45 protein-coding genes and 3 pseudogenes are annotated in these 46193 nt (G+C 63.2%); 25 read left to right on the top strand and 23 right to left on the bottom strand.

Translation table 11 applies throughout. The features are described 5' to 3' along the window. Nucleotides 1–143 precede the first annotated feature (143 nt). Nucleotides 144–761, top strand: a pseudogene (locus tag NFC73_RS19810) (transposase); the annotation flags it as partial. Here NFC73_RS19810 and NFC73_RS19805 read toward each other — a convergent pair. From NFC73_RS19805 to NFC73_RS19790, 4 genes are all read right to left on the bottom strand, one after another. Beyond that, complete coding sequence (locus NFC73_RS19805) at nucleotides 758–934, bottom strand: hypothetical protein (protein ID WP_254753043.1); 177 nt, start codon at nucleotides 932–934, stop codon at nucleotides 758–760. The pseudogene NFC73_RS19810 and the gene NFC73_RS19805 sit on opposite strands and share 4 nt — an antisense overlap. Further along, nucleotides 931–1350: a hypothetical protein gene (locus tag NFC73_RS19800; RefSeq protein ID WP_254753041.1), complete on the bottom strand. Its 420-nt coding sequence runs from the start codon at nucleotides 1348–1350 to the stop codon at nucleotides 931–933. Before NFC73_RS19800 ends, NFC73_RS19805 begins: the two co-directional genes overlap by 4 nt. A 436-nt stretch (nucleotides 1351–1786) precedes the next feature. Continuing rightward, nucleotides 1787–2533, bottom strand: a complete 747-nt coding sequence (locus tag NFC73_RS19795; protein WP_237429435.1) for a FadR/GntR family transcriptional regulator — start codon at nucleotides 2531–2533, stop codon at nucleotides 1787–1789. 74 nt (nucleotides 2534–2607) lie between these two features. Further along, entirely contained in the window at nucleotides 2608–4347 is a 1740-nt protein-coding gene (locus NFC73_RS19790; RefSeq protein ID WP_254753039.1) for an L-lactate permease, read from the bottom strand. A gap of 186 nt (nucleotides 4348–4533) precedes the next feature. Between NFC73_RS19790 and NFC73_RS19785 the strand changes: the two genes are divergently transcribed. The 5 genes from NFC73_RS19785 to NFC73_RS19765 all read left to right on the top strand — a co-directional run bounded on the left by NFC73_RS19785 (nucleotide 4534) and on the right by NFC73_RS19765 (nucleotide 8811). Next, nucleotides 4534–5337, top strand: coding sequence for a (Fe-S)-binding protein (locus NFC73_RS19785; protein ID WP_157238333.1), 804 nt, complete (start codon nucleotides 4534–4536; stop codon nucleotides 5335–5337). Next, complete coding sequence (locus NFC73_RS19780) at nucleotides 5334–6860, top strand: LutB/LldF family L-lactate oxidation iron-sulfur protein (RefSeq protein WP_254753037.1); 1527 nt, start codon at nucleotides 5334–5336, stop codon at nucleotides 6858–6860. Before NFC73_RS19785 ends, NFC73_RS19780 begins: the two co-directional genes overlap by 4 nt. Next, the gene (locus NFC73_RS19775) at nucleotides 6857–7489 is read left to right on the top strand and encodes a LutC/YkgG family protein (protein ID WP_157238331.1); all 633 of its coding nucleotides are present in this window, start codon (nucleotides 6857–6859) and stop codon (nucleotides 7487–7489) included. The genes NFC73_RS19780 and NFC73_RS19775 overlap by 4 nt, the downstream gene beginning before the upstream one ends. A 65-nt stretch (nucleotides 7490–7554) precedes the next feature. Next, a complete protein-coding gene (locus NFC73_RS19770; RefSeq protein WP_157238330.1) occupies nucleotides 7555–7893 on the top strand; it encodes a hypothetical protein in 339 nt (112 codons plus the stop codon). 219 nt (nucleotides 7894–8112) lie between these two features. Then, nucleotides 8113–8811, top strand: a complete 699-nt coding sequence (locus NFC73_RS19765; RefSeq protein ID WP_157238329.1) for a GOLPH3/VPS74 family protein — start codon at nucleotides 8113–8115, stop codon at nucleotides 8809–8811. A 178-nt stretch (nucleotides 8812–8989) separates the two neighbouring features. On the opposite strand, the gene NFC73_RS19760 is transcribed toward NFC73_RS19765, so the two are convergent. The 6 genes from NFC73_RS19760 to NFC73_RS19735 all read right to left on the bottom strand — a co-directional run bounded on the left by NFC73_RS19760 (nucleotide 8990) and on the right by NFC73_RS19735 (nucleotide 14695). Then, entirely contained in the window at nucleotides 8990–9577 is a 588-nt protein-coding gene (locus tag NFC73_RS19760; RefSeq protein ID WP_157238328.1) for a hypothetical protein, read from the bottom strand. Further along, complete coding sequence (locus NFC73_RS19755; protein WP_237429439.1) at nucleotides 9574–12285, bottom strand: tyrosine-type recombinase/integrase; 2712 nt, start codon at nucleotides 12283–12285, stop codon at nucleotides 9574–9576. The genes NFC73_RS19760 and NFC73_RS19755 overlap by 4 nt, the downstream gene beginning before the upstream one ends. Beyond that, entirely contained in the window at nucleotides 12282–13475 is a 1194-nt protein-coding gene (locus NFC73_RS19750; protein ID WP_157238326.1) for a tyrosine-type recombinase/integrase, read from the bottom strand. The genes NFC73_RS19755 and NFC73_RS19750 overlap by 4 nt, the downstream gene beginning before the upstream one ends. Nucleotides 13476–13535: 60 nt before the next feature. Beyond that, nucleotides 13536–13793, bottom strand: a complete 258-nt coding sequence (locus NFC73_RS19745; protein ID WP_308292701.1) for a hypothetical protein — start codon at nucleotides 13791–13793, stop codon at nucleotides 13536–13538. After that, nucleotides 13774–14106, bottom strand: a complete 333-nt coding sequence (locus NFC73_RS19740; protein ID WP_248761335.1) for a hypothetical protein — start codon at nucleotides 14104–14106, stop codon at nucleotides 13774–13776. The genes NFC73_RS19745 and NFC73_RS19740 overlap by 20 nt, the downstream gene beginning before the upstream one ends. 187 nt (nucleotides 14107–14293) lie before the next feature. After that, nucleotides 14294–14695 carry a hypothetical protein gene (locus NFC73_RS19735; protein ID WP_254753035.1) on the bottom strand — a complete coding sequence of 134 codons (402 nt, stop codon included), beginning with the start codon at nucleotides 14693–14695 and terminating at the stop codon, nucleotides 14294–14296. A gap of 136 nt (nucleotides 14696–14831) precedes the next feature. Here NFC73_RS19735 and NFC73_RS19730 point away from each other — a divergent pair. The 3 genes and pseudogenes from NFC73_RS19730 to NFC73_RS19720 form a co-directional block, all read left to right on the top strand. Further along, a pseudogene (locus NFC73_RS19730) lies at nucleotides 14832–15287 on the top strand (leucine zipper domain-containing protein); the annotation flags it as partial. A 297-nt stretch (nucleotides 15288–15584) separates the two neighbouring features. After that, nucleotides 15585–16652 carry an IS110 family RNA-guided transposase gene (locus NFC73_RS19725; protein WP_254753033.1) on the top strand — a complete coding sequence of 356 codons (1068 nt, stop codon included), beginning with the start codon at nucleotides 15585–15587 and terminating at the stop codon, nucleotides 16650–16652. A 7-nt stretch (nucleotides 16653–16659) separates the two neighbouring features. Then, nucleotides 16660–17172: pseudogene (locus NFC73_RS19720) on the top strand (integrase core domain-containing protein); the annotation flags it as partial. Here the strand turns inward: NFC73_RS19720 and nhaA are convergent. From nhaA to NFC73_RS19695, 5 genes are all read right to left on the bottom strand, one after another. Then, on the bottom strand, nucleotides 17169–18587 hold the full coding sequence (gene nhaA / locus NFC73_RS19715; protein WP_254753031.1) for a Na+/H+ antiporter NhaA: 1419 nt from the start codon (nucleotides 18585–18587) through the stop codon (nucleotides 17169–17171). The pseudogene NFC73_RS19720 and the gene nhaA sit on opposite strands and share 4 nt — an antisense overlap. A gap of 74 nt (nucleotides 18588–18661) precedes the next feature. Next, the gene (locus NFC73_RS19710; RefSeq protein ID WP_254753029.1) at nucleotides 18662–19051 is read right to left on the bottom strand and encodes a CBS domain-containing protein; all 390 of its coding nucleotides are present in this window, start codon (nucleotides 19049–19051) and stop codon (nucleotides 18662–18664) included. A 31-nt stretch (nucleotides 19052–19082) separates the two neighbouring features. Then, complete coding sequence (locus NFC73_RS19705) at nucleotides 19083–19433, bottom strand: P-II family nitrogen regulator (RefSeq protein ID WP_254753027.1); 351 nt, start codon at nucleotides 19431–19433, stop codon at nucleotides 19083–19085. After that, nucleotides 19430–20914, bottom strand: a complete 1485-nt coding sequence (locus tag NFC73_RS19700; RefSeq protein ID WP_254753025.1) for a DUF1538 domain-containing protein — start codon at nucleotides 20912–20914, stop codon at nucleotides 19430–19432. The genes NFC73_RS19705 and NFC73_RS19700 overlap by 4 nt, the downstream gene beginning before the upstream one ends. A 120-nt stretch (nucleotides 20915–21034) precedes the next feature. After that, nucleotides 21035–21307 carry a cation:proton antiporter regulatory subunit gene (locus NFC73_RS19695; RefSeq protein WP_254753023.1) on the bottom strand — a complete coding sequence of 91 codons (273 nt, stop codon included), beginning with the start codon at nucleotides 21305–21307 and terminating at the stop codon, nucleotides 21035–21037. A gap of 169 nt (nucleotides 21308–21476) precedes the next feature. Here NFC73_RS19695 and NFC73_RS19690 point away from each other — a divergent pair, with 169 nt between their 5' ends. Both NFC73_RS19690 and NFC73_RS19685 read left to right on the top strand, forming a co-directional pair. After that, entirely contained in the window at nucleotides 21477–22496 is a 1020-nt protein-coding gene (locus NFC73_RS19690) for a HAMP domain-containing sensor histidine kinase (protein WP_254753020.1), read from the top strand. A gap of 4 nt (nucleotides 22497–22500) precedes the next feature. Then, nucleotides 22501–23154, top strand: coding sequence for a response regulator (locus tag NFC73_RS19685; protein WP_254753018.1), 654 nt, complete (start codon nucleotides 22501–22503; stop codon nucleotides 23152–23154). 431 nt (nucleotides 23155–23585) lie between these two features. Here the strand turns inward: NFC73_RS19685 and NFC73_RS19680 are convergent, their stop codons facing one another. From NFC73_RS19680 to NFC73_RS19665, 4 genes are all read right to left on the bottom strand, one after another. Further along, the gene (locus tag NFC73_RS19680) at nucleotides 23586–26039 is read right to left on the bottom strand and encodes a tyrosine-type recombinase/integrase (protein ID WP_254753016.1); all 2454 of its coding nucleotides are present in this window, start codon (nucleotides 26037–26039) and stop codon (nucleotides 23586–23588) included. Next, a complete protein-coding gene (locus tag NFC73_RS19675) occupies nucleotides 26026–27261 on the bottom strand; it encodes a tyrosine-type recombinase/integrase (RefSeq protein ID WP_254753014.1) in 1236 nt (411 codons plus the stop codon). Before NFC73_RS19675 ends, NFC73_RS19680 begins: the two co-directional genes overlap by 14 nt. Nucleotides 27262–27350: 89 nt before the next feature. Continuing rightward, a complete protein-coding gene (locus NFC73_RS19670) occupies nucleotides 27351–27974 on the bottom strand; it encodes an ATP-dependent DNA ligase (RefSeq protein WP_254753013.1) in 624 nt (207 codons plus the stop codon). Between the two features lie 28 nt (nucleotides 27975–28002). Next, the gene (locus tag NFC73_RS19665; RefSeq protein WP_254753011.1) at nucleotides 28003–28287 is read right to left on the bottom strand and encodes a hypothetical protein; all 285 of its coding nucleotides are present in this window, start codon (nucleotides 28285–28287) and stop codon (nucleotides 28003–28005) included. A gap of 496 nt (nucleotides 28288–28783) precedes the next feature. Between NFC73_RS19665 and NFC73_RS19660 the strand changes: the two genes are divergently transcribed. The 10 genes from NFC73_RS19660 to NFC73_RS19615 all read left to right on the top strand — a co-directional run bounded on the left by NFC73_RS19660 (nucleotide 28784) and on the right by NFC73_RS19615 (nucleotide 37986). Further along, nucleotides 28784–29212 (top strand): hypothetical protein, encoded by a 429-nt coding sequence (locus tag NFC73_RS19660; protein WP_254753009.1) that lies wholly within the window; start codon nucleotides 28784–28786, stop codon nucleotides 29210–29212. Nucleotides 29213–29278: 66 nt separating this feature from the next. Next, nucleotides 29279–29626 carry a DUF8317 domain-containing protein gene (locus tag NFC73_RS19655; RefSeq protein WP_254753007.1) on the top strand — a complete coding sequence of 116 codons (348 nt, stop codon included), beginning with the start codon at nucleotides 29279–29281 and terminating at the stop codon, nucleotides 29624–29626. A 572-nt stretch (nucleotides 29627–30198) separates the two neighbouring features. Beyond that, a complete protein-coding gene (locus NFC73_RS19650; protein ID WP_254753005.1) occupies nucleotides 30199–31221 on the top strand; it encodes a DUF4192 domain-containing protein in 1023 nt (340 codons plus the stop codon). 175 nt (nucleotides 31222–31396) lie between these two features. Continuing rightward, nucleotides 31397–31546, top strand: coding sequence for a hypothetical protein (locus tag NFC73_RS19645; RefSeq protein WP_156380210.1), 150 nt, complete (start codon nucleotides 31397–31399; stop codon nucleotides 31544–31546). A gap of 586 nt (nucleotides 31547–32132) precedes the next feature. Beyond that, nucleotides 32133–32450 carry a hypothetical protein gene (locus NFC73_RS19640; protein WP_131135588.1) on the top strand — a complete coding sequence of 106 codons (318 nt, stop codon included), beginning with the start codon at nucleotides 32133–32135 and terminating at the stop codon, nucleotides 32448–32450. Nucleotides 32451–32898: 448 nt separating this feature from the next. Further along, a complete protein-coding gene (locus NFC73_RS19635; RefSeq protein WP_254753003.1) occupies nucleotides 32899–33819 on the top strand; it encodes a DNA-processing protein DprA in 921 nt (306 codons plus the stop codon). 849 nt (nucleotides 33820–34668) lie between these two features. Beyond that, nucleotides 34669–35997, top strand: a complete 1329-nt coding sequence (locus NFC73_RS19630; protein ID WP_254753045.1) for a ParB/RepB/Spo0J family partition protein — start codon at nucleotides 34669–34671, stop codon at nucleotides 35995–35997. Nucleotides 35998–36685: 688 nt separating this feature from the next. Then, nucleotides 36686–36952 carry a glutaredoxin family protein gene (locus NFC73_RS19625; RefSeq protein WP_254753001.1) on the top strand — a complete coding sequence of 89 codons (267 nt, stop codon included), beginning with the start codon at nucleotides 36686–36688 and terminating at the stop codon, nucleotides 36950–36952. Between the two features lie 5 nt (nucleotides 36953–36957). After that, complete coding sequence (locus NFC73_RS19620) at nucleotides 36958–37686, top strand: single-stranded DNA-binding protein (protein WP_254752999.1); 729 nt, start codon at nucleotides 36958–36960, stop codon at nucleotides 37684–37686. A gap of 36 nt (nucleotides 37687–37722) precedes the next feature. Further along, nucleotides 37723–37986, top strand: coding sequence for a ParB family protein (locus NFC73_RS19615; RefSeq protein ID WP_254752997.1), 264 nt, complete (start codon nucleotides 37723–37725; stop codon nucleotides 37984–37986). A 67-nt stretch (nucleotides 37987–38053) separates the two neighbouring features. On the opposite strand, the gene NFC73_RS19610 is transcribed toward NFC73_RS19615, so the two are convergent. Next, complete coding sequence (locus tag NFC73_RS19610; protein WP_254752995.1) at nucleotides 38054–39043, bottom strand: sensor histidine kinase; 990 nt, start codon at nucleotides 39041–39043, stop codon at nucleotides 38054–38056. Between the two features lie 194 nt (nucleotides 39044–39237). Between NFC73_RS19610 and istA the strand changes: the two genes are divergently transcribed. Together istA and istB are read left to right on the top strand one after the other, a co-directional pair. Then, nucleotides 39238–40914: an IS21 family transposase gene (istA, locus tag NFC73_RS19605; protein ID WP_011691636.1), complete on the top strand. Its 1677-nt coding sequence runs from the start codon at nucleotides 39238–39240 to the stop codon at nucleotides 40912–40914. After that, entirely contained in the window at nucleotides 40911–41726 is an 816-nt protein-coding gene (gene istB / locus NFC73_RS19600) for an IS21-like element helper ATPase IstB (protein WP_011691635.1), read from the top strand. The genes istA and istB overlap by 4 nt, the downstream gene beginning before the upstream one ends. 52 nt (nucleotides 41727–41778) lie before the next feature. On the opposite strand, the gene merA is transcribed toward istB, so the two are convergent. After that, nucleotides 41779–43221: a mercury(II) reductase gene (gene merA / locus NFC73_RS19595; RefSeq protein ID WP_011691634.1), complete on the bottom strand. Its 1443-nt coding sequence runs from the start codon at nucleotides 43219–43221 to the stop codon at nucleotides 41779–41781. 172 nt (nucleotides 43222–43393) lie between these two features. Here merA and NFC73_RS19590 point away from each other — a divergent pair, with 172 nt between their 5' ends. Next, nucleotides 43394–43783 (top strand): heavy metal-responsive transcriptional regulator, encoded by a 390-nt coding sequence (locus NFC73_RS19590; RefSeq protein WP_031216440.1) that lies wholly within the window; start codon nucleotides 43394–43396, stop codon nucleotides 43781–43783. A gap of 176 nt (nucleotides 43784–43959) precedes the next feature. Here the strand turns inward: NFC73_RS19590 and NFC73_RS19585 are convergent, their stop codons facing one another. Then, nucleotides 43960–44550, bottom strand: a complete 591-nt coding sequence (locus NFC73_RS19585) for a hypothetical protein (RefSeq protein WP_254752993.1) — start codon at nucleotides 44548–44550, stop codon at nucleotides 43960–43962. Nucleotides 44551–44739: 189 nt separating this feature from the next. Then, nucleotides 44740–45207, bottom strand: a complete 468-nt coding sequence (locus NFC73_RS19580) for a hypothetical protein (protein ID WP_254752991.1) — start codon at nucleotides 45205–45207, stop codon at nucleotides 44740–44742. 581 nt (nucleotides 45208–45788) lie between these two features. Here NFC73_RS19580 and NFC73_RS19575 point away from each other — a divergent pair. Beyond that, complete coding sequence (locus NFC73_RS19575; RefSeq protein WP_254752989.1) at nucleotides 45789–46073, top strand: hypothetical protein; 285 nt, start codon at nucleotides 45789–45791, stop codon at nucleotides 46071–46073. Nucleotides 46074–46193 lie beyond the last annotated feature (120 nt).

Genomic DNA, 46193 nt, shown 5'->3' with positions numbered 1-46193 from the left:
TTGTTGAGAAGACAAGCCGATCACTGCAGCGTGATTATGCCGACCTTTTTGTCCCGTCCGCCGCCTGGAACCTGGGACCGCAGACCAACATCGGCATAATCACGACATCGGCATAACAGGTGTTATGCCGATGTCGGCATAACACGTGGGACATCACCAAACTCGCCGGCCCGGTCAGGGGCAAGTACTTCGACTGCTACATGATGGTCGATATCCATTCCAGGTTCATCGTCGGCGCACACGTCCACGCCACCGAATCCGGGGCGCTGGCCGTGGAAATGATGAAGGGAATCTTCGGAATCCACGGCATCCCCCAGGTCGTGCACGCGGACCGTGGCACGTCCATGACCTCCAAAACCGTCGCCGCGCTACTCTCAGATCTGGAGGTCACCCGATCGCACTCCAGACCCCGGGTGAGCAACGACAATCCCTACAGCGAGGCGCTGTTCAAGACCCTCAAATACGGTCCGGAATTCCCCGAACGCTTCGCCTCAGTCCACGACGCCGGAGCCTTTATCAGCGGTTTTGTGGACTGGTATAACCATCACCATCAGCACTCAGGCATCGGTTTCCACACGCCCGCGAACGTGCACTACGGCCACGCCGCCAGCGTCGCCACGGAACGATCGGCAACCCTCGCGGCAGCCCGCACGAAACACCCCGAACGCTTCACCACCAGCACTGATCCCCAGATCCTCGCGCTCCCAGGACCAGCGTGGATCAACCAACCCAAGGAAATCACCCAACAGTCAGCCGCCTAACTCCCGTTGGTACCGTTCAGCTTGAAAAATTCCGTGTGGCCGTTGCGTTCCACCAGGTCCGCAATGTAGTCGCTCATACGGCCGGTCATTTCGCTGGGACCTTCTGATTCTTCGGCCGCGATCCGCGTCAGCACGACCGCGGCGAGGCCGGCGTCGTCGTAGAGAAGACTCATGCCCCAACGCTACGCGACCGGTTCGCCGCACGTGGCTGTTCCCCGCCGAGCGTTTCCAGGCCACTAAACAAAGGCTGCGGGCCGCCGTCCAGGAGGTCAACGGGGCGGCATCCACCGAGGCTGCCCGAGGGTGTAACCATCCAGAGGGTGAAGTAGTTGTGCGGGATTTTCAGTTCCATCGCCCGTTTGAAAAGGTCTACCACCGTCGGGTGGAGCTGTCCGCCGGCGAGGAACTGGAATCCCGGGCAGAAGGTCCCCTCGTCAATAAAAACGCGGACGAGCTGCTGCATCACCGGTTCCGGATCTTCCATGAGCTCGGACAGGCGGCTGCTGACCTGACCCAGTGAAGGCAGGGCAAATTCCGCCCTGATGGCCGCCCATATCTGATCGCTGATCGGCTCGCGCCCGGGGCTCACCGCTGCCTAATAGCCATCAGCGATGGACTCCAGGAGCCACTGGCTAGAGAGCGGATCACGGCGCAGCGTGAACGTACGCAGCGCGGAGTTCGAGGCCAGGCGTATTATCTCCCCTTGTGGATCGTATGGGCTGGTCAGGAGCTGGTGCTGGTGTGAGCCACGTTGGGCACGTCGGTGCTGTTGTAGCTACTTCCATCAGTTCCAGAGGTCTTGTGCTGTTCGTAGTGTGGCTTTTGTCCAGAAATGGCCGTTTTTCTTCACGGCGTGGTTGGGCGGTTAGAGGTTCACATGAGGAGGGCTTGAGCGCGCAGCTTCAATGACGTCGTTTGGTGATGGCGCTAGTTCATTGATTTTCATGACTTAGCTCCCACCCCGCTGTAAGGGTCGGTCAGTGTGGCGGACGTGCGAAAGCGCCTGCATGAATCGTCACACTAGTTCAGCTCCCGATTTCGGCGGCGGTCGCTTCCTGTGCCTTCTGATGGAACCACTCGATGTGCTCTTGCAGGAGTCGGGCTGCGAGCTCTCCTTCGTGTGACTGGACGGCGTCGAAGATGCCGTGATGCTGGTTTCGAAGTGTGGAGATTACGTCGGGCCAGGCGTCCATGGCGTCCATTGCGCCTTTAACGTAGCCAACAATGGCGCCGCTGAGTGATTCCATCATGGTTGCGACCACAGCGTTCCCTGCCAGGGAGCTCAGGGCGACATGGAACCTGGCGTCCAGTTCATGGAACGTTTCACGACTGATGCCGGGATTGTCCATGGCTTGCAGGAGCTGGGCTGCCTGTTCTAGGTCCTCGTCGCCTCCTGTACGGTTCGCGCCGGCCCGGGCGGTCCAGGTTTCGAGCAGGATGCGGGTCTCGACAATGTCTTCGACCGGCAGTGTGCTGCTGGCGACGTGCAGTCGTAGGGCCGATGACAGGCCCGCGGAGGGGTCGGAGACGACGATTGCCCCGGAGGAGGGTCCGGATCCGACCGAGCTGCGCAGTATTCCCATGGCGTCCAGTACCCGGATGGCCTCCCGCACCGACGCCCTGGAAATCCCGTAGCTTTCGGCGAGGGTGCGTTCTCCCGGGAGCCGGTCCCCGACTTTGATTTTGCCCGAGCGGAGGTCCGCCTCGATGTCCTTCAGGAGCGCGTCATGGGTACGACGGCGGGGTGTTGCTCCTGCTTCGGCGGTGATCACGGGCGGTTCCTTACGGGCGGGCAGTGTGCGGGCCAGGGGGCGGCCCGCACACTGCGTCTTGAGTAGGCTGGACGCTAAGGCAGCATCCAGCCGAGGATGGGAGTGGACTGGAGGTAGGAGAGGGTGCACAGCACCAGCAGCAGCGCCACGCTCCACCCGACTACTTTACGCAGGATCACCGATTCCTTGCCTTCAAGGTTGACCGCGGACGCCGCGATGGCGAGGTTCTGTGGGCTGATCAGCTTGCCCACAACACCACCGGAGGTATTGCCGGCCACGAGAAGGTTCGGATCGATTCCTGCTTTCATGCCGGCGGTCTGCTGCAGCTTGGCGAACAGGGCATTCGCGGAGGTGTCGGAGCCGGTGACGGCCGTGCCGATCCAGCCGAGGACGGGTGAGAGGAAGGCGAAGAAGGTTCCGGTGCCGGCCAGCCAGGTGCCGATGGAAATGGTCTGTCCGGAGAAGTTCATGACGTAGGCCAGTGCCAGGACGGTGATGATGGTCAGGCCTGCCCAGCGCATCCGGTAGATGGTGTTCCAGATTTCTTTCACGGCGTTGCCGACGGTGATGTTGTAGCGGCCGTTTTCGTTGTACTTGGAGTACACGGCGGCGACGATCAGGCCGGTGAGCAGGAGAAGGGTGCCGGGGGTGGAGAGCCATTGGAAGGAGTAGATGGTGGAGGAGACGGGCTTGCCTGCTGCGTCAACGAGTGCGTCGTGCAGGATCGGCCACGGGATCTTGATGTCGGTGGAGGCCAGGAACGCGGGGACGTTTACACCGAGTTTCCAGAGTTTGGCGATGCCGAAGACGACGATGACCAGGAAGTAGGGGAACAGGGCGAGCCAGGTCCGCATCGGGGTCAGGCGGTCCGCTGCGGTGTCGGGGGTGCTGGTGAGGGTGGTGGCCCGGTGTGAGCCGCCGCCTGTGATGGCGGATTCCTTTTCAACGGCTGCGGCGGCCACACCGAGGCGGTCGCGTGCTTCGGAGCTGCCCTTCGGGGTCCAGACGCGGAAGAACAGTACGGCAGCGCCGAGGCCGGCGAGGGATGCGACGATGTCGGTGAGTTCGTAGGAGAAGTAGTTCGAGCACAGGAACTGCGCGATGGCGAAGGCGAAGCCGACGGCGAGTGCGGCGGGCCAGCAGTCTTTCAGGCCCTTGCGGCCATCGAGGATGAAGAGCAGGATCAGCGGCACGATGGTGGCCAGCAGCGGTGCCTGGCGCCCGACGATCGAGGCGATGTCCGTGGCGTGGAGTCCGGTGAGTCCCGCGGCGGTGGTGATGGGGATGGCCATGGCGCCGAAAGCGACCGGGGCGGTGTTGGCGACCAGGACGGCTGCCGCGGCGCGCAGCGGCGGCAGTCCGAGGGCGAGGAGCATGGTGGCGGTGATCGCGACAGGTGCGCCGAATCCGGCGAGGGCTTCGAGCAGGCCGCCGAAGCAGAAGGCGATCAGGACAGCCTGGAGCCGGACGTCGCCTTTACCGATCACGTCGAAGACGCGGCGGAGGTCCTCGAAGCGTCCGCTGAGGACAGTGACCTGGTAGAGCCAGACGGCCATGATGACGATCCACAGGACAGGGAAGGCGCCGAAGACGCCGCCCTGGGTCGCGGAGAGCAGTGCAAGGCCGGCTGGCATCTGGAATGCCACGATGCCAACGAGCAGGGCCATCAGCAGGGCGAAGGCCCCGGCGACATGGGCTCTGGTCTTGACGACGGCGAGCAGGATGAAGAACGTCAGTAGCGGCAGCAGGGCGACGATGGCCGACCACATGACGCTGTTGAGCACCGGGTCGGTGCTGGGTGTGAACTGGTCCACGGAGTTCCTCCACATTGAGGGGGGTGACAGGGGATATGGTCAGACCTCTGTGGTCGGACCATCAGAGTGTAGCGTAAATTTTCCTGAAAGTGTGAGCGGCTTCACTTGGATTCGCCGGTTGCCAGTGGCGTCGGTCACGTGATCTACTATGGTCAGACCACAAACCCCTTAGCCCGAAAGGCTGCCATGCGAATCGCTTTGTTCGCTACGTGCATCGTGGATGCGATGTACCCCGCCACAGCGCGTGCCACCGTGAAAATCCTGGAACGGCTGGGACACGAAGTTGTGTTCCCGTCCGGCCAGGCCTGCTGCGGGCAGATGCACGTCAACAGCGGCTACCTCAAGGAAGCTGTCCCCGTGATCGCCAACCACGTCGCCGCCTTCGACACCGAGGACTACGACGTCGCCGTCGCACCGTCCGGTTCCTGCGTCGCCTCCGTGAAGCACCAGCACCCCATGGTCGCCCGCTCGTGCGGCGACAAGGATCTGGAAACACGTGCCACCGCAGTCGGTGCCAAAACCTATGAGCTCTCCGAACTGCTCGTGGACGTTCTCGGCGTGACCGATGCTGGCGCGCAGCTCGGTTCCTACTTCCCGCACCGCGTCACCTACCACCCGAGCTGCCATGGCATGCGCCTGCTCCGGCTCGGGGACCGGCAGGCGCGGTTGCTGGGCAGTGTCGCAGGGATCGACATGGCCGAACTGCCGGAAGCTGACCAGTGCTGTGGCTTCGGCGGCACGTTCTCGATGAAGAACGCCGACGTCTCCTCCGCCATGCTTGAGGACAAGACGGCGAATATCACGGCAACAGGGGCAAGCCTGTGCGCCGGAGGGGACGCGTCCTGCCTCATGCACATCGGCGGCGGCCTCTCCCGCCAGGGCAGCGACATCACCACCCTGCACCTGGCCGAAATCCTTGCCAGCACCCTCGAGGAGCCCGCGTCCGTCACCGGCGAAGTGCGCATCTCCACCGGAAAGGCCACGCGATGAGCACTTACCTCGGCATGCCCTCCATACCTGTCTATGGCACGGGCAACCTGCACGCCTCCGAGTCCTTCCCGAAGGCCGCCCACCGCGAACTCGGGAACGCCCAGCTCCGGGCCAACCTCGGCCACGCCACCCACACCATCCGTGACAAGCGGATCGCTGTGGTCTCCGAACTGCCGGACTGGGAACAGCTGCGCGATGCCGGTTCCGCGATCAAGGAATCTGTGATGGCACGGCTGCCCGAGCTCTTGGAACAGTTCGAGAAGACCTTCACGGCCCGCGGCGGCGTCATTCACTGGGCCCGCGACGCCACGGAGGCCAACGAGATCGTGGCCGGGCTGATCCGGGAGACCGGTGAAACTGAAGTGGTCAAGATCAAGTCCATGGCCACGCAGGAAATCGGCCTGAACGAGTACCTCGAAGAGCAGGGCATCGCAGCGTTCGAGACCGACCTCGCCGAGCTGATCGTCCAGCTGGACCATGACAAGCCCAGCCACATTCTGGTCCCGGCGATCCATAAGAACCGCAGCCAGGTCCGGGACATTTTCCTGCGCGAAATGGAGGGCGTGGACCCTGATCTGACCAACGAACCGGCCCGCCTCGCCGGTGCCGCCAGGGCGCACCTGCGCCGGAAGTTCCTTACCGCCAAGGTCGCCGTTTCCGGGGCCAACTTCGCACTGGCAGATTCGGGCACCCTCGCTGTTGTTGAATCTGAAGGTAACGGCCGGATGTGTCTGACACTGCCCGAGACACTGATTACGGTGATGGGCGTGGAGAAGCTTCTCCCCACCTGGCAGGACCTTGAAGTGTTCATGCAGCTGCTGCCGCGTTCCTCCACCGGGGAACGGATGAACCCCTATACCTCGCTCTGGACCGGCGTCACCGAAGGCGACGGGCCGCAGAACGTGCACCTGGTGCTTTTGGATAACGGCCGCAGCGCCGCGCTGGCAGATGAAATGGGCCGGTCCGCGCTGCACTGCATCCGCTGCAGCGCCTGCATGAACGTCTGCCCGGTTTATGAGCGCACGGGCGGCCACGCCTACGGCTCCACCTACCCCGGGCCTATCGGGGCGATTCTCTCACCGCTGATGACCGGCATCCAGGCCGAGGAGAACAACTCGCTGCCCTACGCGTCCTCACTCTGCGGGGCCTGCTATGACGCCTGCCCGGTAAAGATCAACATCCCCGACATCCTGGTGCACCTGCGCAGCGTCGATGTGGACAGCAAACGCGGCAAGAAGAAGATCCCCACCCAGATGGATGTCGGCATGAACGCCGCCTCCTGGGCGCTGTCCTCAGGAAAACGTCTCGGCCTTCTCGAAAAGGGGCTGCCGCTGGGACGCCTGGCCGCCGGCCCGGACAAGAAGATCACCAAGCTGCCCGGCATCGCCGCCGGCTGGACCCAAAGCCGCGACATCCCGGCACCCCCCTCGCAGTCCTTCCGGGACTGGTGGAAAAAGGAACACCGGACACCAGAGCCAGACGCTGCCCCCGCCGCGTCCCAAGATCAGGAAAACCAGCCATGAGCGCACGCGAAGAAATCCTCGAGCGGATCCGCACCGCCCTGAAAGACAGCCCCGTGGCGCCCGAGATCCCGCGGGAGTACCGGGCGGCATCCCAGCTGGATGAGGAGGCACTGATCGAGCTGCTGGTGGACCGCCTGATCGACTACAAAGCACAGGTCTCGGTCGTGGACAACGCAGAGGTCCCGGCGCGGATCGCGGAACTCCTCGCCGACGCCGGCAGCTACGTCGTGCCCACAGGGCTCGACGCCGGCTGGCTCACAGGACTCGAACTCGAACACGACAGCCGGCGCCGCCAGGACTCGGCCGCAGCGCCGCTGTCCGTCGCCGAGCTCGACGGCATCGACGCCGTCGTGACCGGCAGCGCCGTCGCCGTCGCCGAGACCGGGACCATCATCCTGGACGGCAGCCCCAACCAGGGCCGCCGCGCGATCACCCTGGTCCCGGACCACCACATCTGCATCGTCAAAACCACTGATATAACCGGGATCCTGCCCGAAGCGCTGCGCCGGATCGACGGCACTCGGCCCCTGACCATGATCAGCGGCCCGAGTGCCACCAGCGACATCGAACTTGAACGCGTCGAGGGAGTCCACGGCCCCCGCAAGCTCGACGTCATTATCGCCCGGTAGGATCCGGGCCGAAAGGCACCAACGCAGTTTCCGTTCCCCTCCGCAGTTGAACGAAAGGTACCCGCATGACTTTCTACCGCCATGACCTCTGGCACACCCTTCTCGGCGCCCTCGTGGAAGTCCGGAAAAACGGCACGGTCGTTCGGGAAGGACTCGTTGAGGATGTCATGCCCGATTCCTCGGCGCTCTGGATCGCCGCCGACGGGCTCACCGGCCGTGTTCTGATCGAAGCCGCTGAAGGACACGAGGTGTGGGTCGAGCCCAGAAAGCTTGAGGGTCAGCGCTCCTACCGGATGACATCGCTAGCACTTCAGGACGGGAGCGGACATCGGGCACGCAGGAACGCCGGCCATGGACGGCACCGCTACCGCGTCAGAACTGCAGTGACGGACAAGGCGTCGTAGACACCTTGCTCCGGCTTTCCAATACCTTCGCCACGAAATGACCGCCTGACCGTAACTAGGGCAGTTATGGCAACAGCCACGGCAGCACGGACAGGGGATCTATCCGCGTTGCCGTGGCCGCACCCCGCGCCGGGACGGCAGACACGCGTCTAGCCAGTCATCTTCTATGAATCAACGCGACTGGTTGTGACGGAACCCTGACGGGAGCACCATGATCTTATGGATCCTCAAACAGCTAATGGCGGAGAGCTGAGCCTTCCACAGGCGTTCCTCCTGCTGGCAACGAACGATATCGACGGCGAACCGGAGCTGCCGTCTTACGTACTCAGGACCACGGTGGCGGGGGCAATCCTGGCCGAACTGGACCTGCTTGGCGCAATCGAACTGCAGGGCAAGAATGTCCGGGCCACCGGTACAGAGCCACAAACACACCTCCAGCACGAACTGGAGATCATCCGCCACAAATCCCGTCCGCACCCACCTAAAAAGTGGGTCTCCATGCTCGAGGGCCGTGCCGAGGTGCAGCGCGTCTACGAGAGCATGGCCTCCCGAGGCATCCTGGATCAAGTCGGCGAAAAGCACCTCGGCGTGTTCAAGAGCGTGCGGTACCCGGAGAAGGACCATACTCCAGAAGCGGCGCTCCTGAAGAGGATCGAGTCGGCGCTGAGCGGTGGCCGCGCCGAATCGGCGTCCGGTTCCCGTGCCGAGCAGTTGGAGCCTTCAGAAACTGCCCGCGCGGAAACAGATCCCAGGAACCGGGCGCTGATCGCACTCCTGCACGCAGCGCGCTTGCTTGAGAAGCTATTCCCGGCAGCCGATCGGAACCGGATTCAGGACCTGACGCATGACCACTGGCCGGCCCGTGCGGTGGAGGACGAACTTCGCGAGCTCAGGGTGGCTGCTGAACCGCTCGTCTAGGAGACCGTGCTACAGCTTGTAACGGCAGGCCCTCCCTCCCGGGAATATCTTGTCTGTGCCTTCGTGGGCCCGGCCAGTTACTGACGAATGGGAGCCGGAGCGCGACAGGACAGCTTGTTCCCTCGGCCCGAGTCCAGACCAGAAGAGGTAGCTGCAACCGAAGCTGTAAGACTGAAGTTTAAGTTCGGCCGGGGCGGGTTCGTTCTGGGCGGTTTAGTTCGGTCATCAGGGAACGGTTAACGCTGTGGGCTGCTTGCAGGTCTGATGAGAGTGCTGCGACTTGCTGCTGAGCGTGATGAAGCTCTTGGGTTCTCTCGCTGGTTTGTTTGGAGAGGATGGCGTTTTGATCTGTCAGTTCCTGGACGCGAAGGCTTTGGGAGTGGGCGTCCGTGCCGTCGATTTGGTCCCCGAGCAGTTCGGAGATGCGTCGCTGGTGCCTCTGTAGTTCGTGCCTGAGCCGTTGGTTCTCCTGGCGCAGAAGATCACGTTCGACTTGGAGCGAGCCCGTCGTTGATTTTGTTGTTTCCGGGGATGTCACGGAGCCCGTGGCATGTCGTTTCTGTGCTTTCCTGACCTCGTCCAGGAGGGGTTCCTGTCGGACGAGCCACGGGCTGACACCGGCGAGGCGTGCAACCTCGGCTACCGTGATGGGGCTGCGCGTACGTTCCATGGCCTCAAGGGTTGCCAGAACCGCACCTCGTTTGTTATTGCTGTCCTTCTTTCGTTGCCGGACCATGGCGGCCGCGTTGCCCGGATGTTTGCTCACTCGATCTCCTTGCCGTTATCGGTCCTGAGTCTGAGGCTTCCGACCGGGATGAAGGGCTTCTCGACGGCGGTCGGGACGCTGGCGCGGACCCGGCGGAGCACAGCGGAGGCCTCGGCCAGTGACTCCCGCTCGATGGAAGGCAGGTCGGCAAGGCGTGATTCCTGTGCCTGGATAAGGCCCGTGAACGCTTCTATTTCATTCTTGGTGTCCGTGATTAACGAGGGGCGCAGGTTCTGGGCGATCTGCCACGCGAGGTCTTCTTTCATGCGTTCCAGATGCGCCTTGAGGTCAGGCAGGTGGGAAGGATCCGATCTGAAGAACGTACAGCCGCCGCATTGGAAGCGGGCGGGGCATGCCTTGCCTCCTGCTTTGATGTTGGTCGGTTCGGTGCAGTTGCCGAACGGGACGGCCACGGCGGCCATTGAGTAGAGCTCTTCAGCGACGGGGGCGTGGGTGCCGTGGGTGTCGAAGGAGAGTCTTTTGACGGATTCGATGGCTTTACGTTTTCGTGCGTTGGTCACCGTGTAGTACCTGGCTGTGGTGTCCGCGGATCGGTGGTCCATGAGGCGGCGGAGGGTTTCCTGGGCGACTCCTGCGTCGGCCAGCCGTTGGCAGTAGGAGTGGCGGAATGCATAGGCGAAGACGGAGGTTTTGCCGAAAGGAGTCCCCGTTCCGGGGCCGTTTGCCGGGCCGGGCAGGTCCGGGAGCCGGTTATCGATCCAGTCACGGAGCCGGCGGTTGAACCAGGCCGTTTTGAGGTGTTTGTCCCGGGCGCGGGAGCGGAACGTGGGAAACAGCCAGTCCTGCTGCCCGGCAGGCATCGCCTCGATGTGGCGGTCGCGGATGATGAACCACGACTCCAGGGCGTGGGCGGTTTCTGCCCAGATGGGGAGGCGCCTGCCCCTGCGTCTGCCTTTGTCGTTGTGCCACAGCAGGGTGGCTTGACCGGTCCTGTCGTAGCTCAGGCATTCCCTTCGGAGGCTTGCCGTCTCGTTCGGCCGCCTCCCGGCGTCGCGCAGCAGGGTCATGTAGCAGGTGAAGGCTGCTTTATAGACGTCATTGGGGACCGCGGCCGAGGTCGGACTGGCGACACGGGCCGTGGGTAACTGTTTGAAGAGGTACTCGATGACGGGTTCGGGGATTGCCCGTCCGGTCTCGTCGTCAGCGTCTGTCCCTGGGGCGTCTTCTAGTGGGATTTGCAGGTCGTAGTCGAGGGAGAAGGAGAGCGTGGTGTGTTCGAACAGGTCAGAGTTCTTCCGGGTGTAGTCGATCATGCCCGCCACGGTTGACCCGAGAAAGCGTTTGTAGGCGTTGGTCAGGGGTTTTCCGTCGAGCCGCGTCAGGCCGGCCAGTGCATGTGCGAGCACCTTGCCATGCTCGCGGGTCAGTCCGGATGCGTTGGTCGGCGCGGGAAGGCGTCGCGCCGAGCATTGGACGATGAAGTCGGTGCATAGTCTTGCGACGTGAGTGATGAGGGTCGTCGAGGAGGTTTCGGTGGTGGACCGCTCCAGGATCCAGAGCTTGGTCATGTGCCGGGCCCAGTCCAGAGGGATCGGGCGGAAATCCAGGGCAGCCATGGATCGTGCGGAGCCGGATCTGTTTGAAGAGGTCATGAGCAGACCGAACGGGATGAGGTCCGATTGCAGCAGATCACCGTCCGTGGACCACGGGACGTAGCGTTCCAGCAACCTCGCCCGCACCACCCGGAACATGGACCAGGCATTTACGGAACACAGCATATTGCCCTCAGCAAGTGCGTGGGTGTCGGCGTTCAGGAAGGACTTCGTGGCCTGAGGGAATTCCAGCGCCGACTTGATGAGGGCCTTGGTCGTGGTGATGTTGATCGGGAAGCCAATGCGGTCCTGATGCTGAAGGGACCACAGCAGTTCCGTGGCCAGTCCCGGGTGCCGGCGGCGTAGAGGGGCCAGGTTGAGTTCGTACCCGTCGGTTCTCGCCGGCGGCGCGTGGATTTCCCGGTAGCCGTCAGGTTCCAGAGAGACGACAGCTTCGCGTTCAAGATGCAGCGCAAGCTCACTCGGGTCGTGGATCAGCTTGGCGTGCATTCTGCAGATGCCCGTCTGGTTGGCGTGGTGACGTTTGTAGCCGCACCACGGAACTGCGCAATACTCTGGCGCTGCTACCGGATTGGCGGCTTGGGACGCGATCCATTCCTTGATGTCTTCGACTGTGTGGCGTGGTTGGTGGCCCAGACACAGGGGAGGGAGCCGGTCTTTTTGCTGGTGCCATCGTTTGGGGTTCCCCTCCGTCGGGGTCATCAAGGGCACACCAAGTCCCTTGCTACGGTTTGTGCAGTTCGTCACCGAACACAGGATCGGGACGACGCGGGATGCCCAGTTGGTGTCCTGCAGCTGGACTGCCCTTTCGACCCAGGCCTCGGCGGTCATGGCGCCGAGGCGTCTGGTGTGCCGGAGGTAGCGGCCGGTGCAGACGTTGCACAGCCCGCTGCGGCGTGTAAATGAGGGGCCATGGCAGCCAGGGAACCTGCACTGGTTGACGAGCGTGCCCAAGTGGCCAGGAACTCCGGTGAAGACCCAGGCCTCGCTGTCCCATTCCTCCGGCCGCCAATCGTCCCGGATTTCCTGGGCAAGCATGTGCTGGAAGCCTGCAAGGTCCGCGGCCGGGTCGACTGGTTCCGGCCGCGGTAGGACCGGAGAAACATCGAAGATGACTGATTGTCCGCCGCTCATGTGGGCTCCGACGAACGGAACCGGACACGTTCGATGGCCTCGCGCAGGTCCTGGTCGGAGGAGTGCTCATACACGAGCTGGGATGAGGGACTGCGGTGCCCGAGCAGTGCCTGAACGTCCCGCGTCGGCACTCCTGCCCTCTTCCAGCGGGTCGCCGCGGTGTGCCGTGTCATGTGCGGGTTTACCCGGAGCCCAGCACGGCCTGAAGAGCGGTAGAACATCTTCACGGCGTTGGAGTACTTCAACGCTTCCCCGACATGGGACCGGGAATACAGGTTGACGAAGACCATCGGGTTGGAATCCTGGGCCAACCGGTCGATGCGGTCCTCAAGGTACAGGTAATACAGGGTGCAGACCGCTTCAGTGACCGGGACTGTGCGTGGGTTCGAGGATTTGGACAGCGCAGCGTTGGGATTCTGTCGCCGCCGGACGTGGATATGTGGCCCAACGGACACACAACCGACGGCACGCGAGTCATGGAAAAGGTGCAGATCCTCTGTCCGCAGCCCCAAGGCCTCACCGATCCGGACGCCCGTTTCGACCATCAGTGCCACCAGGAAACGGTCACGGTGGTTGGAGACCGCCTCCAGCAACGACTCCGCACCGGTTTCATTCAGCAACTTCGGGGCTTCTTCGATTTCCTTGACGCGAACTGCCCGGGACCTCAACACCTGGCCCGGCAGGAGTCTGTCACCGGAATAGCCGTAGGCGATTCTGGTTTCGTAGAAGCCTGCGGCCGTCTTCTCACTGACCAGATCACTGCGCGCGGCCCACATGTAGAACTGGGTTATTGCCGCGGCATACTGGTTCATTGTTTTCCCGCTCCGGTAGCGCGGCTCACGATATTCCGCGTTTCCCTCCGGGGCGTTCAACGCGGTGACGGCGAGCTCCCGGATGAACCGGGAAACGACAGGAACACCGTCAGTCCAGTCCAACCTCGCCGGACCGAGCCAGGTGAAGAAAGCGGCCAGGCGCTGCGCGTAGGCCCGGATGGTGTTGGCGGACCGGGCAGAACCCAGAAGGTAGTGAAGGTAGGCGCTGGCCTCAGAATGCAACTCGTAGGTGGAGGAGTCCACTACTGCCCAGGACGGGCCTCCAGCCTTGTGGATGACGCTGAACGCGATCCAGCGCCGTGAAATCGGGACGATCGGGTGGGTGGTCGACGGAAACGGAATCAGGGACTGCGGCATACGAACGTACCTCGTCAGGGTAGATAATCCGTGCGTTCCGAGACGACCCTAATGCAGAACCTACATCGCTGTGAACCCCACTTGAGGGCAGATAAGGCCAACCTGGACCCGCCAGTATTCGACGCTCACCAAGTCACCGCTTCCCACGGCTGCCGTGCGTCTGGTGTCCCACCAGGACTCCCGGCCGAACCAGTGCACCGGATTGGCCATAACGGCCCATATGCGGCCGTTATACCTCACCGCCAGGGGGTGCCCGGCAGGGGTGAACCGGACATCCACGGGGATGTCCAGGGCTGTTTCACTTGCTGTTACTGTCACGGCTGGTCCGTTCTCCCAAATTCCTGTTCATCATTTCTTCCCGGCGGGTTACCGCCGAACTCCACACCCAGGTCCGATAGGTCACCGGACCGTCCTTCCACGTCACTTCCGCGGCTTTCGCCGTCCAGGCGTACACCTCGCCGTCTACCAGCTCCGCGCAGTTCGGGAACCGGATCCACGCCTTCACCGGGATCCCCGGGAACCCGTTCTTGGCCGGGAAATGCTCGAAATCGAGCTCTTCCACGGTCAGCCCGATCGGGCCGGCACGCCGCGCATACTGCGCCTGCAACGCACTGGCTTGTTCCGGTCCCATAACACAACCTTAGAACATATATTCGAATCGACACTCCAAAAATGCGGCCACCAAGGCCGCAGAGGTTCAGAATAAGGGCGGGCACCGACAACGAACGGGTTGCACGCCAATGGGGACAGCTTTGAGCTGCGCGGAGGGCTCCACCTGCCCCCAGTGGGCACAACCCGTCCAAGGCGATCTACAGGGGTTACCGGTCCTTGATGGGCGTGGGGAGTTCGACGGCGGCGGGATCCAGCTCGGGTCTGGCCCGGACCATCGACAAGGGGTGTCGGAAAGACTTACCGGACCACGCGACGTCGGCCGCCACTTCAACGACGAGCGGTTCTACCAGCGTCAGGTGCACCGGGCCTTTGTCCTTACTGAATCTGTTCAGCGAGCCTTCGCTGATCTCTTCGGGCCATGGATGCCCGGGCTGCGCCGGGCGGAGCTGACGGCCCAGCTCACGCCCTGCCCGTGTTGAAAGGACTGTAGAGCGGCCGACGATCCGCAGCTGCCCATCAATGGGCAAGCCCGCGATGATCGCTTGGGGCTGCGTCAAGGGTCCTATGACGGCCGCGCAGACAACGTCCAGAACGTTCTTCTGTTTCAACTTCAACCTTATCTGCACTAAGCGAGCAGGCGCTAGATGTACTTGGCCATGACGTTGGTGACATCTGTCTTGAAGTGAGGAGGGCCCCCGGGGCTTAGTGGAGGTATCTGACATCTTCACGGCCACGGAGGTCCTCATGTCCCACGCTAATGCCCGTCTGACCTTTCATGGGAGATTTCTTCTCGTTGAAAGAGTGATCGGTGATCATCGGCCCGTTGCCCACGTCGCGAAGGAACTGGGTGTCTCCCGGCAATGCGCCCACCGCTGGGTGAAGCGGTTCCGGGCGGAGGCTGAGTCCGGTCTTCTCGACAGGTCCAGCCGCCCTCACCGGACCCCGTCCAAGACCAGCGCTGAGCGGGAGGACGCGGTCATCGCCGCCAGGACGGAGTTCAAGTGCGGGCCGGCGCGGTTGAGCCGTGCCACCGGGGTTCCCGAACGAACCATCTCGCGGATCCTCACCCGACGCGGCCTCCCACCTCTTGCTTCCTGCGACCCCGTCACCGGTGTCCTCATCCGGGCCACACGGTCAACGGCGGTCCGTTACGAACGCCAGCGCCCGGGAGAGCTGATCCATGTGGACGTCAAGAAACTCTGTGAGTCTTATCAGCAGCTGGTCTGGGACTGGCTGGCAGGATGGTACTGGCCGTCCGCCTCGTGGTTGTGACTCAAAGAAACTATGACCATTAGTGTCTTTCGCCCGACTTGTCCTTCCGCCGGGGTGGTCGGCCGGTACCTGTCCGGCCCACTTCGGTGACTTGATCAGAAGATTGTCCGCGTCTTTGAGCGCGTGACTCGTCACAGTGCTGTTCCGATGTGATCCCTACCCGGACCGGTACCGGCCAATAGCGGCCGGACCCTGTCCATCACCGAGGAAAGGTGCTGTACCGCCATGTCCATCGTCGCGCATTCCCATCCGTTTGTCGTGGGGGTTGATACCCACGCCCGGAATCATGTTTACGCGATCCTCGCCGCTGGGACCGGCGAGCTGATTGATACTCGGGACTTCCCAACGACGTCTGTCGGCATTAGTAGGGCCATCGCCTGGGTAGCCCGCCGAACGGAGGCAGACGCTGACACGCTCTGGGTCATCGAAGGCGCCGGATCGTACGGGGCAGTCCTTGCCGGTACTGTTGCAGCCGAGGGCTTTCCGGTGGCCGAGGCGCCACGCATGGATGCGAAGAAGCGCCGCGGCGTTGGGAAGTCCGATGCCTTGGACGCCCGCCAGATCGCTGCGGCCGCGCTGTCGCTGCCACTGGAGAAGCTGCGCCGGCCCAGAGTGAACGACGGGGTCCGTCAAGCCCTGAGCATTCTGATCACGGTACGCGACGCCATGAGCACCGAGCGGACCCGGTCGGTTAACGCGCTCACCGCACTGCTGCGCACACACGTTTTGGGACTTGACGCACGGAAGCCTCTTTCAGGCGAGCAGATCACTGACGTCTCGCGGTGGCGTTCGCGCGAGGAGGAGCTCTCCCTAACCATTGCTCGCGCCGAGGCGGTACGCCTGGCCAAGCGTGTCCTCGAACTAGATGACCAGCTCAAAGCCAATGAGAAGCAACTGACCGAACTGGTACAGATCAGCGAGGCCGCGCCGCTGCTTCAGGAAATGGGTTTTGGGCCCGTCACTGCAGCAACCTGCCTCACCACCTGGTCTCACCACGGACGGGTTCGAAACGAGGCCGCCTACGCCTCCCTGGCCGGCGTCAACCCCATCCCTGCTTCCTCCGGAAACACCGTCCGCCACCGACTGAACCGAGGGGGAGACAGAAGCCTGAACCGCGCCCTCCACATGGTCGCACTAACCAAAATGGCCCACGATCCTGAAACCCGCAAATACGTCGAGAAGCGGCGGGCAGAAGGCCGCACCAACAGGGAAATCCGCCGATGCATCAAGCGCTACCTGGCCCGACGCGTACACCGCACGCTCAACGCCTCCTTCACCACGAATGCCGCTTGACAGACATAGAAGAGTCGGAAGGATCCCTGACGGCGGGGGCTGGCGGGCCCATGGCCGCTCGGAGAAGGTCCGCGGGCGCGGCATTGGATTCGACTACATCCACGCCGCCATCGATGACCACACCCGCCTGGCCTACGCCGAAATCCACCCGGACGAGAAAGGCCCGACCGCGGCGGCATTCCTCCTCCGAGCCGCCCGGTTCTTCAAAGCGCAGGGCATCAGGACAATCGAACGCATCATCACCGACAACGCCTTCGCCTACCGGAAGTCCGCCGCTTTCAAGGCCGCTGCGGCACAGCTCGGCGCCGAACAGCGGTTCATAAAACCTCACTGCCCGTGGACCAACGGCAAGATCGAGCGTTTCAACCGGACCCTGGCAGCCGAATGGGCCTACGCCAAGCCATTTACCAGCAACATCGAACGAGCTGCGGCACTTGACCCGTGGCTGAACTACTACAACACTGAACGCATCCACGCCGCCATCAAAGGCACCCCGATCACGCGAGTGTCACTAACCTAATGGCCGGGTACAGCTAGACGCCGAAGTCTTTCCGAGACACGGGCCGGCCTGGCACGGTGCGAGGCCCGCTGCGTGCCGTGCCAGTTCATGCAGCCGAATGCGAAGACTCTCCGGAGCCTGGGCCGGCCGCGCTGGCAGGCCGGGGGGTTGGTGCGTCGGTAGTGCCGGTTCCTGGGCAGCAGGACTGCAGCGGCCAGCAGTGAGGCGATGAGGGACGCCGCCAGGATCCCTGTCGTCGCCTGGTCACTGTAGTAGTTGCCGTGGCCGAAGCTGAGTTCCGCGACCAGCAGGGAAACGGTGAAGCCGATCCCGCCGAGGAGCGAAACCCCGAAAATATCGATCCACTTGATGGAGCGGTCCAGTCTGGCCCTGGTGGCCTTGGTCAGGAGCCAGACCGTTCCGAGAATTCCGACTGGCTTGCCCACCACCAGGGCGATGATGATCCCGAGGGTTACCGGGTTCGAGAACAGGGATCCGATCCCGTCCCGGCCGCCCACCTGGACACCGGCGGCAAAGAAGGCAAACACCGGCACGGCGATACCAGCTGAAACGGGGCGGAGCCGGTGCTCCAGGATCTCGGCTAACCCGCCACCGGGCTGCGGTCCGCACTGGGAGCTCGCGAGCGGGACGGCGAAGCCCAGGATGACTCCTGCAACAGTTGCGTGAATGCCTGAATTGTGGACCAGCACCCAGGCTGCAGCGCCCAGGGGAAGCAGGATCAGCCAGGCCGCTGCCCGTGTAGTAAAGAACCGCCGGTACCTGTGCGCAAGAAGGGTGTAGGAGCCCAAGGCGAGAAGCACCAGCAGCAGCGGTGCCGGACGAATGTCTTGCGAGTAGAAGAGCGCGATGATGCCAATGGCGATCAGGTCATCAACCACGGCGAGTGTCAGGAGGAAAATCCGCAACGCGCCCGGCAGGTGCGACCCGATCAGGGCCAGAACTGCGACGGCGAAGGCGATGTCCGTCGCTGTTGGGATTGCCCATCCCCTCAGCGTTTCGGGACTGGTCAGGTTGACCATGGAATAGATGATGGCGGGAACAGTGACCCCACCGGCGGCAGCGGCAACGGGCACGACCGACTTGCTGGGCTCGCGCAGATCCCCGATCAGGAACTCCCGCTTAAGTTCAAGGCCGACGAGGAAAAAGAAGATGGCCAGCAGACCGTCCGACGCCCACTCGCCCAGGCTGAGCTCCAGATGCCACGGTTCGTATCCGACCCGGAAGTCCCTCAGCTGGAAGTAGCCGGCAGACAGCGAGGAGTTTGCCCAGATCAGCGCGATGATCGCAGCTGCCACGAGCAGCGCGCCACCGACAGTCTCTTTGCGCAGGATAGAACCGATGCGCAGCAACTCAGAAGAACTTCCCCCTCCGAGCAGGAAGAAGCGGGGGCGGGCATCCGGGGAGTTCTGGTCCATTCGGTGCGTCCTCGAGTAGTCCCGACAAGACAATGTCCATCGCCGACGTAGCGGTCAGCGCAGCCGGGTGAATGTCACGTTAGTTCCTCCATGAGCCGGGCGAGGATGTCATTCATAGCCAGCAGCCCGACGAGCTGGTTGCCCTCCACCACCACCAACCGGCTGAGGCGGTAGCGGCTCATCAGGGCCGCCGCCTGACGCACCGACAGCTGCTGGTTTACGGTGATCGCGGGGATGGTGGCGGCGTCATAGACGTTCAGGAGGTCCACATCCCCTTCCTGGGCAACGACGGTGTCCAGGAGTTCTCTGTAGCTCAGCATGCCGTAGGCGTCGTGGGCGTGCTGCCGTTCCACCACCAGGCTCTTCACCTGGCGCTCCTTCATCGTCGACAGTGCCTCCCGCAGTGTGCTGTAAGGGGAGATCGTGACGACCTCGGAGACCATGACATCTTTGACAGTGAGCATCTTCTTCCTCCTCGTAAAGTACTGGACCGGCTCAGGCGCCGTCGCGGCGCAGATGCTCCTCGAACCTGACCACCTGCCGCATATCGATCCCGGTCAGGTGCTCGATCGGGATCGCGAAGGCAAGGCCCCGGGATTCGGTCCCCCTCACCAGTACCTGGTGCAGTTCCTTCAGGATCGGTGCGGTCAGGTGCGTTCCCACGACCATCAGCAGCACGGACTGCGTCCCTTCGAAGGTGAGCCCGAAAAACGTCTTCCTGGCCTCGCCCCCGATGCCCTTGCCCGGCAAAATGGTCACCCCCGTGGCGCCGGCCCGCTGGGCGTGTTCAATCACCTTGTCTTCAAGCTCGTCCGGGGCGATAACGATAACTGCTGTGAATTTCATGCCGGTTCCCTCCTTAGGCGGGGAAATCTCTCCATCACCATGGCATACGCCATGACCGAGATGACAGGAAATATGGAGGCGTACGCGATCAGGCCAAACCCGTCGATCAGCACGTTCCGTCCCTCCACGGCTGCCGCAAGGCCGATCCCGAGGGCGGTCACCAGCGGCACTGTGACCTCCGACGTCGTCACCCCGCCGAGGTCGAAGGCCAGCGCGATGATGTATTTCGGGGCGAAGAACACGAGCACGATCGCGACGGCGTAGGCGGCCATGATGAAGTAGTGGAACGGCCCTCCCACCAGAATGCGGTAGACGCCAAAACCGATCCCGAGGGCGACACCAACGGCGACAATGACCCGGACCGCGAACGCGCTGATCTTGCCCGGAGATGCATCCTGCGCCTGTTCTCCGATGGCCACCAAGGCAGGTTCGGCCATGGTGACGGCAAAGCCGATGAGCAGCGCGAAGAGCAGGATCAGGGCCGGGACTCCCTGTTCGATCAGCTGCTCCGCCATGAGGGTGCCGAGCGGGAACAGCCCGAGCTTGAGCCCCACGACGAAGGCATACAGTCCCACCAGGACCATGATGAATCCGACGACGACCCGCATGGGGTGGGGCAGCCTGCGCCGCAGAGCGACCCATTGGAAGAAGAGGACAACGGCCACAATAGGCAGGACCTCCCGGACCATCGAGGCGAGGCCAAGGATCATGCCGACCACCCAATCCGTTGGGTCCTCCCCGGTGTCGGTGACCGGCGGAGCCGGCCCGGCACCGCCGAAGGTGTAGACCCAGATGCCGTAGAGCTGGACCCCGATCATGGGAACCATCACGCACAGCGCGACCAGCCCAAAGCCGTCGGCGAGCAGGCTGCGGCCCCTGATGGAATTCGCCAGACCGAGACCGATCGCCGCGATAAGCGGAACACTGACAATGTTGGTGGTGACCCCGCCCGAATCGTAGGCAAGCCCAATGATCTCCGGCGGGGCGATATACGTCAGTCCCAGCGCCATTGCGTAGCCAGCGATCAGCAGTTTGTACACCGCCCAGCCCCGCAGGACCCGCAGGACGCCCAGGACCAGGACCAGCCCCACCGATACAGCGATGACGAAGCGCAGAACCAGTGCATTGATCCGACCGTCGCTGACCAGTTGGGCCTGCTCCGCGACAGCGATCACCGCTGGCTCCGCGACGGAGGCAGCGAAGCCAATGGCAAACCCAAAGGGCAGCAATAACCCCAGGGCCCCGCTCCGGACAAACTGGTTAGCCAGGTTCTTGCCGACCGGGAAGATACTCAGATCCAGGCCATGCAGGAACAGGGCAATGCCCACAGCCACGATCAGGAGCCCCGCCACCAGCTCCAGTGGGTCATCGGGCATGGAGCGGAACACCAGCAGTTGGAACAGGACAACGACGATCACGATGGGCAGAAGGTTCCTGAGCGCTTTAAGGAATTCGCGGGCGAATCGGCGGAGGTGCTCCATCGGGTCCTTCCCCGAAATGATCCTGCGAGTACCTGGTTTCTCAGTCTGCCGGTCCAGCCCAGTCACAACTACCAACCAAGGCTCGTGTGTCAATGGACGGCACTCGCGGGTCCACGGTTGTCATCGCCCGCTTGCTGCGAGCCGGGCGACCCGGCGTTCAAGTTCGGCGATGCGATCGGTGATCGGTTGGCTGTGCAGGATCTCGGCGACCTGGTCGGCCTCGTCCTCCTCCAGCACGATCCTTGCCACGGCGCGATCGGGCTCGGCCGGGTCGTAAATGAAGATTTCGCATCTGCCGGGACGCGCGGTGAGGATGCGGAATTGCTGGCCGTCGCGGGTCTGGCAGTCGTGCAGCACGCCGGCGCCGGGCACGGTGGAGTGGGTGGTCTCCATGGGGCCCTCCGTTCCGTCGGTTCTTTGGGTAGGTCCAGTCTCCCGCCGCAGTCAGGGAGGTGCCATGGGGCCTGACACCCATTTCCGGTGCGCTGCGCGCCCGGCAATCCGCCGCCCGTGGGTGCGGGCCCTCATGGACAAAGGAGGCCGGCCGCGTAAGGCTAGTCAGATGCGGACTCCGCTCGAAACCAGCGCTGTCGGCGCGACCGCCGGGCTGCCTCCGAAGGGACCGGCACAGTTGCTGTTCTGGCGACTGTTCATCATCAACGGATTGCTCTTCGCGATAGGCACGCTCGTGTTGGCGCTTTCCCCGGCGACGGTGTCGTCTCCCGTCCTGCTCACCGAGGTACCGGTCCTGCTGATCGGGCTGGCCCTCATCCTCGCCGCGAACGCCGCCCTGGTCCGGGCCAGCCTGGCACCGCTGGACGCGTTGACGACCGTGATGCGCCGCGTGGGCCTGCTGCGGCGCGGTGGAGATCGGGCACCCGAGGCCGGCAACGGCGACCTCGAGCACCTCATCCGCACCTTCAACGAGATGCTTGACCGGTTGGAGGCGGAGAACAGCGCCAGCAGCGCCCTCGCGCTGGCCGCGCAGGAGGGCGAACGTCAGCGGATCTCGCGGGAACTGCACGACCAGATCGGCCAGAGCCTGACCGTCGCCCTCCTAAGTCTCAAGCGGGTCGTCGACCGGTCTCCCGATGAGTTGCGCGAGGAGAGCCTCGTAGCCCAGGCGGCGGTCCGCGCGAGCCTGGAGGAAGTCCGCCAGGTGGCTCAGCGTCTGCGGCCGGGCGTGCTCGCGGACCTCGGCCTGCGGAGCGCGCTGAGTTCGTTGGGCTCGGAGTTCTCCCGCTCGAGCGGGATCCCGGTGGTCTGGGAGCTCGATGACGATCTTCCCGACCTCAGCGGGGAGGTCGAGCTGGTGCTTTACCGCATCGCGCAGGAGGCGCTCACGAACGTCGCCCGTCACGCGCACGCAACACGAGTCGATTTCGCGCTCACCTCGACGCCGGAAGGGCTGACGCTGCGTATTCTCGACGACGGGACGGGCGGCGAGTTCCGCGAGGGCGCAGGCATCCGCGGGATGCGTGAACGAGCCCTGCTCATCGGTGCCGAGCTGACGGTCGCCGCACGGCCGAGCGGGGGGACCGACGTTCGCCTCGTCGTTCCCGGCGTCGGAGCGAGGAGCTGAACCGATGGGTGAACCCACGCGCATCCTGCTCGCCGACGATCACGCCCTGGTCCGCCGGGGCCTGCGGATGATCCTCGACGCCGAGCCCGATCTCACCGTCGTGGCGGAGGCAGCCGACGGCACAGAGGCTGTAGCCGCTGCGAAGGCAGGCGGGGTGGACCTCGCTGTTCTCGACATCGCGATGCCTCAAATGACCGGGATCCAGGCAGCGCGTGAGATATCGCGGAGTGCGCCCGACGTTCGAATCCTCATCCTGTCCATGTACGACAACGAGCAGTACTTCTTCGAGGCGCTGCGAGCCGGGGCCTCGGGTTACGTGCTCAAGTCGGTCGCGGACCGCGACCTCATCGAGGCGTGCCGCGCAGCGATGCGCGGGGAATCATTCCTCTACCCCGGCGCGGTCACCGCTCTTATCCGTGACTATCTGGAGCGCGACCGCCGCGGTGACCGGATGCCGGACAGCATCCTCACGTCCCGCGAGGAGCAGATTACAAAGCTCATTGCAGAAGGCAACTCCGCCAAGGAGATCGCCGACATCCTCAGGATCAGCGTCAAGACCGTCGATCGCCACCGGGCCAATGTCCTGCAGAAGCTGGGGCTGCGCGACCGGCTGGACCTCACACGGTTTGCCATCCGCACCGGACTCATCGAGCCGTAAGAGAAGCCGACGATATCCAGGAAATCACTTCGGAATGGGCAGGTGAGGCAGGCCAGCCGGTTCAATCTGGACTGACAGTCCTTTCGTTCCCGGTACAGGTTCCGTCGGAGGGTTGCCGACTCCCTCCTGGTCCGATTCGGGGCTCGAAACCTCTACGCCTCGAACCCTGGTGTTTCAAGACAGCCGGCAGGAGCAGACTGCTGCTGATATGTCTGCCGGGGCGGGCCGCGTTCTTTACCATTGAAGGATCAGCTGAAGGTCAGCGAGGGTGACATCAGCGCTGCGAAAAGACCGCCATTTATCGCTGTAATTCACGCAGCTACGACTATGCCAATTCTTATCCGGGAAAACGCTGAAGCTGTCCCGCAGAGGGTTCAGCTAACGGCCACAGACCGTCCTTCCTGCACGGATTTGAGGAGTTAGCTTCATGGTTAGAGCGGGGCCGTTGTCTGCTTCCGCAGCCGGATGGCGCGGTCACGTTTATCACGCAGGTGTCCCAAGGTAAGTTCCAGCCCGTCGACCTCGCCTTTCCACCCTTCTGTTTCAGCTCGCTCCCTTCTAGCGATCAGGTCGGCTTCCAATTCGTCCAAGCGAAGAATCATTCGGGGTTCAATGTGGAGCATGGGGCAGCGCACGCAGGCGTGTTCGTGCGCGCATGGCGTGCCGTAGGGGCGGCCGCAGGTGCCCAGTTCAACTTTGCGTTTATCAAAATGCTCCTCGAACTCTTGCCACTCGGCATCGGTGACGCGGGCGTATTCATGGTCCGGGCGCATCGCCCTGCGGTTGGCTAGGTGCATCTGGTAGTGCCGAACGACCTCTTCATCGAACACGGCAACGTAGCCCCTGGTGGTCTGCAGGTTCGCGTGCCCCAACAGGGCGGCTCCGATGTGGATCGGAAGGCCGTTGTTGACCAGGTCGGTCGCGAAGATCCGTCTGAAGTCGTGTGGGGTGAATGCAAGCCCTTCGAATTCGGGCCGGTCTTCGGCGGCCGCGGTGCAGGCTGCACGCAGGAGTTTTGCGATCCGGCTGGTGCTGAACACTCCGCGCAGCGGCCCGCTGGAATGCTGGAAAAGGAAGGGAAGCGGCTCGCTGTGTTCCCGCTCGTGTGGGTCCCAACGGCGAATCAAGGGGATGGTCCCTAGATTTTCCTTGTGCCGGCGGATCATCTCGGCGATGACATGCAGCAGCTCGGGCGACATGGGAATGACTCTTTCCCTGTCAGTTTTTGACGGTGTGATCACCAAGAGACCTACGATTTCGCCGTTGGGTCGGCGGTATTGCCTGATGGACAGGTGACTGAGCTCGAGCAGTTCCTCGTGGCGGATCCCGGTGAGCCGGAGAATTTCGATGGCCGCCCAGGTCCAGAACGCGCGTTCTTCCTGGTCGGTGATGTTGATCTTCTTCCCCGTGGGGCCGAACACCCACAACTGCCGTTCCGGTTCGGGAGGAGCTTCAAATTCAATTCCGCGACGCTCCCTGGGGCCCTTGGCCGGTGCCCTTTGAGGTTTGCGGTGGGTCATGTGCGTGTAGCGGTCCCCGCCAAAGTCGAAACTGTCATCGTCCAGGGAACCGGCGGCTGCTTCTCGAAAAGCGTGCAGGCGTTCCTTTTCCGACGTGACATGTTTGACGAGCAGGTCCAGGAGGGGTTGGCGTGCCCTGGTGCGGTCGGCAATGCGCTCGGCCATCCGACGGCGGCCTGCCTTGTAGCCGCGGGAAGCGATCGGTGGGATGGGACACTTCGTGGCCCATGGTCCCCACCTCGGGGGGTCCTCCAGCGACCAAGCCTGAAGATCCAGATACAGGGCCCGCACGGCGATCAGCAAGTCCCAAATGCCCTGCCGGAGCCTGGGTCCGTCAGGGGTTTGGATGGTGTCGACTTCCTGCCGCCAGGCCTCGTAAGTTTTCTCGGTCAGGTGAAGGTTCTGCTGGCCTGGGTTTACGTGCTCGATCACGCACCAGAAATTGCGTACCAGGTGCCCTGTCAGGCCGCGGAGGGTCGAATGGTCCATGCCCAGGGCAGCGCGCTGGTTGATGTAGTCGATGAGCAGCTGCCGCACCCCGGCGTTCTTGACCCCGTGGTAGTCGACGAACTCCTCCACCGTTCGTGGGCCGCCGCGTCTGGCTGCCCGGATGGTGGCCGGTGTCCCTTCCGGGAACCTTCCCATGGAATGGAGCACTTCCCAGATCAGGCCGGCAATTTGCCGGTCGTAGTTGCCCTTCTTTCGAACGGCCCGCAGCTCGTGCTGGAAGTGGACTAAGGCGCCGGGGCTCAAATCGTAGGCGGGGATTCCCTGGCTGGCTAGAACGTAGGAAAGTTCGGTAAGTGCGCGGTGCTTTTGTGTGTCCGTCGTTGGAGTGTCCCGGATGCGGTCTGCGATCTGATCCAAGAGTCGGTCTTGCTGGCATTCGCGGAAGATCATCGAGAAATCGGCGACCACGTCACGGTGCAATGTCCGCACAGACGGGACAATGACGCGCATGGCCACCAACCAGGTCAGTCCGCTGGTCATGGTCCAGCTCTTGGTTGGGGGAGGATTCAACGAGGCAAGTCGCTCCGCGGAAGTGTCCCAGCCACTGGCGTCCCAACGTTCCTGCCACGTGCTTCCTTCGAAACTCGACAGGTGTTCTGCGACCTTCCGGATGGACCTTCGGCGCTTGTCCAGCATGACCGGTGAACGCGGAAGAAGGGTGCACGCGGCGGTTTGCAGCTCGGCAATGGATGCCTTGCTGAGATCTCCCAGAGGCAACGGCAGGTTCCGAGGCGCGGCCACCGGGCTGACCATGGTGCCCTGTCCACCGATGTGCCGTAAAGCGGGCGGAACTTCGTCGTCGGCAAGTTCTCGACGGGACCAAATACCCGTGGTGGCAACACTAGCCCTGGACATCGTCGGTCCGCTTCCGTGCACCAAACACGGCGTTGATGTCCTCGGCCGCGTAGCCCGGGCTGTAACCCGGCGACGGCTGGTGTGCACGGGCGTGGAACTCCTGCATCTTGGCGATGACTTCTTCAGCCCTGGGCACCGCGTAGCGGCTGGTGGTGTGCAGGTCAGCGTGCCCAAGCACGACCTGGACCTCGGGCAACGTCAGCACACCGCTGTTGACCATGCGGATGGAGGCGGTGTGACGGAGATCGTGCAACGTCCAATTCGTCTCCGCAGCCGCATTCGCGCGCTGCACGATGCGCCTCGCGGCGGAATAGCTCAACGGCCTCTGAGGGCCGCGAAGCGTCCGCCACAAAGGATCGTCGGGATCTACTTTGCTGGATCCCAGATACCGTCCTAGCCATGTCATCGCCTCAGGTGACAACGGAACCCATCGTCTCTCCCTGGTGCCCTTCGAGATTACAGACAAGCGCTGGTTCGCCCAGTCGATGTCACTGGTCCGGGCGCCCAGGAGCTCTTCGGCCCTTGCACCTGAAGAGACAAAGCACTCAAGCAGTGCCCGGTCCCGGTCACAAGTCATCGACCCGAAAAGCTCTACCCACTGCCCGTCGGGGATCGACCGGGGCAGCGCGTGACTGGCGCGGCGACGGTAAGGCGCCCGACGAAAGGGCTGCTTCATTTCCAAGGGACTGCGATGCGAGAGCGCCTTGCGGCGATGCGCAGACGCCGGAACAGGATTCAACACAGGACCGCGGGACCACCGGGCGTGGAACTCATAGAAGTTTCGCACCGCGGCCAGGGTCAGGTTGACCGTAGCTGCCCCGTATCCGGCATTGAGATGGGGTTTCCCGGTCTTGATATTGACTCCACCTGGCAGCCCCGAGGACCGCCTGCGCTGCGGGTTGGGGGCGACCATGAACCAGCCGACCAATGCCGCCGTTTCCGCCTCCGTGGCGCGATCCCAGGAAACATGAACAGTCCACAGGACCCGAAACCACATCAGGGCTGCGTAGCAGTACGAGCGCATTGTGCGGGGACTCAGATCAGCAACGGCGAGGTCCCGTATCCAGGTGCTGACCTCCGACACCACCTCGCCGTTTGGATCGTAAAGGAGATAGGGCTCGTACGGACCGGGTCCCTGCCCAACGCGGCCAACCCTGGAAAGCTCAACAGACCCATCGCGCAGCCCGCGCCGACTATCGAAATCTGACCATTGCTCTGACATCCGAGATCACCTTTGGTGGTTGCAGCGGAGATAGCCCTGCTCCCATGCCTACAGCCAACAAGGCCGGAGATGCCGACGGCGCGCGGACACTAAGTGCAGATAACTAACCAAGAGCGCGAGCCATCATATGTCTGCGATCCTCCCTTAAAGACCAACCCTTCAATCCCGGTGGTGGGCAGATCCCGTAGCCAGGTCTTGGCCAATTCCGGGTCTGTAGTGGTCGGGGAAAGGGTCAGCGGGGCGGCCCATTCCCGGGCCAATTCTTCGAGCAGCTGCCGGCGACCGGCGAACGGGATCCCGCGGACGTCCTGCCCGGCGACGGCCAGCACATCGAAGGCCGCGAACGCGGCCGGGAACTCCTTCACCAGCGCCGGCAGAGCCGCCCTGGACGTCACCATGCGCCGCTGCAGCGCCTCAAAGTCCAGCCGATCCCTGTTCCAGATGACGGCTTCGCCGTCGAGGACGACACCGGGCGGGACCTGAGCCCCGAGGGCTGCGGCCAGGTCAGGCAGGATCCGTGTGAGCTCTTTGCCCTGCCGCAACCAGAGCGTCACCCCGTCAAAATTTATGAGGGCGACAGTCCGGTATCCGTCCCATTTGGGTTCGGCATATAGCCGGCCCGGCAGTGAGTCGGGTCCCGGGAAGTTCTTGACGAGTTTCGCCAGGGCAACAGCAACCGGGGGTTGCAGAGCCGGCGGGATGGACTCGCTCATGGGCCCAGCCTAAAGGGACGGGCGGTTTCTACCGCTCCTGGATACCCTCGGCAGTGTACTTCTGGGTGTGCCTTATGGTCTCCGCCATGGCCCGTACGGACTGCGGGTCGTCCTGCCAGCGGCTGCCGTCCCGCGTGCAGGCCTGGAGCGACAGGCCTGCTTCCTTGGCCGCCTGCCGTAGTTCGATCCACGCCCTTTCCAGGTCTGCCAGCTGCGCGGGCGTCAGCGGCTCGCGTTCCGCGGCGACCGCGACGGCGGAGGACTCCGCTGCAGCCGGTGTCCGGCGCAGGGTGAAGAAGCTTGGCAGTCCCATAGTCCGTCTCTCCTTCTGACAAAGAATGTCCCGCCTGAGATTGGGGGAACCAGACGGGACAATCCCACCGCACCAACCCAGCCTGACGCGTCCCAGGGCAGATACATGCTCGCAGGGCTCGCACCCCCGTGGGCGTCCGCTGGCGCGGCCGGCTGTTGGGTGTTGCCGGTCTGTCGCAGAGCTCCTGCCCGTCATCACCTTTGTCTACGTCTTCGACGTTTTTTGGTTGCTGTCCTTCGGATTCTAGGCGTCCGCTCCACCCCGTCTAGCCCCTCCTACGTCGGGGCCTGCGGCGAGTGAATTTCCCTGCGGCGCTCCTGCGTCGCTGATTTCCTCCGGGAATTTCCCCCACCTTGCCCTTTGGGTAGACAGGGCTCCGTCGGCCGCCGAGCAAGCGAGCTTGCCAGCAACCAAAAAACAACGGGGGAGAAGGGCAGTAGCTGGCACAGTTCCACAGCCCCCTCACCCACCGAATCCTCAGCAAAGGACAAACACCATGAGCAAAGTTTCCACACAGGCCGTCACCACGGCGGACACCGCCGAGACCATCCCCGGCGCCGTCGTTCTGGGCGATTACCACATGAACGACGGCTGGGACTGGATGGAACTGATCGGCCAGCACGGCTGGGCAGCGGTGAACGTCTGGGGTTGCGACGGCTGGGACGTGGGCCAATGGCCCTACGTCATCGTCGCCGCGACCCGCGCCACGGACAACACCGGGGAATTGTTCGGCGTAGCCACGTACTGCGAGGGCGACGTGAAGACCACCTATTACCGGACCCAGGCCCGGCAGTGGGACGCGATCACCGAAGAGGCGTTCGAATCGTGGAAATGCGGACAGGCCCCCGGACCGGCAGACCTGCCACTGGCGGCGGCCGAGCTGCCGAGCCGCTACCGCACCCCCTACGCCCCGGCCTTCGCCTAACCATCCCTGAGCTGCTGCGCTCCGTCACCCACGGGGCGCAGCACCCCACCACTTCCAAGGAGCACCATGAGCAACGACACCACCCCCAAAGGCATCACCGCCCTGATCTACCGCGACAGCCTGGGCATCGACTTCTCCAACCGGGGAATCTCCGCCCAGGTCACGGAAGTGACCGTTATCGGTCCCGGCATTGACCCGATATTCCCCGCATCCAAGGAACGGCCCGCCGTCCGGATCGTCACCGGCGAATCGTTTGACGGCGGCATCACCATCCACGCCGTACCCGTCACGGCAGAAGGGGAACCGGCCCCGTGGTACATGTTCGGCGGGACGTTCATTTTCAGCAGTGACTCACGCTTCCGGGAAGCCGCAGGCCACTACGGGGCGTTGCCGCTGCACGACCGCCAAGAATAAGAAACGCGGTGGCCGGGCCAGATGGTCCGGTCACCGCTGGCGGTCCGCCGTCGTGGCCGGCCCGGGTGTCTGGTTACGGGCGGCGGACCGCCGTTAGCGCCACGGCCATGAACGTGGTTCAGTGCCGACGGCGGCCGCCGGCGCCGGGATCCACGCCGCGCTTTCTGTGGTGAAGGTACAGGGACGGCTCGCCAGGGCTCACCATAATGGGCGTCCGCTGGCGCGGCCGGCTGTTGGGTGTTGCCGGTCTGTCGCAGAGCTCCTGCCCGTCATCACCTTTGTCTACGTCTTCGACGTTTTTTGGTTGCTGTCCTTCGGATTCTAGGCGTCCGCTCCACCCCGTCTAGCCCCTCCTACGTCGGGGCCTGCGGCGAGTGAATTTCCCTGCGGCGCTCCTGCGTCGCTGATTTCCTCCGGGAATTTCCCCCACCTTGCCCTTTGGGTAGACAGGGCTCCGTCGGCCGCCGAGCAAGCGAGCTTGCCAGCAACCAAAAAACAACGGGGGGAGAGGGGCAGCTGGCCCGGTTACGAGGTCCCCTCACCATCCCAATCCTCAGCAAAGGACAAACACCATGACTGATTCAGTACGCGCCACCGGCCCCGCCGACGTTCTCAGCTACATCCCGCACACGCTGGGCAACGTGCCCCGCGAGTCGTTTGTGTTCCTGACCGTGCAGGGCAACCGGCTCGGCGCCACACTCCGGGTCGACGCTCCCACGGCGGCAACGCCTGGCATGTTCGCCCACACCATCGGCGGCTTTCTCGAAGCGGACAAAGCTGCTACGTCGGTCCTGCTGGCCGTTTACACGGACCTGACCGCAGAGGACGCCCCGCGTCCGTTCCACGACTACATCGAGGCACTCATTGAAGTACTCGAAGCTGCCGGGACCCCGCTCAAAGACGGGTGGCTGGTGACCTCCACCCACTGGCAGGACCTGCTGTGTGACAGCGAGGCCGGATGCTGCGAACCCCAGCCGCTGGACGCGATCACCGACAGCGCCCTGAACGCCGAAATGGTGTTCCGCGGCAGCGCTTACAACGCCGGACCCGGCACGACCTACGCGCCCTATGCCGGGCCGGCAGAGGCCACCGAGTGGATCCAGTCCATGTATGGGCACCTGTTGGCCGAGGACCTGAGCGCACCACGCGCCCAGTGGGCCGCAGCATTGGAAGCCAGCGAACCGCTGACCGGGATGAAAGCGGTGGAGTTGGTGGCCGCATTCCAAGCCCCCGCCGTGCGGGACGCCCTGCTGGTGAACATCATCGACCCGGACCTGCCGGATGCAGAAGACAGCGGGGCGCTGCTGTTGGGCAGCGGAATCGCGCCGGACTGGACCCTCGTGGACAAGGCCCAAGCCGTGGCCCGCGAACTGATCACCGCAGCACCGGCGGGCTACCGTGCCCCGCTGCTGACCTTGATCGGATGGACGGACTACCTCAAAGGCCGGGCATCTTCGGCCGGGGAACACTTCACACTCGCCCAGGCCGACGCCCCCGGCTACCGCCTCGCGGAACTGCTGGAGCAGATGATGGTGCTGCGCCCGATCGCGGACACCGCCAAGAACCCCGCGACCGCCTACAAGCGGGAACGCTAAAAACCCCAAGGGGGCCGGGCCAGCATGGTCCGGTCCCCTCAGGTGGGGCGCGGCGGCCTCCCCCGCAAGCTCCGCCGGCCGCCGGTCACGCTTGCGCGGGCGCAGCACCACCGTGAAAGCACGGAAATACCCGCCGGGTTAGAGTGGAAACACGACGACCAGGCAGGAACCAACCATGAGCCACGGATTCATCCTCACCGATCAGGACAAAGCCCCTGAAGGCATCACCGCGGCCGAAGAGGCCATCGAGCTCGCCATCCTGGGTAACGACGAAACGAAGTCCCCCGCGGACTTCACCTGGGACAACCAGGGCCAGCAGTACTAAGACTCCTGCAGCGATGTTGCTGCACCTATAGATTTCCTTTTGCTGAGGGAAAACAGGGAGGGCCGGCGCCTGCAAGGTGCCGGCCCTTCCGCCCGTTAACAAGCCCCTGGCGCGACTAAAGTACTCATTCCCTGGGGGAGCTGGCGCGACTAAAGTACGGGATCTTGTTTGGTGTTCGGGCAGGCTCGTCGGGCTCGCCCTGGTTGCGGTGTAACCAGTTGATGGGCGTCCGCTGGCGCGGCCGGCTGTTGGGCCCGGCCCCGACGTCGCAGGGCTCCGGAGTGTCCGGTCCTGTTTGTCTTCGACGTTTTTTGGTTGCTGTCCTTCGGATTCTAGGCGTCCGCTCCACCCCGTCTAGCCCCTCCTACGTCGGGGCCTGCGGCGAGTGAATTTCCCTGCGGCGCTCCTGCGTCGCTGATTTCCTCCGGGAATTTCCCCCACCTTGCCCTGCGGGTAGACAGGGCACCGTCGGCCGCCGAGCAAGCGAGCTTGCCAGCAACCAAAAAACAACGGGGGAGAAGGGCAGTAGCTGGCACAGTTCCACAGCCCCCTCACCCCGAGTCGATGAAACAAGGAGAACCACCCCATGACGACGAACTTTTGGGATGCCGACGGTGACTTCGACTACGAAGCCCATTACGAGGCAGGCCAGCTCGAGAAAGCGGCCACGGCGGCACAGAGCCTTGGTGCACCTGAACTTGCCCCCGTCATCCACTACTTCGCACTGAAGGACTTGCCGCAGGTCAGCTTCACGCCCGAGCTGCTTACGGCGCTGAAAACATGGCAGCGCCTGGTGAACGAGATCGAGAATGCTCCCGTCGTACAGGACGTCAAAGATCTCAGGCGACAGGCAGAAGACGCAGGACGCGCCATCGAAAACCTGACTGAGGCTGCAACGGGCTAGCCTGCCGTGGGTACCCGCCCTGGGCAACTTTCAGGTGCAGGCTCGCAGGGCTCGCCCTGGTCTGCGCTGCAACCAGAGAATGGGCGTCCGCTGCGCGGCCGGCTGTTGGGCCCGGCCCCGACGTCGCAGGGCTCCGCCGTGTCCGGTCCTGTTTGTCTACGAACGTTTTTTGGTTGCTGTCCTTCGGATTCTAGGCGTCCGCTCCACCCCCTCTAGCCCCGGTTCCGCAGGCTCCACCGGGGCCTGCGCCCTGGACGATCTGCTGCGGCGCTCCTGCGTCGCTTATTTCCTTCGCAGCTCCCCCAGGTCTTGCCCTTGGGTAGACAGGGCTCCGTCGGCCGCCGAGCAAGCGAGCTTGCCAGCAACCAAAAAACAACGGGGGGAGAGGGGCAGCTGGCCCGGTTACGAGGTCCCCTCACCATCCCAATCCTCAGCAAAGGACGCCACCATGAACATCACTGGAGACCGTACGGCCCGCGCAGCACTGACCCGCCTGTTTGAACCCGCTGATCGGGTTGTGGCCGCCGTCGTCGGCCAGCTCGGCGCGTACGCCGCGTTGCGCCTCCTGACCGGAGAGCAGGCACCCCACGCCCTGAAGGGCGTCACGTCGGAAGAATTTACCGCCGCGGTGGCCTGCGCCGCACAGCACTACACCGGGGACATTGACCCGCAAAAGGATCTGGACGACGCGGCCGCGCTGGGCGGCGGGTTCCTCATTCCCGGAGACGAGCACTGGCCAGCAGGTGTGGATGATCTTGAAGTGCCCCCGCTGGGACTCTGGTACCGGGGAAACCTCACCACAGGGATCCCGGCAACTGACCGCTGCGTCACCCTCACCGGATCCCGGGACTGCACCGCCTACGGGGCAGCTATCGCCGGAGACTTCGCCCACGGCCTGGCCCAACGCGGCATCACCGTTATTTCCGGTCTCGGCTACGGAGTGGACGCGATCAGCCACAAGTCAGCGCTGGCCGGAAGCACGCCCGAGGCAATGCCGACCATCGCCGTGGTCGCCGGAGGCGTAGACCGGTTCTACCCCTCAGGAAACGCCGACCTTGGCCGGGCACTTCTTGGAACCGGACTCATGATTTCCGAAATGCCAGCCGGGACCGCCCCCACCCGCCACAGGTTTCTCCAGCGCGGCAGGATCATGGCGGCCCTGTCCGGTGCCGTGTGTGTCGTGGAAGCCCGCTACCGTTCCGGCGCGCTGAACACCGCCCACCACGCCGAAACCATCGCCCGTCACGTCGCCGTCGTGCCCGGCCCGGTGACTTCCGCGAACAGCGCAGGCTGCCACCGGCTCGCCCGGGACGGGTCCGCCGTCCTCGTGACCGAAACCAACGAACTGATGGAACTCCTCACCAGCTAAAGCTCAGCGGTGGCCGGCCCCCCAAGGTCCGGTCACCGCTGGCGGTCCGCCGCAAACTGGTCGGCACAGTGCCTGGGAACTAGCGACGGACCGCCCACAGCGCTCCAGCGAGCAACCAAGCACCACACGCCGGCGTCCCACCGCGGCATCCCTCACCTTAAACATTCCGACTGTCCGTTGCAGCAGATACGCTGACGCCAATCAGTCCTGCAGCGATGTTGCTGCACTTATAGATTTCCTTTTGCTGAGGGAAACAGGAAGGGCCGGCACCTGCAAGAGGTGCCGGCCCTTCCGCCCGTTAACAAGCCCCTGGCGCGACCAATGTACTCACTCCCGGGGGAGCTGGCGCGACTAAAGTACTCACTCCCGGGGGGAGCTGGCGCGACTAAAGTACGGGCTTTGTTTGGTGTTCGGGCAGGCTCGTTGGGCTCGCCCTGGTTGCGGTGTAACCAGTTGATGGGCGTCCGCTGGCGCGGCCGGCTGTTGGGTGTTGCCGGTCTGTCGCAGAGCTCCTGCCCGTCATCACCTTTGTCTACGTCTTCGACGTTTTTTGGTTGCTGTCCTTCGGATTCTAGGCGTCCGCTCCACCCCGTCTAGCCCCTCCTACGTCGGGGCCTGCGGCGAGTGAATTTCCCTGCGGCGCTCCTGCGTCGCTGATTTCCTCCGGGAATTTCCCCCACCTTGCCCTTTGGGTAGACAGGGCTCCGTCGGCCGCCGAGCAAGCGAGCTTGCCAGCAACCAAAAAACAACGGGGGAGAAGGGCAGTAGCTGGCACAGTTCCACAGCCCCCTCACCTCGAGTCGATGAAACAAGGAGAACCACCTCATGACTGCAATCGCAGAAAACCCCATCGCTACGGCCCCGACGCTGGAATGGCTGGACCCGGGCACCCTGACCGTGGACGTGAACGTCCGCAAAGACGCGGCACTGACGCCTTCGTTCGTAGCCAGCATCAAGGAACATGGCGTGCTTGAACCCGTGATCGCCCACCGTCAGGAGAATGGGACAGTGCACGTGCTGATGGGACAGCGCCGCACCCGCGCCGCCGTCGAAGCGGCCCGTCCCCTGATCCCGGTCATGGTCATGGACAGCCCCGAAGAAGCCGAACGGATCGTGACGCAGGTGGTGGAGAACATCCAGCGCGCCGAACTCACCCAAGCGGACGAGGCCGACGCCTACCACCAGCTGTCCCTGATCGGTGTCTCAGCGGCGCAGATCGCCAAGAAAACCGGGCGGACCAAAATCACCGTCGAGGACGCGCTGAAAGCGAAGTCCAGCACCGCCGGGGACGCCGCACTGGGGAAGGGATGCACGATCGAGGAAGCGCTGATACTGGCCGAATTTGAAGGGAACCAGGACGCTACGGAGGAAATTGAATCCGTACTGGCCGACGAGCCGGACCAGTTGCATCACGTGGCTCAGCAGTTGCGGGACCGCAGGGACCGAGCCGCCGCCCTTGCGGCGCTGATTGCTGAACTCGAAGCGGCAGGGAAGACCATTGTGGAGGATGCCGGGCACTATGAAGGGGAGGAAAACCTGTACGTTTCCGCCGCCCGCTGCTCCGATGGGGAGGACGCAACCGAGGACGACGCGAACGCCTACATCATCATCAGCAACTGGCAGGGAGAACACTCCGCCAAACCGGTAATCACCGGATGGGAAGCGCTGGGCTTCACACCCAAGCACGAGCGTTACGACGGCGGCAGTTCCGCGCAGAAAGGACCGATGACCGATGAGCAGAAAGTCGAACGCCGGACCCTGATCGAGAACAACAAATTGATGATTTCGGCGACGACCGTACGCCGGGAATGGGTCACCGCGTTACTGGCAAAGAAGCAGGCTCCCAAGGGCTGGCAGTACTTCACCGTCCACGCCATCACCCACCACTCAGAAGTCGCCAGCGGCTACGACGGTGAAGTGGCCGCGCATATGGCTGGGGCAAAGATCGAAGGGGAGAAAACGTGGGCGTGGAACCCGCTGAGGGATCACGTGGCCAAGACCACGACCCGACCCGAGTTCTCCTTGATCGCCCTGATCTGCGCCGGGTATGAAAAGACCATCGCCAAAGATTCATGGCGGGCACCGCACCAGTCCCACCGCGACTACCTGAACCAGCTCGTCACATGGGGATACACCGCATCGGAGACTGAACAGATCATCATCGACAGCGGCAAGTAACCACCACCGGGCATAGAAAAACCCCGGACCCTAGATGTTCGAAGTATCTAGGTTCCGGGGCTTCTTCTCCCCACAGTCTACCGGCCAAAACGGGAAACATGTCAAAGCCCGCAGGGGCAGGGAAACAGGGCATCGGAACGGTGAGAATCGCGGGCGGTCCGCCTCCCCAGGTGGCAGCACCCAGCGTGGTCACCAGCGACAGACCGCCGTTCCAACGCGGCCACCACTAGCCGTTCCGTGGGGACAGCGCAGCAGTTACCAGGAAACGGTGTCCCCACCCATGAAGACCCCTCGCCCACCTGGGCACGGCAAAAGCTCAACGTCCGGGCTTTTCCCGCACACACCTGGACGACGGGGACCAGCCTGACGGCTGACCACATCCCGCCAGCTACTCAAACCCAAAGATGCCGTGGACGACACAGTGAACGTCCGTGGCCATCAGGTGCCGGCTGCTGCGGATCGTGGAGGGCCGGCTACCAGGGCGGCTCTATTCCGAGGACCAGGAACGGGGCGGCTACACGCCGGAAGCTGACGGCATCACCACTGCCAGGCCTCACCTAAAATAGAGCCAAAAACCTCTAGATTATGCGGAGAAAGTCTATTTATTCAGTTGAATAATTGATAGAATGGAGGTATCAAGTCAAGCAGTCGAACGCAACTAGAACTCATACGAAACCAGGTACTGAAAATGACTTCCTCCCCCACCGATTACACGGTCTACACCAAGCCTGAATGTCCGAACTGCGACCGGACGAAGGCATACTTCGAATCCAAGGGCATCACCTACACGGCCGTGGATATCACCGAGAACCCCGCCGCCCTCGAATACATCACCGAAGAACTTGGCTACGCCCAGGCGCCCGTCGTGCAAAACAATGCCGATGACCAGGATCACTGGTCAGGGCTCCGCCGGGACAAGCTGGTCCAAGCATCCATGAACCGCCAGGCGGCGTGAGCTCTATGACTGACACGCAGCAGGGGGAGCGGTTCACGCTTAGCCCCCGACGGATCACCGACGCTGAATGGTTCGGCCTGGACGCTAATCCGGAGGGCACCATCAACGTCCCCCTCGTGGACCACTACGAGCCACTCCCGTACCCGGAATGGTGTGGGTCTGAGGACCACCACGACATCCGGAACACCTCTCGAAAGGCACCCACCATCATGGCCGGAGAAACCACGATCACGGTCATCGGCAACCTCACCAGCGACCCCGAACTGCGGTTCACTCCAGTTTCCCGTGGGTTCGGCAATACTGAAGGTACTCCGGTCGCGAACTTCACCATTGCGTCCACCCCACGCACCTTTGATGCCCAGAGTAAGGAGTGGAAGGACGGGGAAACTCTTTTCCTCCGGTCCACGGTCTGGCGAGAAGCAGCAGAAAACGTTGTTGCGTCTCTGACCAAGGGCAGCCGTGTCGTGGCCAGTGGCCGGCTGAAGCCCCGCACCTATGAGACCAAAGCGGGGGAGAAGCGCACAGTGATCGAGTTCGAGGTCGACGAAATCGGGCTGTCCCTCCGTTACACAGCGGCGGCGCCGACGGGGTCCCAAGTGGTCAAAGCGCTGAACAAAAGCGCTGCAGGGGTTGATGCCAGCGGCTACGCCGATGATGACCCGTGGTTCGGGAAGAACGCCAACGATGCAGAATCCGCTGGCGTGCCAGATACGGCATCCTACCCCGCGCGCTGAAACCTGCGACGCGGCTCAATCGGGCGGACGTGACCAATGCCGGTTCCTAAGAAAACAAAGACTGTTACCCCGTACTTCACTGAAGCGGATGCTGACCAGATCCGGGCTGCAGTTCAGGAGGTGGGGCGCTTGGAAGGGTATGCTTCGATCTCTGAACTCGTCGAAGCAGCAACCCTTCGGGAGCTTCGGCGGTTGCAGCGTAAGTACAACGGGGGAAAGAAATGGTCCGGCGTCCCCGCCGGTAGGATGCGGCCGGGCCGGCGAACCCGCGAGGAACTTCAGCGCCGGTCTGAACACTGAACCCGCTTCCGTCCCGGAATGCCGGCGAGGACTTAGGGCCACTCCCTGTCACTCCACTGGGTCTCGTTTAGCTGGAGACACTTACGGTGACGGTGGTGCCGCTCCCTGGCTTGCTCTTGAGGCGAATTTGTCCACCATGTGCTTCGATGATGGCTTTGCTGATGGACAGCCCGAGGCCGGCTCCGGGGACGGCGGTCTTCATGGCGTGGTCGGATCTGAAGAACTTGGTGAATGCCTGCTCTTGTTCTTCCTCCGTCATGCCAATTCCCTGGTCACTAATGGAACAGATGAACCCGCCGTTTTGTCCCCTCAGCGCGATTAGCACCTCGCTGCCTTCAGGCGAGAACTTGATGGCGTTGGACAGTAGCTGTGTGATGGCCCGGGTGAACTGTTCCGGGTCCACCTCGGCTTCAAGGTCGCCTTGGATATGGTCATTGAGGATGATGCCTTTGGCTGACGCTTCATGTTCCGCGCTTCGGGTCGCCTTCTCCACGAGTTGGGAGAGGTTTGCCGGTCTCCGGCGTATCTCGAGATCCTCCGAGGCGACTAGGAGAAGGTCGTTAATCAGGGTCAGCAAGCGTTGAGCGTTTCGTTCGATAACGCCGAGGTATTCTGCGTCGGGTTCATCTCTCAGGAGTTCCAGATAGCCGAGTATGGATGTCAGGGGAGTTCGGAGTTCGTGGGATACCGTTGCGACGAACTTATCTCTGGCTTCGAGAGCCGATACCAGGGCTGTGACATCGGTGAAGGCCAGAACGGAGCCCTTTTGCCGTCCCTCATTGTCATGAAAGGGTTTCGCCGTGGCGGAAAAGCGCTGCTGCTGGTCGCCAGTGCCGACACGTATCAACTTGTTGGTGAAGCTGTCACCGCTTAGTGCAAGTTCTGCTGGACCAGCTGACAGTGTTTGGGTGGCCTGCGCAGGTCCGACGACGAACGGGTTGACGCCCGGCATGCGCTGAGCCATGGTGCGGTCCGCTCGTAGGCGGCGGTTGGTAAGAATGTCGCCGCCACCTGTATCGAGAGCCCACACGCCTACGTTTACCGTCTCGAGGACCACGTTAAGTAGTTGCTCGTGATCTTTCGTTTTCTCATGGAGGCGGACCAGTTGAGTATGACAGTCTGATCGGAGCCCACTAGGACGGCCCGAACGGTACCCACCAGCCGGACATGCCGAACCTAATGACGGCTTGAATGGTACCCACCTGTGAACGTTGATCCATCCAGTGTTGGATCGACGACGGGAGGGCCGGGATGGGGTCAAGAGTGGAGTTGTTCGCGCAGATTCGGAGGGATGCCCGGGTGGAGGGCGCGTCAATCCGGGAGCTTGCCCGCAGGCACCAGGTGGCGCGGAAAACCGTGCGTAAGGCGTTAAGTTCCCCGGTCCCGCCAGAGCGTAAAACTCCTGTACGGTCCTCGCCGCGGCTTGATCCTTATAAACCGACGATCGACGCCATGCTCGTCGAGGACACGACGGCGCCGAGGAAGCAGCGTCACACTGCCCGGAGGATTCTTGCCCGGCTCATCGAGGAGCATGGAGCGGACGAGTTGTCGTATTCGACGGTGCGTGACTACGTTCGGGTCCGCCGGGCGCAGATCGATGTGGAGGCCGGCCGCCGGGTTGAGGTATTTGTTCCTCAGGAGCACGCCCCGGGCGCGGAAGCGGAAGTGGACTTCGGTGAAGTCTGGATCGTGCTGGACGGGGTAAAGACGAAATGCCACATGTTCATCTTCCGGCTTTCTCACTCCGGCAAAGCCATCCACCGGATTTACCCCACCCAGGCCCAGGAAGCGTTTCTGGAAGGCCACGTCGAGGCGTTCAACGAGATCGGCGGCGTGCCGGTCAAACATATCCGCTATGACAACCTCACCAGTGCCGTCAGGGCCGTGGTGTTCGGTCAGGGGCGGAACCGCCTGGAGAATGACCGGTGGGTGTTGTTTCGCTCGTTCTATGGATTTGATGCCTTTTATTGCCAGCCAGGTCTTGCCGGCGCTCACGAGAAAGGCGGGGTCGAGGGCGAGGTGGGCTGGTTCCGCCGCAACCGGCTGACCCCGATGCCCGTGGCGAGGTCCCTTGATGAGCTCAACGACTGGATCCGGAGCCGGGAGGTTCAAGACGATCAGCGGCGGATTGATGGCAGGATCCGCACTATCGGCCAGGACTTCGCCGCCGAGCGCCCGTTCCTGGCACCGTTGCCGGCCGACGAGTTCGATCCCGGTCTGGTGTTGAACCCGAGAGTGGACCGGTCCTCAATGATCACCGTGCGGATGGTGAAGTACTCGGTGCCAGCACGGTTCATCGGTCGGCGGGTCCGGGTTTCATTGCGGGCATCCGAAGTTGTGGTGTTCGACGGCCGCGCGGTGGCGGCCCGGCACCAGCGGATTATTGCCAAGGGCGGGCAGTCGGTCCAGTTGGACCATTATCTGGAGGTCCTCAAGACCAAGCCCGGCGCTTTGCCTGGTTCCACTGCTTTGGCCAGGGCGCGGGAGTCGGGTGCTTTCACCAGCGCCCATGACGCCTTCTGGTCTGCCTCGCGCAGGGTCAACGGTGATGCCGCGGGGACCCGTGAACTGATTGACGTCCTGCTGCTGCACCGATCGATGGAAGCCGAAGACATCGAGGCAGGGATCACCGCAGCCCTTGGAGTAGGTGCCGTCAGTGCCGACGTCGTGGCGGTTGAAGGCCGCCGACATGCCTCCAGCATCCCTGCTGGTGGGTCCCGTCCTGACCGTCATCGCGGTGCTCATGCTGAAGCGAAAGTGCAACGAGTTGTCAGCCTGACCCAGCGCCGGCTGATGGACCCGGCGGCGGTCATCGCCGGGCTCCCTCCAGACAAGCGGCCGCTCCCGGCGATCAGCGCCTATGACGAGCTGCTGGCCAAACGCACCGAACACTCCGCAGGAACCGCGTCGAAGGAAAACATCTCATGAGCCCCACCGCACCGGCCACCACCATCACCCCAACCCTGCGACGGCGCCGCGGTCTGACTGAGCAGGCCGCGGTCGCGGCCGTGGACCAAGCATGCCGCCGATTGCGCCTGCCCACCATCCGGGCGGTTCTGGACGAAGCTCTGACCGTCGCGGGGAAGGAACAACTCTCTTACCAAGGCTTCCTGGCCGAGCTGCTGCTGGCCGAATGCGATGACCGGGACCGTCGCTCCTCAATCCGACGCGTCAAAGCCGCGAACTTTCCCCGGGATAAATGGCTCGGTGATTTCGATTTCGACGCGAACACGAACATCAACCCCGCTACCATCCATACCCTCGCTACCGGCGAATGGATTCGAAAAGGTGCACCGCTATGCCTGATCGGGGACTCCGGAACCGGCAAATCCCACCTGCTTATCGGGCTGGGCACCGCCGCGGCGGAGAAGGGATACCGGGTCAAATACACTTTGGCCACCCGGCTCGTGAACGAACTCGTCGAAGCCGCCGACGACAAAGTCCTCGCCAAGACCATCGCCAGATACGGCCGAGTGGACCTGCTCTGCATTGACGAGCTCGGCTATATGGAACTGGACCGGCGCGGCGCCGAACTCCTCTTCCAGGTCCTCACCGAACGCGAAGAGAAGAACTCCATCGCCATCGCTTCCAACGAGTCGTTCTCCGGCTGGACCAAGACATTCACCGACCCGCGCCTCTGCGCCGCGATCGTTGACCGGCTGACGTTCAACGGCACCATCATCGAAACCGGCACCGATTCCTACCGCCTCGCCCACAGCCTGACAAGGAACGCGCACTAAAAGGTAGCCGCGGCCGCCCGCCCCACGAACACATAGGTTGTCGTTGACCACTTCATGCCGCGCAACAGGACAGTTTGGAGACGTCAGTAGTGAAGGACTGGGCTGCTATCTTGATGCCTTCGGCCATGGTCAGATAGGGGCTCCAGAGATTCGCGACCTGATCAACGGTCATCCCGGCCTCCAGAATGTAAATCCCTGCGGCGGCGATGTCCCCGGCGTCCTTACCCACGACAGTGATCCCTACAATCCGACCCGTGTCCGCGTCGGCAACGATCTTGATGAAGCCGCGGGTATCACGGTTCACCAGCGCGCGAGGGATAAATTTGAGCGGCAGAACCCGGCACATGCACCGGATCCCTGCCTGGTTCGCTTCCTTGTCCGTCATCCCGACAGCGGCCAGGGCAGGGCTGGTAAACGTGACCCGGGGCAGGTGCCGGTAATCGACCTCACGCCCGGCACCCTCAAAGGCGTTCTCCACCATCAGGGCCCCGTGCGCGGCGGCGACATAAACGAACTCCGGGTGACCCGTCACATCACCCGCGGCCCAGATCCTCGGATTAGTACTGCGAAGGCTCCCGTCGACCAGGACTTCCCCGCGGTCCCCGGTTTCAACGCCGACCATGCAAAGGTTCAAATCCTCCGTGACCGGGCGCCGGCCTGTTGCCATGAGCAGGCGCGCGGCCCTGAATTCCTCGTTTCCTCCTGAGACGGAAGCATCCACGACCACGTCCCCCGACACCTCATCGGTCCGGACCGAGGACGCTGTCGCTCGACGGACGACCCGGATGCCCTCATCGGCGAAGACACCGGCGAGGGCATGCCCGGCTTCAGGCTCTTCGGCCGAGGCGAGCTTGGACCGGACCAGGATGGTCACCTCCGTGCCGAGCCGGGCGAAAAGCTGCGCCTGCTCCAGCGCCACATACCCGCCGCCCACCACCAGCATCGAAGCGGGAACGTCCTGCAGCTCCATCGCACTCGTGGACGTCAGATAATCCACCTCGTCCATTCCCGGCACTTCAGGGATCCAGGGGGTGGAGCCGGTCGCGACCAGGTAGTGTTCCGCGCTGACTGTCTCGGTGGTTCCGCCCGGGGCGGTGATGTTCAAAACCGGTGCGGCTGCGGTTCCGGCGAACACCGCCGTCCCCCGCTGCAGGTTCCATCCATAGCCCGCGGCGAGATCCACATACTTCTCTGACCGCATGGATTCGACCAGTGAGCGCTTCCCGGCGACCAGTTCGGGCATATCCACCGGCTCTGCGGAGGTGCTGATACCGGGGAACCGTCCGGAAGCATCGAGGGCGACATGGCGGGCTTCCGCGGCGGCCAGCAGGGCCTTGGACGGGATGCAGCCCGTGTTCACGCACGTGCCTCCCACAGTGCTGCGCTCCACCATCAACACCCGCTTGCCACGGCTGGTTGCCCGGATGGCCGCAGCGAAAGCAGCCCCGCCGGAACCGATAATGGCCAGGTCATAATCGAAAGATGCTGCCGACACGAGGGACTCCTGAAGATGGAAGGGAAGCAGCCGCCAGCACACCTGTTGCTCAACCGACCGCCATGTGCAGCCTTCAACCGAAGACCAGCTCTGCATCCCATTCTCAACCTTCCCCTACACTGGAATGTCAAGGAATCGCCGTCCTGGCCGCCTGCTAAGAAATGAGTTCATGATGCGTATCGGTGAGGCCGCGGCAGCGGCAGGGATGACAACCAAGACGCTGCGTTTCTACGAGGACAGCGGGCTTCTCCCGGCAGCGAAAAGATCCTCTAACGGCTACCGGGACTACCATGACGACTCCGTGGCCAGGCTCGAATTCATCCGCCGCGGACGGGCCGCAGGCCTCGCCCTGACCCAAATACGCGAAATTCTTAGCCTCCGTGACGCCGGAGAAGCCCCCTGCGCCCACGTCCAAGACCTTCTCTCCAACCAGCTGGCCGAACTGGACCACCAGATTTCTGAACTAATGGCGCTGCGATCCATCGTCGCCGGCCTTCACGCCACTGCCGCGTCCGGGACCGACGCAAGCTGCGATCCCGAACAAATCTGCAGCTACCTCTGACGCACTACTCCGCCAGACGCCAGCTTCCAACAACCGGGACCCCGGGTATCGTCCCAACCCGCGGCAGTGTTTTCACAGACCCAGAAACCACGCCAAGAACCCCTAGACACCCTCACAACATCATCCCCGGACGTCCGACGGGTGGGTACCGTTCGGGCCGTCCTAGTGGGCTCCGATCACGTTGACACAATCACCAGTTCCAGGTCTTTCTGATCTCTGCTGTTCCTGTGCTTTAGCACGCCTCCTGCTACCAGGTGCGCGGTGATAGCCAAACCTTCCATGATGACAGGGAAGAGAATCATGCGAATCAAATCGGTCTGTTCAATTTCACTTCCCAGCGCGAGCGGGGAGGCGATAGTTCCGAGAAGAGGGGCAGTGATGGCCAAGGCTAGGCGCGTCTTGCTGGCGCTTACGGCAAGCCAGATCACCGGAAACGCGATTAGCAGCCCTACGATGCTCAAAACGGGGCCGCCGACTTCTCTGGTAAGGGCCAGAACCAAGCAATCTGCCACAGGTATGACCGCGAAAGTCCCGGCAGGAAGCCGATTCCAAGGACAGGCGAGGCTGGCCACAAGAATCAGCAGCTGGAGGAGCAAAGTTATGAGGAACGCAGTGTCTGTAAGCGAGGCAGGGCTGAAGAGAAGCGCGAAAAAAGTTATGAGACCCATTGCCAACGACACCGGGAGCTGGCATAAAACGATGGCCCGGCGCCTGCCAATTTTGTTGAAAAAGTCATCCAATGGCATAAAAACGGACGTGTCCTGCATGATTACCGCAGCCCTCTCCCCAGAAATCAGACCACAAATACGTTTGGTGCCCGTAGTGGACAGCCTACTGAGGAAGTTTCCTCATGGCGTGACGTTACAGCCGTACAGTGGGGCTGGTCCGAAATCCGGTCTCAGGTAGGCGAGTTTTCGCCACCCGGTCAGCCCGGGCAGGCAGGGGCTGGTACACGGTTAAGTACCGCTGGCGGCCGCCGCCAGCGATGCGTGATCGAGGGTGTCCAGATAACGTTCAGCGCCTTTGACGCTGAGGCCGAAGAGATCGCAGAGGCGACGTATGTCCTTGGTAGCGTGAGCTTCATCCAGGATGCGGTCTTCGCGCAGAGCCTGGGCGGAAAAGCCGAGTGTGCTGTTGATCCAGACGTGGCTCACTGGAGCCGTTCGCACAGCCGTCTGGATGTTGATGAACAGGTGGGGGTTGATTGTTTCGGGCCATTGCATGTTCCGGTAGTCCAGCCAGGTTGCGAGGGACCGACGCGCCGGGTGCGCCAACAAGATGGTGCGGCTGGGGAGGTAGAGCCGTCCGTCGCGGACATCGGTCAGCAGCAGGTTACGGACCTGCCCGCTGCGCAGCGCGTGGTAGCCAATCAGCGTGGCCAAGGCCTCACGGACCGGGTTGTTGGATTCAAGTGCTGCGCGCATGGCTGCATCATCGATGGGCAAGGGGGTGCGCGTTTCCGGTTGGCCGGTCCTGAGGTGTGTGGTGGGGTTCCGAAGACGAGGCGTCTGGCCTTGAGAACGCGGAACAGCGACTTGAGGGCGCTGCAAATTAAAGTACGGTCGCTTCCGTGGGCCGGCAATGCCTGATTGATGTCGTCCCGGGTTATTTCCCGCAGGGAGCTGCGGTCGTCCGCGGCCCACGCCCGGAGAACGGGCAGCAGGGACCGGACCCGGACTCGGATAGTGACATGCGCCCGTGGCCGAGAGCGTGGGGAGGCGGTACTTCCGCGGAGCATTACTTGGAACCAAGTGTGGACCTCATCGGCGATGGCGGTCGGAAGACCCGCTGCCTGGCGGGCGTACCAGGTCACGATCGCAGGTTCCCTGTCATCCTCCAGCAGTCCTGCAGCGTGGAGTACATCCAAGATGGGCTGCCTGTTGAAAGTGGTCGGATCGAGCTCAGCCACGTGGCTTGCCTTGATCGGTGCGCCCGGTGTCGCCTGCGCGTAGGCGAGGAGCCGGAGACCCTGTCGGGTCACGTTGAATCGGGTTTTGCTCCAGCCGTGAGTCTCCCCGTGAGCGCGGACCGCCTCGTCGAGAAACTTTGCGAAGGCTGGATCCGGCAGCTCAAAGCCGGCGGGGAGTTTGGTGAGATCGCGGGGAACATCAATCATTGTCAACTGCCGGTGGGCCACCGGATATTGGTGGGGGAGTCGCTCTGCAGTTACCTGCGGGGAGTCCGCAGGTTGCCGCTTCTGCCGGAAGAGGCCGACGAAGAACAGCTGTTGTCCGTGCTGGTTCATCTCAACCACGCTAGGGCCGGTTCCATGGGGACGGGCGCCGACTGAATACTGGCTTCCAAGGGAGCCACGTGCCGTGCGCTTCAGAGCCACCTGGCCAGATCACGGATCGTGTCGTTCAGAGCCACGATTGGCGTGGTTGAGAGCCACCTGAAAAGCTCCTCCCAC

This window comes from Pseudarthrobacter humi, assembly GCF_024294965.1.
In the GTDB taxonomy this organism is placed as follows: domain Bacteria; phylum Actinomycetota; class Actinomycetes; order Actinomycetales; family Micrococcaceae; genus Arthrobacter; species Arthrobacter humi.
This window is presented reverse-complemented; position numbering and strand designations above follow the sequence as displayed.

Coding starts and splice junctions, on each gene's coding strand:
- NFC73_RS19805 (WP_254753043.1), bottom strand. CDS start 934: ATGAGTCTTCTCTACGACGACGCCGGCCTCGCCGCGGTCGTGCTGACG.
- NFC73_RS19785 (WP_157238333.1), top strand. CDS start 4,534: ATGCGAATCGCTTTGTTCGCTACGTGCATCGTGGATGCGATGTACCCC.
- NFC73_RS19780 (WP_254753037.1), top strand. CDS start 5,334: ATGAGCACTTACCTCGGCATGCCCTCCATACCTGTCTATGGCACGGGC.
- NFC73_RS19775 (WP_157238331.1), top strand. CDS start 6,857: ATGAGCGCACGCGAAGAAATCCTCGAGCGGATCCGCACCGCCCTGAAA.
- NFC73_RS19770 (WP_157238330.1), top strand. CDS start 7,555: ATGACTTTCTACCGCCATGACCTCTGGCACACCCTTCTCGGCGCCCTC.
- NFC73_RS19765 (WP_157238329.1), top strand. CDS start 8,113: ATGGATCCTCAAACAGCTAATGGCGGAGAGCTGAGCCTTCCACAGGCG.
- NFC73_RS19755 (WP_237429439.1), bottom strand. CDS start 12,285: ATGAGCGGCGGACAATCAGTCATCTTCGATGTTTCTCCGGTCCTACCG.
- NFC73_RS19750 (WP_157238326.1), bottom strand. CDS start 13,475: ATGCCGCAGTCCCTGATTCCGTTTCCGTCGACCACCCACCCGATCGTC.
- NFC73_RS19740 (WP_248761335.1), bottom strand. CDS start 14,106: ATGGGACCGGAACAAGCCAGTGCGTTGCAGGCGCAGTATGCGCGGCGT.
- NFC73_RS19725 (WP_254753033.1), top strand. CDS start 15,585: ATGTCCATCGTCGCGCATTCCCATCCGTTTGTCGTGGGGGTTGATACC.
- nhaA (WP_254753031.1), bottom strand. CDS start 18,587: ATGGACCAGAACTCCCCGGATGCCCGCCCCCGCTTCTTCCTGCTCGGA.
- NFC73_RS19710 (WP_254753029.1), bottom strand. CDS start 19,051: ATGCTCACTGTCAAAGATGTCATGGTCTCCGAGGTCGTCACGATCTCC.
- NFC73_RS19705 (WP_254753027.1), bottom strand. CDS start 19,433: ATGAAATTCACAGCAGTTATCGTTATCGCCCCGGACGAGCTTGAAGAC.
- NFC73_RS19700 (WP_254753025.1), bottom strand. CDS start 20,914: ATGGAGCACCTCCGCCGATTCGCCCGCGAATTCCTTAAAGCGCTCAGG.
- NFC73_RS19695 (WP_254753023.1), bottom strand. CDS start 21,307: ATGGAGACCACCCACTCCACCGTGCCCGGCGCCGGCGTGCTGCACGAC.
- NFC73_RS19690 (WP_254753020.1), top strand. CDS start 21,477: ATGCGGACTCCGCTCGAAACCAGCGCTGTCGGCGCGACCGCCGGGCTG.
- NFC73_RS19685 (WP_254753018.1), top strand. CDS start 22,501: ATGGGTGAACCCACGCGCATCCTGCTCGCCGACGATCACGCCCTGGTC.
- NFC73_RS19680 (WP_254753016.1), bottom strand. CDS start 26,039: ATGTCCAGGGCTAGTGTTGCCACCACGGGTATTTGGTCCCGTCGAGAA.
- NFC73_RS19675 (WP_254753014.1), bottom strand. CDS start 27,261: ATGTCAGAGCAATGGTCAGATTTCGATAGTCGGCGCGGGCTGCGCGAT.
- NFC73_RS19670 (WP_254753013.1), bottom strand. CDS start 27,974: ATGAGCGAGTCCATCCCGCCGGCTCTGCAACCCCCGGTTGCTGTTGCC.
- NFC73_RS19665 (WP_254753011.1), bottom strand. CDS start 28,287: ATGGGACTGCCAAGCTTCTTCACCCTGCGCCGGACACCGGCTGCAGCG.
- NFC73_RS19660 (WP_254753009.1), top strand. CDS start 28,784: ATGAGCAAAGTTTCCACACAGGCCGTCACCACGGCGGACACCGCCGAG.
- NFC73_RS19655 (WP_254753007.1), top strand. CDS start 29,279: ATGAGCAACGACACCACCCCCAAAGGCATCACCGCCCTGATCTACCGC.
- NFC73_RS19650 (WP_254753005.1), top strand. CDS start 30,199: ATGACTGATTCAGTACGCGCCACCGGCCCCGCCGACGTTCTCAGCTAC.
- NFC73_RS19645 (WP_156380210.1), top strand. CDS start 31,397: ATGAGCCACGGATTCATCCTCACCGATCAGGACAAAGCCCCTGAAGGC.
- NFC73_RS19640 (WP_131135588.1), top strand. CDS start 32,133: ATGACGACGAACTTTTGGGATGCCGACGGTGACTTCGACTACGAAGCC.
- NFC73_RS19635 (WP_254753003.1), top strand. CDS start 32,899: ATGAACATCACTGGAGACCGTACGGCCCGCGCAGCACTGACCCGCCTG.
- NFC73_RS19625 (WP_254753001.1), top strand. CDS start 36,686: ATGACTTCCTCCCCCACCGATTACACGGTCTACACCAAGCCTGAATGT.
- NFC73_RS19620 (WP_254752999.1), top strand. CDS start 36,958: ATGACTGACACGCAGCAGGGGGAGCGGTTCACGCTTAGCCCCCGACGG.
- NFC73_RS19615 (WP_254752997.1), top strand. CDS start 37,723: ATGCCGGTTCCTAAGAAAACAAAGACTGTTACCCCGTACTTCACTGAA.
- istA (WP_011691636.1), top strand. CDS start 39,238: ATGGGGTCAAGAGTGGAGTTGTTCGCGCAGATTCGGAGGGATGCCCGG.
- istB (WP_011691635.1), top strand. CDS start 40,911: ATGAGCCCCACCGCACCGGCCACCACCATCACCCCAACCCTGCGACGG.
- NFC73_RS19590 (WP_031216440.1), top strand. CDS start 43,394: ATGCGTATCGGTGAGGCCGCGGCAGCGGCAGGGATGACAACCAAGACG.
- NFC73_RS19585 (WP_254752993.1), bottom strand. CDS start 44,550: ATGCAGGACACGTCCGTTTTTATGCCATTGGATGACTTTTTCAACAAA.
- NFC73_RS19580 (WP_254752991.1), bottom strand. CDS start 45,207: ATGCGCGCAGCACTTGAATCCAACAACCCGGTCCGTGAGGCCTTGGCC.